This window comes from Ochrobactrum chromiisoli, assembly GCF_026241335.1.
In the GTDB taxonomy this organism is placed as follows: Bacteria; Pseudomonadota; Alphaproteobacteria; order Rhizobiales; family Rhizobiaceae; genus Brucella; species Brucella chromiisoli.
Genome location: NZ_JAPHAV010000003.1, coordinates 56,604 through 112,163, shown reverse-complemented (window position 1 = coordinate 112,163; position 55,560 = coordinate 56,604). Strand labels below are relative to the sequence as shown.

Here is a 55,560-nt window from a genome sequence, read left to right as displayed (position 1 = left end):
CGGGATGTTGGCGCTGATAGGCCAGCGCCTTGTCGTGGATTTCCAGCTGATTGGCATCGACGCTCTTACCGTCAGCGGCAAATGAAGCATCGCCACGGCTAGCGCCGTCACCCGGTCCAGAGCCGAGAGTGGTGGCCCCAAACGTAACGGCCTTTGGCTGCTCCTGAAGAAGTGCGCGGATGCCGTCCGCAATTGATACACCCGTCTCACCAGCAGCAAAGGAAACAGTCACGTTTTCAGGAAGCGCATCGAGCAAGGCGACAAGCTTGTCCGTGTTCGCTGGCAAAAGCTTGCCTTCCTTGGCGAGGTTTTCCGCAAAAGACACGTTGTCTTCATGCGCTAGTTCGCGTTCACGATCTGCAAGGCGCTTTTCACGCGCTGTTAGATTGGCATCGCGTGCGGCAAAAGCCGCCTCATCTGGTTTTGACACAATAGTCTCCTGTGGTTTCGGGGGTGGTTGTGGCGCAGCAAAGCTTGTTCGCGGCGGATCAATGGTCATTTCGCCAAGCCATTCGATGCGATAAGCAGGCAAAGCCTTGTCAGCTTCTTCCAGACCGAATTTTTCAATGAAGAAATCGCGCATCATGCGCAGGAGACTGGCGGTTTCCTCGAAACCACGCTCACCAAAGTCAGCTGCAAATACCGCATCATCGCCTTCAGCGCCGAACTGGACATTCTTGAGGCCAGTGACTGCCGGTGCCGCACCACCAAGAAAACCAACATGCTTTGGATACCAAACGTCCGGAACCGGATTGGCTGCATTGTCAGGACGGAAAAACGACAGCGACACTTTCTTGTAGCTGCCCTTTTTTACCTCGGCCGCAAATTCAGGATTAATGTCGATGAGATTTGCAAAAAGCCGATCAGCCGATGCGTCATAATCAAAGCTCTTCACCCAACCGTAAGCGGGCGCGTCAATGTTTGGATGGCCGACAACAATAGGCGCTGGCGCGGTATCGTAATCATAATTATCCGCCACCGCCTTCAGGTCAGCAGCTGAATAATTGAGTGCGGCTCCCTGCATCGACGTAAAGGTGCCGGAGCGGAAAACTTCAATACGGGCAGTCTGGGATTTGGCTGGCATGGTTCGATCCGGTTAAAACTCTGGATCGAATGTGCCCGATGTGATCTCGAAAGAGGCCCGGACGATAGGTCCGTACAATTATCAGATGGGGCCGATGCCGGGCAGAATGCGCCAGCCAGTTTCCTGTTTCAAGTGTTTGACGAAGAATGTAGCCATGAAATCGAATGAAAGGGCTGTTTAAAGGGTTTCTAACGGGGGGCTAACGCGCCGTGGATCAAAAACATGCACATCGCGCTATCTTAGAATGGAAATCGCGTCAGCGGCGCTCTTTTTAGATATCGCATTTCATTCGCGCAACCAGTCATCTGCGATCCCGAAAATTATCTTTTCATCCTCTTTCGATATCCCGGCATAAGGTCTCGCTGGAATCGTGATCGTATGCCCCCCCACCGTCACCTCGCGGGCAAAGTTAGATCTACTCTTCTTCCTGAAGCGCTGATCCAGCGTGTCTGTCTTCTGATCGTAATTCTGATAGATTGTGTGCTGGCGAGCCTTCTTCTCGATCTTGCCACCCAAGAAATGGATTGCGGCATATTCGAGCGGTGAGCCAAGCGTTGCCCCTTCAACGGTTGCTTGAAGGTTGAATGAACCTCTGAGCCGTCCGCGAGCGCGCAGTATCGTGATCGGGGTCAGGCGCTTTTTCTCACGCGCCTTGACCGTCGCTGACTTCAATGGCTTCCAAGGTGTGCCATCAGGCGCGGCCTGCCTGTCGAAATTATCACCGAGCGAATTGAGCATATGCTCACCGACATTGCGATAAAACCCAACCGGGTTATCCATACGGTCAACCATCTGCTTCAGCTTAGTGAGCATGTCTGCATCGTTGATGGTGATGCTATGTTTGATGCTGACGCCAGACATGAATTACCTCACGACGATTTTGACGAATGAAGCGGCAGGCCGCGATTATCATTTGCGCTTGAAAGCCAGCTTCCCATTACGCCAGACATCGAGCAAACCGCCTCTGATCCCGCCACGCTCGACAACAACATTCCAAGCGCGCTGGCCCATTTGCATGACAATGGTTAGTCCTCGCGTTTCATCAACACGCAGGTATCGGCGTTCCACTAAACTCTCACCGGCTTTGTCCTGGCTAACTTTCTCCGAAACGCCCAGCCAGATTTCGTCAGGATCGATTAATGTTTCCGCCATCAATGGCGTTAGGGTTTTCTGATCGCTGGGAATCTTGAGAGCACCGCCCTCGGATTGAAACAGCTGCTCGCTGATTGCCATCCGATTTCCCGCCTTGTCTTCAAACAAGCTGGCATTTTCCGATGAAGCGCCAAAGGGTTCAAGAAACGCATCAACGGCCTGCTGGATGGAAGTATCAACATCAAGGACTTCCGCCTGAAACGGCTTTGCTTTCTCAAGCAAATTGCTAATCGGCTCCCCACCGACCGATCCAGCAAAGCGCGATGCGTTCGGAATTAAAGCTCCGCCATTATCAATCAAGGCTGGTGTTAGGCCCTGTTCCCACAGATGGCCGGGCATGTAATCCCAGCCATAGTCTATGCCTTGCGGCTTTTCCGTCAGCTGGCCGGTTACGGGATCAAGTGTCGGGCTGAAAAGCTCACCCGGAGTCTGATCAGGTCCAGTCTTGCCAAGCCTTGTCAGATCGGATTCCGACAATGTACGAACGCCACATGAGCAAACCCAGCCGTTTGGTGGAAAATGCTTTTCCCACCAAGGATCATCATAACGCAAAATAGTGCCATGCCACGCCAAGTGCTGCTTGCGGGGATGCAATGGAACACGCGTCTCCCCATGTCGATACTGCCAAAATGGGCGCAGCCGAACCACGTCCGGATCACGCATCTGTTTGAGGCGACCGGCCATATAGCTTGTTCGAACATTGGTTTCAAAGATGACGCGGGTGCGCCAGCCGCGTTCACCTTTATAGCTCCAGCCATATTGCGAGACGATCCGATCAAAGTCCTTTCGGAAATCCTCTAACGTTGTGCCGTCTGCAATGGCTTTAACAATGACATTCTGAAAATCTGACAGCATGTCGAGATCGGTTGCGCCTGCGATAACAAATGCGCGGTCATGCATACCGCGCATTGCATCGGTCCATGCCTTCGTTGGAGTCGTCCGCTTTTGTTTAAGAAAGTCGATCTGTTCCTTAAACTGCTGCTTAAAAACGCCAACATCGGCAAAGCTTTCAGCATCCTCAACGTCCTGAAACACGGCTTCACGACCAAGCATTGCGGAAAGGTCCAAGCAATCGCGAATAGTCGCTGCAAGACGATCTGGAGACCAAAGTGCGGCAAGTCCAAGAAGCGACGCGGATGCTTGGCTCCAGTCTCCTGCCTGATCGAAAACTCTCCGAACAGCATCAATGCGGCGCTGGAAGAATGGCAGCGCCGCGTCTTCAAGCCGTTCCGCTAATGAGACTTGAACATCGGTTTCTGCAAAGCAGGCTAGATTATGGACTTTTTTTTTAGGGGCAGCGTCAAACAATGAAGCAAATGCAGATGATGAGTTTGCGATATTGCGCAGATCGCGGTCACGCTTGCCGCCTTCCATGAACGCAAATCTTGCTTCAATCAGCCGGTCTATCGTTTCGTCGGATAGATTGCTCGTAAGATCAAATGACGTGATGTAGTCACGAGCAGCTGCATCATCATCAAATTGCGCGGCAGTGATAACCAGCTGGATTAGGGCCTCATCGACGGACTTCGCAGCATCGGCTTTCGCTTTACGCGTATCAGCTGCCTGACGTTCGTTCTTTTGACGAATGCGCCAAACTGATGGAACGCCAGCGCCGGGATAGTTGTAAGCCACCAACCACGTTAGAAAATCGCTGCGCAATGTGCCTGACAAAAGATCGCTGTCGCTATCGCCGCCCATGTCAAGTTGATCGGCGTGGGTTTCAGAAGCCGCACGCGATCCAGAGCTACCGATATCGGTTGTGAGCGTCTCGCCGTTAACGCAGATCGATATTTGCTTGTCCCAATAGGAAAGAAAATCCTGATAGGTAACCGAGCCGCTCCGAGCCGCTTCCAAAAATTTAATGTCGGTTCCGACTGGCGCAGTGATGGCAGAACGCCCACGCAAGTTGCTCAATTGATTGAGCAGATTGTTCTGCTCTTCTGAAAGCGTTCCATAGGGCGTGAAACCTATAACGGTCGGACTGGCGAACTTCTCAAGAAAGTGCAGCCAGAATGTTATGCCTTCGCGCTTGAACAGCACCGGCCAGAAAAGCTTTGATCCTAGGCCGAGGCCATATGGATTGTTACCCTTCACACCAAACCGATGCACCATGAACTTGCGTTGTGGCAGTTCCTCGCCGTTGTGCATGTTTGTCCATGTGAGCAAACGCGGGTTCCAACCCTCGTCAAAAGCAAATCGGCGCTGATCATGTGCAACGATCTGGTCGGGCATAATATTCGCGCCATCACGCTTCCACACGATTTCTGAAACGGAAAAACCCTTTAGCGTCGCGTCGAGCATATCCTCGCAAATTTGATCGAATGGCAGATTGCCGATAACGTCGCGGCAGAAATCCGCAGCTTTGACATCAAGCGCGCTCGATGATTTCGGCTTCAATTCCCATTCGCGAGATAAGACGACACGCTTGCGCTTCTGAAGCATAGCGCTGGCATGTGTATCACGCTCAATCTCATCATAGATTTTAAGGCCCTTGCCACCGCCACGCTGGATGAGCGTATCATCGGCATGTTGCAAAACACCTGAATAGTACGGAATTGTGATATCGTTGCGTGCAGTCGCGACGAGCATCTTTGCCCCGGCAGGCAGGTTCTTCCGGTTTTCATCCGTGACGGGTGCCGCGTCAGCTTTCATAGTCGATAGTCTCCGTAATGATTAGCGCCGCCGCCAGTGGCACTCATAATCCCGCCAAGTGCACCGCCCTGATTTCCACCCGAATAATGCAAAGCGTTCTGCCACAGCATGTCGAGGCAATCAGGACCGTCATCATGATCGGCGTCAGGCCATTGCTGGAGCTGATCAATCAGCGTCTGTTGCGTCTGGTTAAGACGGATCAAACCGGCAGCTGTTGGCGGTTGTAGACGCTCAATGCGTAAATCCTTATCCGCGTTAGGAATAATCGGAATTGCAGATATGCCGACACCCTGCTTTGCGGCCGTGGTCATCAGCGTGGTTCGTAGAAACTCCTGAAACTGAACCGCTTCCACGAACCAGAGCAAGCAGCGATACTGCTTCTGAAACGTGATGATGTCGGAGATAATAATATCCGGCAGGCGGCGGCGGATTGAAGCCTCCAGTATGTCCATCGTGCCATGGAGACGGTTAAAGCCACCAATCAATATCGCGCTCGGATCGCGACCATGCCCCTTTTTGCCAAGTGACGGATCAACAGCACCAAAATGAATGAGGTCGGGCTGACGAAGTGTCCAGAACTTTAAAGCGCTGAACGGACTACCGGCATTGATCGGCTTATTCTGATACTCGGTCTGAAAGCTGTCATGGTCAGATGCACGTTCCAGCATGAGCCAGATGAGTGGCTGGAGCGCAGGCCAGTTAACAATAGCACCTGCATCCATCTGGTCTTTGTGAACAGCATAGAAGTCCAGAGCGGTTTTCTCACCGTCATTATTATAGACTTCCTCAAAGCTGTCCCAGAGGTCCATGCGATCCGGAAAGCGAATGATTGCCTGAAACTCAGCAACCCGCCAGACTGGCGACTTCGACGCACGAACAAGCACCGCATCATAATGCAGAACCGTGCCGACCCAGATTACATCCATTGAACCATCGGGCGGACCAACTTTCAAAGCAGCGCGCTTGATCCATGTTTCCAGCTTCTTACGCTGATCAGGCGAACGTACCTGCTCGTCATTTTCCAGATCATCAAAGAACATAAGATCAGGACGATAAGGGCCGTGGCGGCGACCGCGCAGCTTTTGCAACGCGCCAAGTCCTTCAATGCGGACATTGCTTTTCGTGACAATCTCACCCTCACGCCAAACACGACCCGCGCCGGTCACGTCCGGAAAATCATAAGAAAGGCGTGGGTTTTCGGTGAGTTCTGCCTTGATTGCCTCAATCAAAAGTGCGGCCTGCGCATACACGTCGCAGACCTCCAGAATATAGCGCTTCAGACCGAGACAGATGCAATAAAGCGCAAAGCCGAGCGATAGATGCGTAGACTTGGATGAACCACGCGGCGCAACAAACAAATCCCTAACGCCTTTTTCAGTGGCAAGGATTTCGGGAACACGCGCAAAAATTGCCTTGTGAAAGAGGCTATGCTCACCTTTCACATAATGCGGCAAATAGGTTTCTAGAAAGAACTGAAAGCCAGTTTCGGGATGTTTTGCCTGAGCCAGACGTGCGGCTTTCGCCTTCGGATCGGCTGGGAAAGCTGATACCGAAAGATCGACCCAGCGGGCTAATTCGTCAGCCTTGCCGGATATCCATTCACGGAAATCCTTCTCGCTGACTTTGGCTTTCAGGTTCGGACGCTTCATGGCGCAAATGCACTCGCAATACGGTCACCAAACGGGACAAGAATTTCCTGCACAACGGAAATGTGCTGTGGGAATTGCTCCTGAACGAAGCTTACAAGGTGCTGAACGACCGACTGCGCAACGCCAAGCTCTGAAATCTTTGGCGCAAGTTTACCTGCCGAGGCGGTGACCTTGACCATGGCATCACCGAGCGCGACCATGTGCTTGATCTTCTGATCGAGCGTCAGCTCCTTGTTGTTCTTCACCTCATCAAGAAGCGCCTGCGCCATGATGACGAAATCTTCCGTCACCGACGAAACGACGATGTCTAGCCCTTCACCGGCAATAGTCGCAGCCGAACGAGCCATATCCCAGTCGTCGCCATTATCCTTGGCTGACTTCTTCCAGCGCCCGATTGTTGCCTGACTAACGTTCAACGTCATCGCAATTGTCGCAATCGCCATGCGGCGATAAACATAGTCAGACCGGGCCTTGCGGCGGGTATCCTGATCACTCGCCATTACTTGTCACCGCCTTTGCCAAGGCCAAAGAACTCTTTGACGAGTAACAGTGGATTAACCGATGACTGCTTGAGCCAAAGGATAAGGTTGCGGCCAGTAATGCCGTAAGCAGCTGCAACAGCGTAACCCCAAGAGCCGGGGTTTTCTGCGACACCAAGAACGTCAAGCGTTAATTCGGTTGCAACAGCCGCAACAAAGACACCGGCAAAGATCGAGCCGATAGCCGTGAAGGGGCTATGGGAGCGCCATTCCAATGCGACAGACAAAAGCGAAGCAACGCATGAAGAAAGAAGCGTTGCGGTTTTTAGGCCAAAGATGGTTTCAGGGCCGGTCATTTACGTCCTCTTATGGCGGCAGCAATAGCATTCAGGCCCCCGCCGACCGCCTGAATTCCAAAGAACGAAAGAAGGATTGCTCCCTGCCACTCATCAAAAGGTGCAGGGAATTTCGCGATCTTCCAGCCAAGAGCAAAGCAAGTGTCGAGCGTCACCAGTAAAAGGTGCAACGCAAAGCAACCGGCGATGATGGATGTGATCAGCCGCATTTCCCAGAAACCAGCTGAAGCCAGCCGGATTTCTCGCGCATTACTGGCTGCATCAATCTGACGAGTAATGTCGGCGATGGCCGTATCAGCGATAAGCCGCTGTTCGTCGTTTTCGGCCTTCAGCTTCATTTCATAGGCGCGGGTCAACGCGCCCGTGAAATCCGCCGTTAGCCAACGTAAGAAAGATGCAAACATTATTTGCCTTTAATAACGTTGACCGACCACCGGCCGGAAGCGAACATAAACAGCGCGCCGAAACCCAAAGTCAGAAGTAAAGCCGCTACTCCGAAACCCCAAGGATTGTCGACACCGAGGATAGCCGAAAGGCCAGCTGTGCCGAACACACCACCGAGCAAGCTCTTGACCGAGCCACTGGCGGATGGCTTCACGTCATCGGCTGTGGCGAGTGCCGGGCTAATGTCTGCTGGTTGATCAAACTCATTGGCTGCAACAATGGAATCGAGAAAATTTTTGTGATAACCGGCGATTAGTTTCGCCTTGTCCGTGCCATTGACGATTGCGCGCGCGCCAATTGGATCATCGATACCATCGTTAAAATAATCAGAGAGTTTCTTGCCGGTAAACATGCCTTTAATCATGCCGTCAAACATGACGCGAACCGATGTAAGCAAACTCATACCCGGCTTAACGCCGAACTTTTCAAAGTTATCTTTTCCGGTAAGCTGTGGCAGGCCATCGCCGCGATAAATCCACCCGTCATTTGGCGCGGTATTGCCAAGCCGACCGCCATATACATAGTTGGCAAGCTTCTGCGCTTTCCGGACAAAAGGCTCTGCGCTGGCGTTGGTCTTAAAGCGCGTAGGCCAAGTCTTTCTAATTTTTTCGGCGGTTGTGTAATTCAGGTTTTCACGAATTGGCTGCATCTTGCCGCCAGTTTCGTGAAATGCCGTTGCGAGCATGTAAGCGGTATCTTCGTCAGATACGCGGCGTTTTTCGGACTCTGCAAGAATGGCATGGATACCGTCAATCTGACCTTGCGTCAGGCGACCGCCGAAAGGCGCACGGCGAATATATGAAAAGAACGTAGTGGGATTTCGGATCGTGGACATCGCGCCTCGCAAGCGTGGAAACTTTAGCGAGACATTGGGTTAATGGGCTTTCAGCCCTTACAGGACGATAGGTCCGTACAGATCAATCTTGGTCGTCATCAACTATGAAAAGATCAAACTGGTTTACTGGCGCGGGTCTGTTGGCAACCCGGCGGACATGACGTTGAGAGATACCCAACGTGCGAGCGATTTCCGGTCCCCGGCAACCCTTCTCGCGTAAAGCTATTACATCACGACGAGCAGATTTGCGGGCTTGCATATGTGGCACATAGATAGGATCGCCCGACAGGAACTTACATAGCGCCGTACCATCCTCTTTGCCAAGAGCCTTAATAACAGGATGTTCATCGTTAGGAAATTTTGGAAACCGGACCTCTGTTCCACCAAAATGCGCAATCAGCTTCAATGTCACTGAAACGCCGAGCGTATCAGTGACATCCTGAAGCGATGCGGGAATTTTTGGCAGGGACGGTGATTGCGTCATGCAGCCGCTGCCCCGCGCTTTTCCATAGCCTTCAGGACTTTGATAATCGGATCGGCCTGCTCAAACGTTAGAAAATCCGGGTCATCTATTTTCGTGTGGCCCTTTACAAAGGTCCGCAAGGCCGAGCGAGAACCGTCCCTGATAACACCCTTTTGATGGCAAGAGCGCCAAAGAGCGTGGATCAGGCGGATATACGGTTTGGTTGCAACGGGCAGCTTTTTGCCGCCGGTTTTCATCTTAAAGCCTAGACGCTTCAACTCATCTATTACAATAAGCCGCTGGCGTTCTGACATGACACGAAGCGAATTAATGCCCGTCATGCGAACATAAAGAGCGCGTTTCGTTTCATCATCTAGCCCGAGTTGCTGGCAAGCGATATTGATGACTGCAATAGTATTCATGCTAGAAGCCCGCGCTGTGCTTGCACTAATTTTCTGCAAAGACTAACGTCAGCCCAATTCTTTTGAGGAAATTGAGTATGATCAGGTTGATTGCAAACGGCGTCTTTGGGGCATTGAGCTTCGCACTCGCCTTCATGGGCTATGCTGCTTGGGAGATTGTTATCAATCAAACAAGCGAACTTACGGCGACCTTTTTCGTATACATGATGATGATTATGATCGGTTTCGTGATCTCGGCCACATGCGCCTTGTTGTTCGGTAAAAAAGTAAGATAATTTCTCGGATAGCATCATCTTGCACCACCGATTAATTTCTGCGGCTCTCTTCCATTCACACCACGCGAAATATTTACATTCTCTCCCGCCATCGCACCTGCATATCGGGCATGATCGAAGCGGGTTTTCTTCGCAGGCGTTTTGATGGTTCGCGTGTCTGGATAACGACGCTCGCGTTCGAATTCCGCTTCACGCAACGCAATTGCAGAAATGTTCGGCTTGAAGAGATTGTAGAGTTGCCCCTTTAAACTCGCGACTAGGCCAACGGTAAAATCTGTCACAGCCTGTTTGCGCGTGGCGGTTGAGCGGCGACGACTATAAAACTCGCCCTTCTTAAAGCGCTTGATTTCATGATTAATTGCGGTCTCGCACACATCATGAAGATAAACGGCAATTTCCGGTCCCGGCTCTTTGCCGACATAGATCATGACACGACCATCAAGCGAACTGGACATAAGCGCCGCTGTATTCGTGCAATGTGCTATAACTGGCCAAAGTGATGCACGGGCAGATCGCAATGATCCAGTCAAACCGGCAGCGTCTTGCGTCATCTCTAGATCATTGTCATGAAGGCCATGCTCAAGCATCATTTCGGCAACCTTGGCAGCGGCCTCCATAGCCTCTGCCTCAGTGAAGCCCCGCGCCGTTGTGCGCTGACGCAGGGCATTAATACGCTTGCGGATTGCTTCAGAAATCATATCTGCCTCACGCATTCGCCAGATCAAGCGGAATACGGGCTGTGTTTCCCGTATCCTTATCGACGGAATAAAACCGGGCATGTTCCTTCGAGGCCATGACGCGAACTGAATCAGAAATCACCGTCATGGCCTTTTCCCATTCGCCTGTGTCGTCGGTGATTTTCAGACGTTTTAGGCCGAGGATGCGATCAGTGTTGAGCTTGCCCTGTTTATCGACCTGAAACGCCTGATCAATCAGAGCGCGGATATTGTCGTTAGAGCCTTCCGACCACCGACGAATGCAGCCGTCAATAATCTCCTTGGCAACCTCCAGTTCAGGGCCAAAGGTCAAGGTTTCAGAAACCTGAATGGTCAAGCGCAGGCTGGTATCAACCGTGGTCAGCGTTATGTTGCCCTTGGTACCACGGCGCTTGACGTTGTATTTTTCCGCCAGCAGTTCGCGATACGCCACCACATCGTCAAAGACCTCGGTACGAAGTGTGGCCAAAATCCGGTTCACTTCTGCCGCTTTGATCGTGAGACGGCGAACGAGCTCATCTTCCTCAATGTGCTCTGGTTTAATAGCTGACAGGGCAATCATTTCGCCCTTGCCCTTATTAACATACGACACGCCGCCGTGTTCTTCGGTCGGGATGGTTGGTGAAATTCTAACGTTCATTGTGATGGTTCCTTCTGGAAAGTGGTTCACGCTACATCGCCGCCATCGCCATGGATGACGGTGAGTTGTGGGCGGGGTCGATTGGATGGGCGAAGCGGAACTACGACGCTGCCGCAGGCATTGGTCAAAACCGGCCTAACGCCGAGTTTTTCTTCCATGTTCAACGCTTCATCTTCAAACATGACGAGGGCGATCGCGAAGCTCTGGAGGTTCTCGCCAGAAATCACGATGTCGCCGCCGTTGTGTTCAAGCAGAGCATTCTGAAATTCGCGGCGCATTTCACGGATGTTGTCAGAGAGCATTTGTAGTCTCCTTTTGAAGTTCTTCAGGTGATGAGGGGAATGAAAGCAGCTGATCATTCAGCGGTGCGTGTGGACGGCCTGTCAGATACTCAATCGTCATTTCCATGTGCCGCGCCTCAAGTTCCATCAGGCGAAGCGTTAGAAGCAATTCAGGAGCATCTACCTCTCGGACGAGAGGCATAAGAAAAGCGCGCCACTGCACCACTGTGTCAGACAGCATTTTTCACCTCGGAATTGGTTGAAACGGGATTGTGAGGGCAATTCCGGCAAGCCGCCCAATGGCGCAGCTTGTCGGGATCGCTTGTCGGCATGGGGGCGCTTGCATGATGGCGGCAGGCTTCCGGCGTCAGATCGCTATGCAGATACGGACACCACATTTTGCAGGCGTACATAGCCATGACTTTCGGTGCGAGCTTGGCCGACACCTTGTCCATCTTGGCCGAGTACTTCCCGTCGCAGATCAGCGAGATTGCAGTGCGGGAAACACCAAGCTCATCGGCAATCGCCTTTTTCGTGCGCTTAGGCTTTCCAGCTTCTGCGCGCAAAACATCAACCCATTTTGGGTCTGCCAAAGTCATGAGGTTCATCTGTCGCATAGCGAACCTCGGTCATCTGCGGTGAAGCGCTCGAGATTGTGGTCCCACAATGCGCGCAATGCTGATCGCCACTCTGGAGCAACTGGCCCCGTATCTTTGATAAGTCTGAAACGCCTGCAACTTTTGCTGTTCTGCCGAGAACCGCTCTTGCTCGGCGGCATAGCTACGACGTATCTGGAGCGGCTGAGATGACGCAAATAGCCAAGCAGATTTTCTTCCGGGTTTTTGTCATCCTTGGCGGCAGCAATAACCACATCTGCCACCATAAACGTTCCGCTCATGCGCATCGCGTTCCAAGCACGTTGACGAAAGGTGCTGCGCCAAGGGCGACGGCTCTTGCATGTCAGCGGACCACCAATAGGACCGCTCGTTATCTGTTCGCCACGCTGTGCTGCTTTCACGCCCTTCGGCGTCAGGCAATAGCAACCAATCTCAACGCGATCCAAGTATCCACGATTGATAAGGCTGGCTGCTCCGCCAGAAATCTGCTTGCGGTTTAACGGTAGCACCGCTTCTAACTGGTCAATCGTCTGACAGGTCCCGTCAGTCAGGTGCTGCAATATGATGGTCGAAGCTTCTCCCGGTGCGCATTTCATTAGAACGTCTCCGGGATCATGACTGGCTTATTTGAATGACGATTATTCATGATGACCTGACCGGCCATGTCGGACAGGGTCACGCCTTCATCACCTGCATCAAAGCGCAGGCCAAAGCGTTCAATATTGGCGATGGCTTCCAGAACCTCGCGGTTCAAGCCCTGACTGACCTTCAGAACGAAATCTATCAGGTCATCGGCCACTTTGACTTCGCAACGCGCCGTTATCAGCGCCTTCACATCATCCTTGGATGCTGGCTGGAAGCTAACCCGCTGCGACACACGCGAAGCGACCTGCGGGAACCGTGCCAGATGATCAGCGACCTTTCCCATGCCGACAAGAACAGTCGGCAACTCAATCATGTCCGAAATATCGCGGATAGTTTCGAGAATGCTCGACTTGGAGGAAATATGATCCGCCTCATCAATGACCAGCCCGAAAGCCCGGCGATCCAACATGGCCGAGTTCTGGCGCATCGCCAGTTCCTCTAACGCCTTGGCATATTTTTTCGGGAACGAATGCGGCGGCGTAACCCGCAGATTTTCCAAAAGTTCGTTCATGAACCAGCTTGGCGACCATTCCTTTTTAGCGCGCAGATACACACACCCATTCTGCGCTACCCAGTGTTTCAATGTCGTGGTCTTGCCAAGTCCAGGCTGACCATCAATGACGACGAGACAAGCTTCCTGCGCGCCACGCTGTTCGAGTGCGGATAGCGCACCCAAAAAGCGTTTTACGTTGGCTGTCTCGACAAACTGGTTTTTCATGCGTATTTTCCTTCGTGTGTTGAGGTTGTCAGGCAGCGGCGCGGATGATGTTTCGAAGCGTTTCCACATCGATGCCTGACAATCGGAATAGTTCAATTGCAGACGGCTGCTGTAAGCACCCGCGCAAGACGCGAACCTGATTACTAGTTAGACTTTCGGGATTCTGGATCGCCCAAGCTGCAAGCTCTTCATCAGATGCAAAGGTCCGACGCTTTGGCTGTTGTTCGGATTGCGCCGGTTTCTGATAATCAGACAGCTTTTCCACGTTAGAGACTGGAACCAGATCAGGTGTGATGTCGATGATCGGCATCGCGTCATTGGCTGGCTGGTCGATGAGGAACGGCGTGATGAATTCCTGCTCGGCATCGCGCAGCTTGGCACCGGCCCGTTTGATACGACCTTGACGGCGCTTTTCTTCCGCTGCCTGTTGGAATGTCTTCGGCACATAATCCTGTTTGTTGCCGGTGAAGTCGGCAACGCAGATCAGCGCACCCGGCTGGCCTTCTTCACGGTCGATCTCGCGCACCCAGACAAAGCGAGCTTCATCAAAGTCATAGCCGACCATGACCTGTTCACCGTGATAGGCTTCCAGTGCCGGATGGAAATACTGGTTGTTGTTCCACTCAATGAGACTGCGCCGAGCGATACGGATTTCATATGGACGGAACAGATCGTCAATTTCATCCGAGGCAACGGAAACAGGCTCAAAGCCGTCCCTTACATGCTGCGCCCAAAATTCGTCGGGCGAATAATGCCGATACTTTCCGCTCGCCTCATCCATGAAACGCGGAAGTCCGCGATGTGGCGCTGCATTGTATTCGGCAATTGCCTCAACGCACATGGTGCGAAACTCATCCCATGACGGCAGTAGCCGGGATGCGCCAAACAGCTTGAGTTCCTGACGCGAAGTCTTGTGAGCAGCTTTCGACGCTTCCTTATCCATCGGCGCGCCGAGATAAGAAGGAAGCTTCTGTGCCAGCGGGTTCCAGACCGAGCCATTGAAACGTTCGATAATACCTTTGGCCTGCGAATTATATGGCAGCGCATGCATCTTCGTGATTGAAAGACGGCCCATTAGGCCATTCACATCGGCGTCAAAGGTCTTGTTCTTATAGCCGGGACCACGGTCGGTATAGAAGATGGCTGGAATACCATGGCTGACGCAGGATTTGCGCAAGGCTTCCGTAACGGAAATCACGTTTTCCTTGAGTGCTATGGAAAAACCGACGCACTTGCGCGTTGCCACATCCAGAATAGAAGTGATTTCCGGCTTAAATGCTTTCCCGGTGACTGGATGCGCAACTTCAGCGTCGAATGTCTTGCCGTCTGCCGTATAGATCGTGGTCGGAAACAGGTTCTCGGTGGAACGCTGAATATAGGCCATACGCGAGCGCAGTGTCAGAAGCCCTTCGCGTCCGACATTCTTTTCAATATCGTTGAGCTTGGTCCGCAAGGTGTAGCGAACTTTTTCAATGGTGAGAGCCGTTGCCGGATTGACCTTGCGATAATCCTTTAACGCTTCACTGGCGGCAGGCTTCCCCGGCTTGGCATAAAAGGTAAGAAAAGCTTTGAACTCTTCGGTGACAGGTTCTTCAATCTTGGTCAAAGCCGGGGCCAATGCGACGATACCGCTTGCATCCCGTTGACTGAACCACGCGTAGATCGTGGCGCGGCTTATGCGGAAGTCGCCGCCAGCACGGTCATTGGCAAGGCGCAAAGTATCTTCCAGCAAGCCAAAGCCATTCGCATCGACCAGCAGTGACACACGTTCAAGCAATGTGCGTTCGCGACCCGTCAAAGCCTCACCGGCTTCAACTTTTTCTAACGCTATCTTGCGCTCGGCATGTTCTTCTTGCGACTGTATGAAATCCAAAATTGCTTTGCGGCGACCCCAGCCACCCATCATGACATTATAACGGTCGATAGCAGTGAGGATTTCGCCACGTGCTTCCATCGCCTGACGCTGGCGAAAACGAAGCGACGTGACAGAAAGTTGAGCGACTTTGCGCTGCTCAATTTCGGCGCGGCGTCCTTGTGCAGCAATCAGGACCGTCTTGATTTCCAGACCATCTATGACATTTTGCAAGACTTCTGGAAGGAGCGAACGGTGGTATTGATAACCACCTCCGACAGCAGCACGTTTCCGGCACAGATTTTCCGGCAGGAGGCTCCATCCATTTTCCTGTGCTAACCGGCGTACATGGCGTTCGGAGTTAGGGAACACCGATGCTTTCAAACCACGGTCCTTAGCAATTTTTGCCAGTTCTCCAGCTGTGAACCACTCGTTCATCGTCTTGCCTTTCTGCTGGCTGCAAGCGCACGAATACGGGCCTCAACCTCATCGCGGTGATCTTCCAAAAGGCGCTCTTCAATCAGGTCGGCATATTCATCTTCAATCACGGTCAGACCAAACTCACCCGGAACAAAGCCGAGGAGTTCTTTCGCCCCAGTCGCATGGACGAGCGCGATAAACGCATCGAGTGGAATGCGGTGATTGTCAGAACTTTCCGAAGTCCATTTGTAGAGCGTGGCGGATGTCACTTCGCGATCAAGAAATTCACTCATCTTCTGCGCTATGATTTCACGGCTCAGTCCCCGTTCTTCGCGTACATCACGAAGGGCATGGGAAACCAAACGCGCTATTTTGCTGTCCAACCGTCCGCGACCGATCACGTCCGCGCTGTATCCGACAGCCACTTTCGGCGGCTCCCAGCTAAACAGGTCTTTGGTGAGGGGATCACGACGGCGGGCCATATTCAGATGACACCCCGGCGCTGGAGCGACGCGATAATGCGCGTTTCGTTTTGCTCAACAACTTTGTCCAGCTCCGTATCTTCCAGCTTGGCGAAGAAGCTGCTCAACACATCAATGCTTTTCCTCATCTCAGCGAGACGCTCATCGACGACCGAAGCTGCTACCGTATCAGGCAGGCCTTTCAGGCTGTTTCTGACGGTATCGAGCTTCTTTTCTGTAGCGGTTTGCGCAACGCCGTTAGCGAGAATAGAAATCGCTTCTGGTACAGTCTTCGCCTTTGGCGGGTTACTGAAAAGCAGGTCGAGTAATTTCGCTTGATCGATATGCGACCGCTCGGAAAGCAGCTTCAATCCGGCCTGATGATCAGCAAGCCATGTTCCTGCGCAACGCTGACGTGAGTCAACGGCGAGGTCTTTCCAGATTTTAACGGCAATTTCTATCGAACGGCGCGAAAGACCAATCTTCTCGGCTGTTACCGCTGCAAAGCCAAAGATTTCATCGCTCTCACAATCAGAACGAAATTTTTGCGTTCTGATTTCAGACTTACGATCACCACCATTTTTCGTTTCTGGATGCAGGCGTTCATGCACCTGTTTCAACTCATAAAGATGATGGCAACGGTCGAGTGCATTCAACTCGTTACGACCAAGATTTTCCATCACCTCTTCAAGGCGAGCTTCATCATCCGATGCAGCGTTAGAAATCCGAGCCGGAATGGTGCTCCATTCAAGCAAGCCAAATGCAGTATAGCGGTGCAAACCAGCCACAAGGCGCGGGAGGCCATCAACCATCCGAACCGTGATCGGATTGATCAATCCTTGTGCGGCAATCATGAAAGCGAGCGCCTGCGCCCAGTCCATATCCAAGTCGCGAGCGCGATCTTCAGGAACTTCGATGTCAGAGAGCTTGATATATTGGGAAATAGGTTTGACGACTTCCGGCAAGCCAGTAACAACATGCTTGGTCATGCTGCCCTCACAACGAAAGCTGCAATTAACGCCACCTGTGCCGAGAACATAACGGCAAGGATAATGGCTATCGCGATCCAGAAGAAAACCGCATCAGCGGCAGTCGCGTTGTCAGAAACGCGGAGGAGTTTTGACAATGGACCGGTCATTACGCAGCCTTCCTGTCAAAAGCAGCGTTAGATTTTTGACTTTCTAACGGGGGCCATTTCGTAGTATCGAGAATGCCGGAGCTTTTCTTTGGGTAACGATCCGGCCAGAGGTTTTCCGGCTTCTGGTCGATGAATGTCGCAAGCGCTTCCTGACCCGCATAATGGGTCATGGTTTTGACCTTCCGCAAAATGGAAGGATGTAGGCCAGAACGAACGGCAAGTTCGGTTAGCGTCATGCGGCGGCGGTGGACTTCGGCCTTGATAGCCTCCCAGTCCATGATCGGCTTTTTCTTACTCATAGCGAAACTCCGCTTTGGAAGCGGGCGTAGCAGCGCCCGCTTTTTAAGGGTCATTTGGTCACAAACGCGAAACGCCGTAGCGGTTCGCACAAATAGGGATAGACCACAATTGCGTATTTATCAATACGCAATTGTGGTTCTTTTGGTGTTGATTTGGCTAAACCTGAAAATCCGTCAAAAACAGAGTTAGGCGCGAGAATTAGGCTTATCCGTAAAGAGCTTGGAGATGTTGAGCGTGAAGTTTTCGCGACTGATCTGGGCATCAGTAAAAACACACTTGCGTATTATGAACGCGGTGAGAGGACGCCTGACGCTACAACATTGGCTGCTTATAGAGACCGATTCGGAATCAACATTAATTGGTTGGTCGCGGGTGAAGGACCGATGCGTAGCGAAAGCACCAACGCCTTTGAAAGTAATGGGAAAGATACTGAAACAAAATTGACCCAAGTGTCGCCCGACATGATTTCACTTCAGCGATACGACATTCAAGCGGCAGCGGGTGATGGGATTATTCCTGTCGGCGAGAATGGCGAAGATAGCGGCATCTCAATTGCTCGTTCATTCTTGCGCAGGATAGGTGCTCACCCAAATTCATGTGTTCTCCTAGAATCAAAAGGAGACAGTATGCTGCCGTCTATTCCGGGCGGCTCTTTGCTGGTCGTGGATAGAAGTAAAACGGAAATTGAAGACGATATGGTTTTCGTCTTTCGCGTTGGTCCCGGCATCAAGGTCAAACGGGCCGTGTGGCGGATCGATGGGAATCTTGACCTAGTGTCGGACAACGACAAATACCCGCCCGAAACCTATGGGCCAGATCGCGCAGATGAAATTGCACCCATTGGTCGGGTGATGCTCATTCTGCGGGAGCCTTGAAGGCGTTAGATTGGTTTAACTCAAGTCTCATTTCTAACGCTTACTGGCAGATTTTTCTTTGTCCGACTTTATTTTGTGCGTATTTTGACTAAGTCTAGAGAAATAATCTTTTATTTCAAGGTGATAGGCAAAGTCGGACTGCACTCGCCAAACTCGGACAAAATGTCCGACTTCAACACTATTCCCGCTTGTTTATGTCCCCACATTCGCGCGCACAGCGCCGCCGAATCGCTATCGCTAATTGAAAGTTTAAGACTGGACATGCCTCATCCTGCGGTCTTTCTGCGCAAATGAGCGCCCATGCGAATGGAAGCATCCAGTTCGACGCCGGAATGTTCGATAACTGATAAAGAATGCGCGTTTTGCTCCCACTTTCACCGCGCTTTTTGCATGCCTGTCCACGGCGCGCACGGGCCGCTTAAGCCAATTTCTCTATATCAAACAATCGCTTGTCATAATTTCGATGACTATCGTCCGTGTCCAGAAGGTATTACCCCCCTACACAGACGCGCAAAGCCAGTTAATCCGCTGCCAATTGTCGTGCGTGCCGGAATATCGCGCGCTGTAATGCGGATGCGTTGCGGTGCATAGCGAAGCTTCGGTCTTTGGGTTTCGATCAAATCAAGCGTCACACGCCAACTGCCGTTATCCTTATATTCGAGCGCTGCCACCCTTCCTGTAATGCGCGTCGCGACCTCCGAGCCTAACAATTGCGTGGCTCGCCACTCTGTTTCAAATTTTCCCGCAATCACTCCCAACTGAAGCGCAAGGGCCAGCGTTAGCAACCGCGATGACAGAAAATGCCTGCGTGATAAAACTCGAACACCACCAAGAGCGGTTAGAATTGCCAGAATGGGCAACCAATGAGGTTCAAATGAGAGTGTGAAATAGACAATCGCCCCGATGCCCATGAAGACCGGAAACAGCAGGAAAAACATGCCCCTGCCGATTTCCCTTAGCATTGCAGCACTTAAGTTGAGCCACGCAAGCGAAGTCAGCGCCGACAGTCGCTGTGATGGGGTTCGATGCTGTTGTGGTAAGATGGGAGATAAATCTTCGCTTGCTTTATAAGGTATCCAAGGTTCGGGCAATAAGGCGCGTTCAAGCCCCGCGGACATGTCTTTGACAAATACCCGTTCGCTTATTTCCTGTGTGTCCCTTATGCTCGTCATGCCCCGCCTGACTGCAAAAGTGTTCCCCGATCGCGCGAAGCCCTTGCGCACTGTGCTGCCTATGCTACATGAACCCCAGTCAAAATCGATAGGGTTCTCACTCAAGAATCCTTGACGCCTGTAGATTATGAACAAACGGGCGCTACATATTCAAAATTCTGCCTCGTCCAGCACATCTGCTGTACCCTGACGCGGCCTTTATAGTGGAGCTGTCATGTCGAAACCGGTCGTAACCCGTTTTGCCCCCTCGCCCACGGGTTTCCTTCATATTGGCGGAGCCCGGACCGCCCTGTTCAATTGGCTTTATGCCAAGCACAGCGGCGGCAAAATGCTGTTGCGCATCGAGGATACCGACCGCGAACGCTCCACGGATGCAGCAACGGCTGCAATTCTCGACGGTCTGACATGGCTTGGCCTTGACTGGGATGGTGACGTCATTTCGCAGTTCGAACGCGCACCGCGTCATCGCGAAGTGGCTGAAGAACTGGTTGCCAAAGGCAAAGCCTACTATTGCTATGCAACGCCGCAAGAGCTGGAAGACATGCGCGAGAAGGCCCGGGCCGAAGGCCGTCCGCCGCGTTATGATGGCCGCTGGCGCGACCGTGATCCATCCGAAGCACCGGCAGGTGTAAAGCCAGTCATCCGAATCAAGGCACCTCGCGAAGGCGAAACACTGGTACGCGATGCCGTACAGGGCGATGTGCGTTTCCCGAACAAGGATCTTGATGATTTCATCATTCTGCGTTCGGACGGCAATCCAACCTATATGCATGCCGTTGTCGTCGACGATCATGATATGGGGGTCACCGATATTATCCGTGGCGATGATCACCTGACCAATGCGGCACGCCAGACCGTGATTTATGATGCGATGGGCTGGGACGTTCCGCAAATGTCACACATCCCGCTGATCCACGGCGCAGACGGTGCAAAACTATCCAAGCGTCACGGCGCACTGGGCGTTGATGCCTATCGCGCCATGGGTTATCTGCCGGAAGCGCTGCGCAACTATCTAGTTCGCCTTGGCTGGAGCCATGGCGACGATGAAATCATGTCAACCGAACAGATGATCGAATGGTTCGACGTGAAAGACATCAATAAAGGCGCGGCACGTTTTGACTTTCAGAAACTGGAAGCCATCAATGGCGTTTATATGCGTAACAGTGATGATAAAGCACTGTTTGATGCTCTCATCGCTGTGCTGCCGGAAATTGAGGGCGGCGAAGAGCTTGCAAAAGCCCTTGATGACAAGGGACGTGCGCAACTTCTCACCGCAATGCCGGGCCTTAAGGATCGCGCAAAAACGCTTGTCGAGCTGGCCGACGGCGCGAAATTCATTTTCGCACAGCGTCCGCTGAAATTCGATGAAAAAGCAGCCTCCCTGCTCAATGATGAAGGCCGTGCAGTTCTCAAAGCTGTGCTCCCGCATCTTGAAGCAGCCACAGACTGGACCGTTGAATCGCTGGATGCAGCCGTTCGCGCGCATGCGGAGGCCGTTGGCCTGAAACTTGGTAAGGTGGCACAACCTCTGCGCGCCGCACTGACAGGCCGAGCAACATCTCCGGGTGTATTCGACGTTCTGTTCGTTCTGGGCCGAGACGAGTCGCTTGCACGTATAAAAGATCAAATCGTTTGAAATCCCAGCTTTCACGCTGACGTGACAAAACGGGCTTAATTAGTACAAATTACGCATTGCATCGCAAAATCATTGGGATAGTTTGGCGAGCGAAATCGTTAGGGTAATGCGTTGAAAAACCGGGTTCCCGCGAAAGCGGGAAACATCCAGAGATTACGAGAGACAAGTTATAACGACGATTAAAATTCAGCCGCCATACGGGCGGCAAAGTGGACACGAAAGGAAACACGATGTCAGATAAGACAGCAAGCTTTACCCTCGACGGCAAAACATTCGATCTGCCTGTACGACAAGGCACTGTCGGGCCAGAGGTCGTCGACATCGGGCCACTTTACAAGAACGCCAACGCTTTCACTTATGATCCAGGTTTCACATCGACGGCTTCGTGTGAATCCAAAATCACTTATATTGATGGCGATAAAGGTGTTCTTCTTTATCGTGGTTATCCGATTGATCAGCTTGCTGAACATGGTGACTTTCTCGAAACCTGCTACCTGCTGCTTTACGGTGAACTGCCAACAGCAACCCAGAAAGCTGATTTCGATTACCGCGTAACACGTCACACGATGATCCATGAGCAGATGACGAAGTTCTTTACGGGCTTCCGTCGTGATGCGCACCCGATGGCAGTGATTGTGGGCTGCGTTGGTGCAATGTCGGCTTTCTACCATGACTCGACCGATATCACCGATCCACATCAGCGCATGGTTGCTTCAATCCGCCTGATCGCCAAGGTGCCAACGCTTGCCGCAATGGCCTATAAGTATCACATTGGCCAGCCGTTCATGTATCCAAAGAACGACCTCGATTTTGCGTCGAACTTCCTGCACATGTGCTTTGGCGTTCCATGTGAAGAATATAAGGTCAATCCGGTTCTGGCGCGCGCTATGGACCGTATTTTCATCCTGCACGCTGATCACGAGCAGAACGCATCGACCTCGACCGTTCGTCTTGCTGGATCGTCGGGTGCCAATCCGTTTGCGTGTATCGCCGCAGGCGTTGCCTGTCTCTGGGGCCCGGCACATGGTGGCGCCAATGAAGCAGCCCTCAACATGCTGGCTGAAATTGGCACGGTAGACCGCATTCCAGAATTCATCGCACGCGCCAAGGACAAGAACGATCCGTTCCGTCTGATGGGCTTTGGCCATCGCGTTTACAAAAACTACGATCCACGCGCGAAGATCATGCAGAAGACCTGCCATGAGGTTCTGGGCGAACTCGGCATCAAGGACGATCCGCTTCTCGACGTTGCTCTGGAACTCGAAAAGATCGCTCTGACCGATGAATATTTTATCGAAAAGAAGCTCTATCCAAACATCGACTTCTATTCCGGCATCACCTTGAAGGCTCTCGGTTTCCCAACCGAAATGTTCACGGTTCTGTTCGCACTCGCCCGCACCGTCGGCTGGGTCGCGCAGTGGAAGGAAATGATCGAAGATCCACAGCAGAAGATCGGCCGTCCGCGCCAGCTCTACACAGGATCTGCGGAACGCGATTACGTACCAGTCGCAAAGCGCAAGTAATCGTCGTTCGATATGCAAAAACCCCGGCAAATCGCCGGGGTTTTTATTTGTCTTGTTTTTCCAGCGTTCAGCGTTTTCTACCGTTCTCTGCAAGATCAAGCAAAACCTGTGCGCCAATCTCGCCCGATGGGCGTTCTGTCGCCATGATCGAGGTAACTTTATCAAAGCCGTCAAGCTGCGCCTGCCGCGAAGCTGTCTTCTGCATCAATTGCTCAATATAGCGCGCAAGATTACCGGGCCTCACCGACTCATTGAAGAATTCCGGCACAACTGGCTGGTCTGCAATAATATTGGGAAGAGCCGCACTCCAGATCGTAATACGGGAGATCAGAAACTGCCGCGCGAACCAGTCAGCTTTATAGGAAAGAACTGTCGGAATATGCGACAGCGCCAGCTCCAGCGAAACAGTACCCGACGCGGCCAATGCCGCATCCGCACGCGAAAAAGCATCCCATTTGGCCTCATCACCAGTCACAATGAGAGGCTTAACGGCCCAGTCCTTTGACATCTCACGCACCGTTTCTTCAATGCGCGGCAAGGTTGGCAGAATAACTTCGAGTTTTTCAACACGTTTCGAAAGTTCCGCAACCGCCTTGCCGAATGGCTCCATAAGCATCTGAAGCTCGCCACGGCGGGAACCGGGAAGCAAAAGCAGGCAACGTGACCCGTCGGGCCAACGTGTCATCTCGGCTTTACGTTGCGCCGCCTGCACTTTCAGAATCGACGCATAACTGCTCAAACGATGCCCTACATAGGTCGATTGCGGTCCGTTGAGCCGCTTCATCACCTCGACCTCAAACGGCAAGACTGTCAAAACATGATCGACATAGGCCCGCATGGCTTTGGCTCGCTGCGGCCGCCATGCCCAGACACTTGGGGCAATATATTTGACGATAGCAATAGACGGGTCAGCCGCACGTATTTTCTTTGCAACGCGATGGGTAAAATCGGGACTGTCAATCAGCAAAACGCAATCCGGCTTTTCAGCAACGATCCGCTTCGCCGTCTGCCCAATACGCAGAATAAGGCCGGGCAAGTTTTTGAGAATTGCACCAAGCCCCATGAGTGCAATTTCATGAGGATCAAAAAAACTCTTCAAGCCGCGCTCGGTCAGATGCGTGCCGCCGACACCAACAATATCCACAAGTCTGTCGGTCTGGCCACGAAGAGCATCTATCAGATCGGCGCCAAGAAGATCGCCGGATTCTTCTCCGGCCACGATTGCTATTTTCAATGGCCGGCTGGTTTTACTCACCCTTATATGTCCTTTGTGCTTCGACTGATCGTCTCGATAAAAAGGCCTTTTTCATTTGCCGCAGCCAGGGTTTCACCAAGGCCGAGAATGAAGGTGCGCCCCGCTTCAATCGCGATTCCGGAAAGGCCAGCCCGCGCTGCATTTTCCACCGTGGACACACCGATCGCTGGCAAATCAGCGCGCTCATCCTGCCGTGGCTTGGCCATTTTGACAAGCACGCCGCCGCGTTTTGAAATTCTGCCCTCCTGACGCAGCGCAAAAACGCGCTCAATCATCAAGTCGGTGCCTTCAGCCCCCTCAAGCGCAACAACACGCCCCCCAGCCGCAATAGCGCCCTGCCCGACATCAAGTTCACCCAGGCGAAGCGCTGCGTCCATTGCAAGCGCGATATTCCGGCGCTCACGCGAATCTGCTCCCAAACGGGTCAAACAACGCGCAGGTTCGGGGGACAACAAGTCTGGCACAACTTCGTGCGCTCCAACCATTTTAAAGCCGTAGCGCTCCAGCAAGCGCATAAAGGCGCGCAACAGCGCATCATCGCCCTGACTTAGCGCAACCAAAACATACCGCGCAGCCCGGATTGTCGGTAAATTAAGCTTCAAATCGCTCAGATGCGGTCGATTGCGAAGGCCACCGGCCAGAACCACTTGCGAAACGCCAGCAGACCGCATGGCGCGCATCAGCATGCCAAAATCAACAGCCGAAATTTCCTGATGATCATAATCATAAAGTGAAGCATCAGCTTCACCGCGCAACGGAAGCACAAAAGGCGGATTTCCATCCGCCTTCAGAGCCTCGGCAACTTTAATCGGCAAAAGACCATTGCCAGCAATAATGGCCGTGCGCGGGCGCATTATCGCGCTTTTCCCGCTATCAATCACCGTCACCATCATCCATCGCTCCGCCTATGGATGAACCAAGCGGCGGCGTACAATAGGCGCGTTTATTTTCAACAAGAATGAAGGAAATCAGGTCCTTCACACCATCGGAGTCAGGAATTGCCTTGAGAACGTCCTGCGCGCGTTCACGCACAGGCTTGGAGCGATCAAACAGCATATGCACCGCGTGGCGCAGATTATGGATATCCTTGCGCTGCATACCGGAACGCTTCATTCCGATGATATTCAGACCACCAAGATACGCATGGTTGCCGATCGCACTGCCGTAAGGGATGAGATCATGTGCAAGTGCGGCCATCCCGCCAACAAAGGCATGATGTCCAACGCGCGTGAACTGGTGAACAGCCGAACCACCGCCAAGAATCGCATAGTCACCGATCTCGACATGACCGCCGATCATGACGTTATTGGCGAATGTAACGTGATTGCCAACATCGCAATCATGCGCCACATGCGCATAGGCGAGAAACTGGCAATTGTCGCCAACACTTGTGAAGCCGCGACTGCTGTCTGAACCGCGGTGCATGGTGACACCTTCGCGGATAAGGCAATTCGTACCCACTGTCAGTCGGGTCGGTCCGCCTTTATGCTTTCCATTCTGCGGATCGCAACCCAGAACAGCATGCGGATATACCTTTGCGCCAGCGCCGAGCGTTACCGCGTCGCTGACCACAACATGGCTCATCAGTTCCGAGCCATCACCGATGATAGCACCAGACAGCACATGGCAAAAAGGGCCGACAGATACGCCCTGCCCAAGTTCCACACCCGCCTCAACGAGAGCAGTAGGGTGGATAAAAGTTTCCTTCATTGAGGTACTCACGCCTTCTCTTCGGCTACGCCAACCATCGCGGCGACTTCAGCTTCGGCCACCTTTACGCCATCGACCTCTGCTACGCACTCAAATTTAGAGATATTTCCGCGCTGTTTGATCTTTTTCACGTGAAGGTGAAGCTGATCGCCAGGAACAACAGGGCGACGGAACTTGGCTTTGTCGATTGTCATGAAATAGACGAGGCTCGGCTTATCAGCACCATTATGAAGAACTGTGATTGCGCCAGCTGTCTGTGCCATGGCTTCAATGATCAGAACGCCCGGCATAATCGGCTTGTCTGGAAAATGGCCGGTAAAATGCGGCTCATTCATCGAAACATTCTTGATGCCAGTCGCAGACTGATCGCCATCAATATTAATGATACGGTCAATGAGCAAAAACGGATAACGATGCGGAAGCGCACGCAAAATATCCTGAATGTCTGCGGTTTCCAGCTTCAGATTAGCATCACTCATCAGAGGATTGCTCCTTTCTTGGTTTCCCGATGCTTCGGATATTCGCAATATCTCGGAACCATTGCTTGATTGGTCGAGCAGGGACGCCCCCCCAACGCTCACCATCGGGTATGTCATTCATAACGCCGCTTCCCGCAGCAATCTGCACACGCGAACCGATAACGACATGATCGGCAAGGCCGACACTGCCACCGATCATGGTCTGATCACCGATAACAACACTGCCGGAAATGCCACAAAGTGCAGCCACAACGCAAAACCGGCCAAAGCGCACATTATGTGCAATCTGCACAAGATTATCGATCTTGGTGCCTTCACCGATAATCGTGTCGTTCAATGCTCCACGGTCTATCGTGGTATTTGCACCGATTTCCACATCATCCTGAAGAATAACGCGGCCAAGCTGAGGTACCTTTTCAAGCCCGCGCGGACCCGGCACATAGCCAAACCCATCCTGCCCGATGCGAACACCCGGATGCAAAGACACACGATTGCCGACCATCGCAAACTGAATGGCAACACCCGGCGCAATATAGCTATCGCGCCCGATCTGACAGCCCTCACCCACAACAGCCGTGGCTGCAATCAGCGTGCCGGAACCGATGCTGACATTTCTGCCAATCATCGCGCCGGCTTCAATCGTTGCACCCTCTTCAATCTTCGCAGATGGATGAATGAATGCAGAAGGTGAAATGCCGGTCTCGCCCAGCCAGCTTTCAGGCCGCACGGCAACAGGAAACAGCATCCGTCCAACGGACGAAAAATCACGGTGTGGATTGCGGGTAACAAGTGCGGCAATGCCGGGAGGAACGCTGTCTGCGACATCTTCGGAGCATAAAACGCCTGCGGCTTTCATACCGGCAAGCGCTAACGCATTTCTCTTGCCATCAACAAAAACAAGCGCATCGTCACTTGCGTCGCTTAAAGACGCCAAACGCGCAACAGCACGCGGCGCAAGCTTCGGGTTACGAAGGCTTGCACCGGTGAAATCTGCAATATCGCCGATCGTGAGTTCACGGGAAGGCTTGAAAAAAATGGGATCTGCCATCAAAGCACTTTCTTGCCCGGGGCATGTCTGCCCCGGGAAAAGGCAAATCTATTAGAACTTGGTCGAAACACCGAAGTTGAAATTCTGAACCTTATCGGTATCAGCCTTAGCAACTGGGAATGCGTAGTCAAAGCGCAACGGACCAAACGGCGAAGCCCACATCAAGCTGACACCGACCGAAGCGCGGAGCTTCTTGTCATCGCCGAGAACAGGTTGACCACCAAGCGAGGAACTGTTTCCGTAAAGTGTCGCTGCATCAGCAAACAATGCACCGCGAATACCAAGGCTTTCCGGAACAACAGGCATCGGGAACTGAACTTCAGCCGTAGCATTTGCGTAGGTGGTTCCACCAAGCCAGTAGCGGTTGCCGTTTCCAGCGTCCTGATAAGGACCGATACCGTTAAACTTGAAACCGCGGATCATATCCGAATTGTTCTTGAACATATCGAAGATACGAACGCCATCATTGCCGAACTCGTGGATGTAACCACCGCCAACACCCAGCATACCGACAATGTCAGCTTCCTGTGCGAGTGTCTGATAGTAGTTAGCCTTGAACGTGGTCTTGATGTATTTCGCGTCGCCGCCCAGACCTGCAAACTCCTGATTGAAGCGCGCATAAATACCATCATGCGGATTCTTCATATCATCAATGGAGTTATAGGTCAGCGAGTAGCTGATCGAAGAACGAAGCCATGGGCTATGCTGGCCAGCTTCGATGAGCGCTGGGGCATAATAGTTCGGGTCTGGGTTGCCCTGGGCGTCAAGAACGTCAAGCTTATACTTTTCCTGAACGAGATTGTAAGCAAGACCAGCCGAGAAGTTATCCGTAATCGGAAGACCGAAACGAATCGTGCCACCCGTCTGCTCAACGTCGTAACGACCACCGCTGCTCACGCGATATGAGCGGCGGAATACGTCAAACCCGGCCGACATGCGATAGCCAAGGAAATATGGCTCGGTGAACGACAAGGCGTAGTTACGCATCTTGTCCTGACCGGCACCGGCACTGATACGGACGAACTGGCCACGTCCGAGGAAGTTACGCTCGGTAATCGCAGCTTCAACCTGCGCGCCCGGCGAATCACCACCCGTCGTATAACCACCGCCGATCGAGAATTCACCGGTCGACTTTTCGACAACATCGACAATCAGGATCACCTGATCAGGCTCTGCACCCGGCGCGGTCGACACATTAACTGTCTGGAAGAAATCGAGCGCTTCAAGACGACGCTTCGCGCGCTGAACCATAACCTGATTGAAGGCATCGCCTTCATTCATGTCGAACTCACGACGAATAACATAATCACGGGTCTTGTCGTTGCCACGGATCTCAATGCGCTCAACATAAGCGCGCGGACCCTGATCAACACTGTAAACAAGCGAAATCGTGTTGTTTTCGAAATCACGGTCACCACGAGGCTCAACCTTGGCAAACGCATAACCGCTACCGGCGACGTTTTCGGTGATAGCCGTAACCGAATCTTCAACTTCCTTGGCGCTGTAAGGCTTACCCGTACGCGTCTTCACAAGACGATCGAGAGCCTGCGTATCAACACCTTCTACGGTGCTTTCTACGGTTACATTACCGAAATTATAACGCTGACCTTCGTCAACATTGATGGTGATCGTGTATTCGTTGGTCGCCGGATCAAGCACAGCATTCGACGACAACACACGGAAATCCGCATAGCCGCGATTGTAGTAGAAACGACGCAGCGCTTCTTCGTCAGCCTGCAAGCGACCTTCATCGTAAACGTCGTTACGGGTCAACCACGACAGCGGGTTCGAACGCTTTGTGGAGATCACATCGCGCAGACGACGCGCGCTATAGACGTTGTTACCGACAAAATTAATGTCAGCGATCTTTGTGCGACCACCTTCTGTGATCTCATAGACCACATTGACGCGGCCCTGACCAAGATCAACCGTCCGTGCATTCACGATCGCATCGCTGCGGCCGATATGTGCATAGGCACCCTTAATGGCTTCCTTGTCAGCTTCCATCACCGCAGCATCATAAGGCGAGCGCGGCTTAAGCTGGATAGCGCGAGCAAGGTCAGGATCCTTGATCTTCTTGTTGCCCTGGAACAGGACGTTATTGACGACCTTACGTTCATCAACATGGATGACAAGCGTGCTACCGGACTGATTGATGCGAACATCAGAAAACAGCCCCATGGCATAAAGACGCTTTACGGCGTCATCAATATCAGTGCTGTTGAAAGCTTTGCCTGGGCGAATATCGATATTGTCACGGATTGTCTGCGCATCAACGCGCGAATTTCCGCGCACTTCGATGCGATTGACAACAGCAGCCTGAGCAGCATTGACCGACACCAGAGAAAGCGCAGCCGAACCCGAAGCTACAAGAGCAACTGACATGGCGAGCGCTGAAGCGGCACCAAAGAATTTAGAACTTGCCGTCATGGGCTTTCCGAACCTTCGTTTCTTTCTGTCCCCGGGGCGATTTTCCCAGAAATGCACGTATAGATACAACCGTAATAACCGGTTTTTCTATACAAGCAAGCGCCACAGTTAAAATCTGTTTACTTAAGCAATTAGCGTGGCATCCATGCCACGCGATTTAATGTTTATGGTAAACAGATCACTACGCTTTTCCAGTCCTCGCTCCCAATGTTCATTTCTGATTAACACCTCTGCACAGTTTTTAATGTGCGTGGTGCTTCTTGAAAAATGGCAGGCCCCGCCAAAATAACAACGCGACCCGGTTCCTCGTCGACCAATTTGCCCAGTGATCTAGCAGGCAAACAAGTCGTTGAAAAGTACGAACCCCATGAATCCCGTAACAACGAGGAATCCAACGCGGTAAAAAATCTCCTGCGCGCCGACAGACACAGGGCTGCCCTTGATCGCTTCCACGGCATAAAAAACCAGATGCCCACCGTCCAAAGGCGGCAACGGAAACAGGTTCAGAAGCCCGATACCGATGGAAAGCATGGCTGTGAGCTGAATCAACCAGTCAAATCCCTGGCTTGCGGCCTTGCCCGCCATATTAGCAATCTTAACAGGACCACCGAGTTGGCACTTATCTTCGCGTCCAACGGCAAAGCGCTGAAAAAATTCTCCGGTCCGGCTGATGATATGGCCGGTTTCCAGAATCGCCTGCCCCACTGATTCGAGTGGACCATATTCAATCCTGCGAAAATTTCCGACTTCCTGCGTGATTTCCACGCCGATTGCACCCATCTTGACTTTATTGCCAAGGGGATCGGTGCGTTCAACGAGCGCTGGCGTGGCTTGCAGATCAACCAGTTTGCCGTCGCGCTCCACTGTGAAGTCTAAAACATCACCCGAGCGACCGGAAACAATCCGCTGCACATCAGCAAACGTCGTAATCTTCTGCCCGTCGACACTCATAAAGCGATCACCCGGCTTAAAGCCAGCCTCAGCAGCCGGTGTGTTCGGCTGAACACCGGCAACAAGCGGATCGGCAATCTGTCGACCATACAGGCCAAAAAATACGCTGAAGATAACAACCGTGAGAATGATGTTGAATGCAGGACCGGCAAACACCGTTGCAGCACGCTTCCAGACCGGTTGGGTATGAAAAGCCCTGCTCTGTTCTTCTGCACTGAGAGTGGAATTATCCACACCGACAGGCGAACTGGTGGCACTCTCATCGCCCAGAAACTTCACATAGCCGCCAAGCGGGATAGCCGAAAGCTTCCAGCGCGTGCCGTGTCGGTCGTTAAAGCCGATCAGTTCTGGTCCAAAACCGATAGAAAAGGCGCTCGCACCAATGCCGCACCATCTGCCAACCAGATAATGTCCCATTTCATGCACAAAAACGACAACAGTCAGCACAAACAGAAATGGAATAATCGTCCCTACGAACAGACTTTCACCACCAATGAAAAAGGCAAGAGCCTCCTGCAAATTACCACTCCTACAAATTCATACGCTGTCAGAAACTAAAAAATATGGCTGATGGCACATCAGGCTCTGCAATAATAGCACCAAATAGGTACAAAATAGCGGCAGCAGCCACAAGTCCATCAACGCGATCAAGAACACCACCATGCCCCGGCAGAAGACGACCAGAATCTTTAGCGCCGAACTGACGCTTCACCCATGATTCTGCGAGATCGCCGATCTGCGAGACAATTGACAACAAAAGCGCCAGCAGCGGGACAATAAAACTTCCCGGAGCAGCAACAAGCGATGCGACCAGAATGCCACCCGCGACAGCGGCGGCAGCACCGCCCAAAGCGCCCGACCATGTTTTGTTGGGCGAAAAGCGCGGCGCAAGTTTCGGCCCACCGAGCGCGCGCCCATTGAAATAGGCAGCGATATCGGTCGACCATACAACTGCAAACAGGAAGCAGATAGCTGTGAACCCGAACGGCTCGTCGCCACGCAACAACGAAAGGGAAATTGCAGAAAAACCCGCATAAAAAAGACCGGCAGCAGGCCAGCCGCGCCCGGTCTTCCACTGCGTTGCCAAAAGAACAATCGAACCTGCCAACAGGAAACCAATCGTCAGCAAGGCCCCACGATCAAGAATCAAAAGCACAAAGGTTACCAGCAACCAACCCCAGCCAAAGAAACGTGAAAATAACGTCTGCTTTGTCGCGCTCAGTTCCGCCCACTCATAAAACATCGCCAGCCCAATCGCGATGGAGAACAGAGTGAACCCCAGCCCGCCTATCCAGGTCAGCCAAAGAGCTGCGGCTCCGAGAACAATGGCGGTCAGAATACGCGTTTGCAGATTTGACATTGATACCTTTCGGCTAACTTAAACTGTGAGAGCGACTATTGTGCGCCCCAACAGGTGCACGGCGCTCTATGCGGTCAGGCCACATCAAACCGCGGCACCTTTTGCTGGCGTGCATTCGATTGCGGGTGAGCACTCTTCGAGCTTGTTGGGCACCTCTACGCCACCAAAACGACGTTCACGCTGACGGAAAGCCTCATAAGCAGCATCAAGATCAGCGGCCTTGAAATCAGGCCAGTGTCCCGGCACGAACAGAAATTCGGAATAGGCAGCCTGCCAGAGTAGAAAATTAGAAAGCCGCATTTCGCCGCTCGTACGGATAATCAGATCCGGATCAGGAATTCCGGCAGTATCAAGATTAGCCGAGATCAGCTCCGGCGAAATAGAAGACGGATCAAGGCGCCCTGCCGCCACATCGGCTGCAAGGCTCTTCACCGCACGCGCGATTTCGTCACGCGACCCATAATTGAACGCGATAATCAGATTAAGGCCGGTATTTTTGCGCGTCAGCGATTCAGCTTCCGTGAGCAAGGCGCAAATATCAGACGCCAACCCGTCCCGCTCGCCAATGATGCGCACACGAACATTGTTGCGATGCAGTTCGGCAAGGTCACGCCGGATGAAAAGCTTGAGCAACCCCATAAGATCGCCGACTTCACCGCTTGGGCGCGACCAGTTTTCAGATGAAAATGCAAAAAGGGTGAGATAGCCAAGCTTGCGATCACCAGCATAGCGCACCGTCTCGCGCAATGCTTCAACGCCGGCCCTGTGGCCAGCGCTTCGCGGAAGCCCTCGCGCCTTCGCCCAACGTCCATTACCGTCCATGATAATAGCTATATGGCGCGGATCGGACATATCGCTGCTCTCCCTCACTGAAAAATCATGCGCGGCCTAAACCTGCATGATCTCCCCTTCTTTGACGGTAACAATCTTGTCCATTTCAGCAATGGTATCGTCAGTCAGCTTCTGGACTTTTTCGGAAAGTCCGCGGCTGTCATCCTGACTGATGTCGCCGTCCTTCTCCAGCTTTTTCAGCGTGTCCATACCATCGCGACGAACATGGCGTGCAGCAATACGGCCCTGTTCGGCATATTGATGCGCAATCTTGACCAGCTCTTTACGACGCTGTTCGTTCAGTTCGGGCAAAGGAATACGCAGCGTCATGCCGTCGGTGATCGGATTGAGACCAAGACCAGAATCACGAATCGCGCGCTCAACCGCACCAACCATGGTCTTGTCCCACACGGAAACCGAAAGCATACGCGATTCTGGCACAGTAATATTGGCGACCTGATTGATCGGCATTGTGGAGCCGTAAGCTTCAATCGTGATCGGTTCGAGCAAGCTTGCTGATGCGCGGCCTGTACGCAGGCCACCAAGGTCATGCTTCAGCGCGTTAACGGCGCCTTCCATGCGGCGCTTCAGGTCGTTGATGTCAAAAACATCGCTCATGCAATTTCTCCTTCAGTGCTTGGGGGCAAGGTCAATGATCAGTTATCGGAAACGATCGTGCAGCGTCCCCTGCCTTGCAGAATTTCGGCCAAGCCGCCGTTTTCATGAATGGAATAGACTATTATCGGAATGTTGTTCTCACGTGCAAGTGCAACTGCTGTGGTATCCATGACAGCCAGTCCGCGATCAAGAACTTCCTTATGGGTGAGATGATCGAAACGGGTGGCTTCCGGGTCTTTTTTAGGATCGGCGGTATAGATACCGTCGACTTGTGTTCCCTTCAAAAGTGCATCCGCACCGATTTCAGCAGCACGCAGGGCCGCCGCAGAATCTGTCGTGAAGAATGGATTGCCGGTGCCGCCCGCAAAAATAACAACCTTGCCCTCATCCATATAAGCAGTTGCCTGCCGCTGGGAGAAGCTCTCGCAGATTTCGGGCATGGCGATTGCCGACAGAACGACAGCATCCACACCGATCTTGTGCAGCGAGGTGCGCAAAGCCAGCGAATTGATGATGGTTGCGAGCATACCCATGTGATCACCGATCACGCGGTCGCCCCCCTTTGAGGCAACAGCCACGCCGCGGAAAATATTACCGCCGCCAATGACAACGCCAACCTCGACGCCAAGAGCACGCGCCTGCTTGATGTCGTTTGCAATGCGATCAGCGACCGAAACATCGATGCCAAACCCCTGACTGCCCATCAGTGCCTCACCAGAGGCTTTCAAAAGAACGCGTTTATAGGCGGGCTTAACGGACATGGAGGTTTCTCCGCAGATGATGAACGACTGTTACTATTGAGGTTGCGATACACGAAGGGCACCGCGTTGTCACGCGATGCCCTTCATAATCAAAAACCTTTTCAGACGAAAAGACTGATTAGCCTTTAACTGCCGCAGCAACTTCAGCAGCAAAATCGCTTTCTTCCTTCTCGATACCTTCGCCAAGCGCAATACGCGCAAATCCGGTGATCTTGGCAGGAGCGCCGATCGACTTTTCAGCTTCCTTGAGTGCTGCTTCAACAGTAAGGTCAGGATTGATAACGAAAGCCTGCGAAAGAAGAACAACTTCTTCGTAGAACTTGCGCATACGGCCTTCGATCATCTTTTCGATGATATTGTCTGGCTTGCCCGATTCACGAGCCTGCTCGATGAAGATCGCCTTTTCGCGCTCAGCAGCAGCCGGATCAACATCAGCAGCAGTCAGAGCAAGCGGGTTGATCGCAGCAACGTGCATGGCAACCTGACGACCGAATGCGCTTGCAGCTTCTGCATTGCCTTCCGTTTCGATTGCAACGAGAACGCCGAGCTTGCCGAGGCCATCTGCAACGCCATTGTGAATATAGGTAGCAACTGCACCCTTGGAGACTTCAAGAGCTGCCGAACGGCGGAAGCTGATGTTTTCACCGATGGTTGCAACAGCATCCTTAGCAGCCTGCGTTACCGACTTGCCTTCGATGTTTGCTTCAGCAACAGCTTCAGACGAACCGTCAGTCGACAGAGCGGTCTGGGCAATCTTGCGAACGAGATCCTGGAAAGCATCGTTGCGGGCAACGAAGTCGGTTTCGGAGTTGACTTCAACAACAACAGCCTTGTTGCCGGAAGCTGCAACGCCAACCAGACCTTCAGCAGCCGTACGGCCAGCCTTCTTGTCAGCCTTAGCGATACCCTTGGCGCGCAGATAATCAACAGCGGCTTCGATGTCGCCATTGGTTTCAGCAAGCGCTGCCTTGCAGTCCATCATGCCAGCGCCGGTCAGTTCGCGGAGTTCTTTAACCTGTGATGCGGAAATGCTCATTGTGTCGCCTTTCACGAAAGCGAAGGCACACCGAATGGGTGTGCCAACTTTTAACCGACGCTGATTGCATCGGAACGAATGAAGTTATCCACCCGTCATATGACGAGTGGATGAAAATCATAAACGCTGATTATGCGCCTGCAGCCGGAGCTTCGAGAGCTGGCTCAACAGGAACTTCAGCCTGTGCACCAATGTCGATGCCCATAGCGCCCTGCTGACGTGCAATACCGTCGAGAGCAGCGCGTGCAATCAGGTCGCAATAAAGCGAAATAGCACGTGCAGCATCGTCGTTGCCCGGGATTGGATAGTCGATCTGATCTGGATTACAGTTCGAATCGATGATCGCAACAACTGGAATACCAAGACGCTTGGCTTCCTGGATAGCAATTGCTTCCTTGTTGGTGTCAACGATGAACATCAGGTCAGGAACCGAACCCATGTCCTTGATGCCACCGAGTGCGCGGTCAAGTTTTTCACGTTCGCGCTCAAGGTTCAGGCGTTCCTTCTTGGTGAAGCCCTGTGCTTCGCCGGAAAGGATTTCGTCAAGCTTGCGCAGACGCTGGATCGAATTCGAGATTGTCTTCCAGTTGGTCATCATGCCGCCGAGCCAGCGCGCGTTGACATAGTACTGAGCCGAACGGGCTGCTGCGTCAGCAATAATGTCCGAAGCCTGACGCTTCGTGCCAACGAACAGAACACGACCGCCGCGAGCAACGGTGTCAGAAACGACCTTCAACGCGTTGTGCAGCAGAGGAACGGTCTGAGACAGATCGAGAATGTGGATATTGTTGCGGTCGCCATAGATGTAAGGAGCCATCTTTGGGTTCCAGCGGTGAGTCTGGTGACCGAAGTGAACACCAGCTTCCAGAAGCTGGCGCATGCTGAATTCAGGCAATGCCATCTGTATTTTCCTTTTCCGGTTTAACCTCCACGGGCTGAGGCGATCACTCGCCACCGGAGGCTGAGGCCGGATTTCTCCCGGCAAAAGCCCAATCCCGTGTGTGGAATAGGCGCGCTGTTAAACCAACGCGCCGATAAATGCAAGCCCTGCCCCTCAAATACGGGAGAGCGTTTGATTTCACCAATCAGATGAAACCAAGCTGTGTGGCTATATAAGCTAGCGGCTCAAGCTATTCAAATTCTCAGCTTAGCAGCTCTCTCACTTTTCAGGCATCAGTGAAGAATGATGGGAGGAAATCAACCATCGCTTATGATCCCAAACATAAGTAAACGTATAGCGGGCCTGCACTTTCTTCCCGTCAGCAAAAGTAAAAGTGTAAACACCTGTGTCAATCGCGTCATTACAACCAACTCGGATTGTGCGGCTATCTATATGCCCGACCGGATGCTCTTTTAAAAAATGTTCAAAGTAATCGATCCGCTCCCCGTCAGTCTTACGCACACGATTGGACATCGTAGGCAGAAGCACCGAGTCACGTGCGTAGTTTGCGGCTACTTTACGCGCATCTCCTGTCCGCAGTGAATTGTTCCAACGATCAAAGAGAGTGGCAATCTGAGCCTTGTCTGTTCGCACACATTGAGGATTGGCTTTTGTCACCGGGTGGTGATGCTTGGCAGCCGCCATAGACGGAGAAGCTGCCAAGAAAACAACAGAAGCCAGAAACAATAATTTCTTCATAAAACAATCCACATAAATAATTTTACTATATCACGTCTTTATAACTATAAAAAAACAATAAAATGAAACTTAATCGGCATGCAACCGCAATTAATAGTTATAAAATATACCTCTTACTAAGGGCAGGCTTGTTTAACGGTGCTTTTATCCTCGCCATAAACATCGAGCTTAACCAACTTTCCGTGCATGGAAAAATCTCCATAGTCCATGGTCAGGTCACGGGTGATGCCGTTTCGGTAGAGCTTGAAATTGATACGATAGATTGGAAGACCGTCCTGCTTTTCCTTGTCGTCAAAATAGGAGATCGTCACCGGCCAGACATTGTCCCTCATGAACTTGCCCATGGCTTTGGCTTCATCGCCCTTGGCTTGCTGTTCCTTACCGACAACAACGGTCGTCGAAACAACACGGTCCGCGTCTTCTGATGCATCATAAAGAGACGTCTGGTAAAATTTCTCTCCGGCTACAGCCTTGGCAACAAGTTCTTCCATATGCATGGTTGGAAACTGCGTCGCCTTCAGATCAAGCTTGTTTTCCTTCGGCTTGGTGAGTGCAACCACGGTCTTTCCATCTTCAACCTTGGCATCACCGCGTACTTCCTTGACCAGCTCCTTGTCGACAAAGGTTTTGTTGACGAAACGGAAATCCTTGCCGTTACCACTTTCAAAGGTTGTCGTCTGCTGATCAGTCACGCGTTGCGGCTGCTCGTCCATGTCAATGCGTGTTACAAAACGAAAATTCGTTGTGTAACCTTCGCAAGCAGAACCATTAAACTCGTAAACCATGCGGCCCGTCAGACCAGTGATCCCGGATTTTTCATCGGCACGATCCAATGTAAGATCATACACTGCGCGATGCGGAACCAACGTCACCGTCGAAGCCGCATTGGCAACGCCGCCCCAGATACAAACCGCAGCTCCGGACGCCGCAAATGCCATACTCAAAAAACGCATATATGAATCTCCCGATCTGTTGAGGAGCATGATAAAAAAACTCGTGGCGGAAGCGAGGCAAAAATCGCACCCTCCCCAAAAGCTTCACCGATTCTATGTATAAAGTCGGAAGTAGAAGGCATTAAGTTAGCAAGGATTAATGGAATGACCGACACAATCGACAGCCGTCTTAAAAATCTGGGTATATCTTTGCCGGAGGCAGCAGCGCCAGCCGCAAACTATGTGCCTTTCGCACAGACGGGCTCTTTGCTGCTCACATCCGGTCAGCTTCCACTGGAAAACGGCAAGCTTGTGCACACAGGCCAGATTGGCGATACCTTAACGGTTGCTCACGGTCAGACGGCTGCACGCGCCTGCGCCATCAACATTCTGGCACAGGCAAAGGCAGCGCTTGGCGATCTTAACCGCATTAAGCGAATTGTGAAAATCACCGTATTCGTATCTTCGAGCACAACGTTCGTTGAGCAACACCTGGTTGCCAATGGCGCATCCGATCTGCTCGTCGCAGTCCTTGGTGATGCGGGTAAACACGCGCGCTCCGCTGTCGGTGTGGCAAGCCTGCCGCTGAATGCACCTGTTGAAGTTGAAGCCATCATTGAGGTTGCATAATGTCTTCTCCTGAATGGCTCAAAAAGCAGCCGATTGCGCATCGTGGTCTCCACGACCTCAACAATGCGCGCTGGGAAAACACGCTCTCAGCCTTTGATGCAGCCGCAAAAGCCGGCTTTGCGATTGAATGCGACGTACACCTGACCAAAGATGGCGGCGTCATCGTGTTTCATGATGATGATCTTGAACGCCTTACTGGACGCAAAGGCCGTATCAGCGATCTGACACTTGCCGAAGCCACTGAGTTGCGCATTGGCGACACAGATGATCATGCGCCAACGCTCAAGCAGATGCTTGACCTTGTGGCTGGCCGCGTGCCTATCGTAATCGAGCTGAAGGGCATTGAAGGCCGTGATGACGGCCTTGTGGCCGCCGTCGCCAAGGAATTGGCGGATTATAAGGGCGAAGTTGCAATCATGTCTTTCGACCATCATCTGGTGCGACTGTTTGCAAGCGATGCTCCGGGCATTCCCGGCGGCCTGACGGCTGAAGGCACCAGAATGAAGCATTTCGAGGCACATTTCTCGATGCTCGCGCATCCGATTTCATTCGTATCCTACAATGTGCATCATCTACCCAACCCGTTCGTCAGCTTCGTGCGCGACAAGCTCAACCTTCCGGTCATCAGCTGGACAGTGCGCGATATGGAAATGAAGAAGCACAGCGATCTCAACGTGGACCAGATTACCTTTGAAGGTTTCGATCCCCGATCATTGGTAGCCTAGAGAGAAAATCCATGAGTGACGACGAGAGGCAGACTGAGCAAAGCTTCGCCCTTCGCGTCGTCGAAAGCGTCGGCGATTTTTCGGAAGCCGAATGGAACCGCCTTGCCGGAGCCTCCCGGCAGGGTGACAATTATAACCCCTTTGTTTCACGCGCATTTCTTCTGGCGCTGGAACAATCCGGCTCCGTGTCTCAACAAGCTGGCTGGTTACCCCATTATCTACGCCTCGAAGACAATCAGGGGTTTCTAATTGGAGCCGTCCCCAATTACCTGAAAGGGCATAGCCAGGGCGAATATGTCTTCGACCACGGCTGGGCAGATGCTTTTGAGCGCGCAGGCGGCCGATACTACCCAAAGTTTCAGGCTTCCATTCCTTTCACCCCCGCCACTGGCCCACGATTGCTGCATCATCGGGAGTTTGAACCGGAAGCCATTCAGGTCGCTCTCGCAACCGGACTTCGGCAACTCACTGATCAGACAGGCGCTTCTTCTGCACATGTAACATTTGCGCCTTTAAGCGAAATTTCGGCACTCGAAGCAGCCGGCTTTCTTCATAGAACGGATCAACAGTTTCATTTCATAAACAATGGCTTTTCTAAATATGATGGTTTTCTAAATGAACTTGTTTCCAGAAAACGCAAAGCCCTCAAAAAAGAGCGCCGCGATGCGCTTTCCGAAGGCGTAGAAATCGACTGGCTGACTGGCAAGGATCTGACGGAATCTGTATGGGACGACTTTTTTGAGTTCTACGTAGATACGGGTAACCGCAAATGGGGGCGCCCTTACCTCAACCGTCAGTTTTTCTCGCTGATTGGTGAAGCGATGGCCGAAGACATATTGCTGGTAATGGCAAAACGCAGCGGACGTTATATTGCCGGTGCCATCAATTTTATCGGCAGCGATACGCTCTATGGCCGACACTGGGGCTGCATCGAAGATCACCCCTATCTCCATTTCGAAGTCTGTTACCATCAGGCAATCGACTTTGCGATTGAGCGAAAACTGCGCGTTGTCGAAGCGGGTGCGCAAGGTGAACACAAGCTTGCCCGTGGCTATGTGCCGGTCACAACCCATTCCGCGCATTACATTGCACATGAAGGCTTCCGCCGTGCGGTCAGTGACTATCTGGAACATGAACGGCACGAAATCGAACAGATCCACACGGCACTGGAAAAGCACACGCCTTTCAGGCACACATAACCAGCTTGATAATTGAGTGAACTGGAGAAACAAGCATGTCTGCCACCTATGACGGCAACAACATTTTCGCGAAAATCCTGCGCGGCGAAATTCCGTCAACACGCGTTTATGAAACGGATGATGTCGTCGCTTTTATGGATGTCATGCCGCAGGGAACCGGCCACACGCTGGTTGTTCCCAGAGCACCATCGCGCAATCTGCTTGATGCAGAGCCGGAAGCGCTCGCTCAAGCCATCAAGGCCGTTCAAAAGATCGCCAATGCCGTGAAGAAAGCTTTTGATGCCGATGGCGTCACTGTCAGCCAGTTCAATGAACCGGCAGCAGGCCAGACAGTTTATCATCTGCACTTCCACGTCATCCCGCGTTTTGAGGGTGTAGAATTAAAGCCTCATACCGGAAAAATGGAAGATCCAGCCGTTCTTACAGCAAATGCTGAGAAAATCCGCGCAGCACTTTGATAAGAATCATCTTTATAAGCTTAACAAACCCGTTATCAGAAACGCCTCTGTCACCAATATTCCGACAAGCAACCGCTTTCCGGCAATGAGATAAGCAACAAAACCGGCAGCGGCTGATCCAACGCGCAACCACATCGGGGAGTTCGCAAGCTCCCCGTTCGGATAAAGAATAAGCTGGGCGATCACACCCGCGACAAGTGCCGTCGCGACACAGCGCACGAACACCAGAACCTCGGAATCTTCGCGTATCCGACCGCCAACAATGACGCCCATAACACGGAAAAGATAGGTCGGAAGTGCGCCTGCAAGCAGGATGAACATAAGCGGCCACCACCAGTCGGAATAACTGTCCCAGTTCATTGCACAGCCTCCTTCTTTGCCTTGCGCAAACGATGAAAGACAAATGCAATCAATCCGCCAACGACTCCCGTCACCAACAGATCATAGCCCGGTGCGAATTGATGAAAGATCGGAAACAGCACGATGCCGGAAACCATGGCAATCTGCCCTGCCCGTTCCCGCGCTGATCGCCAGAGCGACGTCAGAAAATACATTGGCGTAAGCATGAAAAGCGCTGCAAACACCACCGGCGGAAACGACGCCGATAATGTATAAACCAAGGCCACCACAAGCGCATTCGTTCCGACCAGAACGCTTCCAATGCCTGCAAAATAGCTTGTGCGCATATCGCGCGGCACATTGCGCAGCTCTTCCATCGCCATGACCCAGGCGGTCACTGCCACAAAATGACAAAGCGCTGCCAGCGTCAGCTTGCGCGTCTTTGGGCCTTTCAGCTCCGGTAAAAGTGCCACCACCATCGGCATAAGCCGAACCGACGACAATCCGACCGCCAAAGCTGCGGCAGGGATTGAAGCTCCGGCGCTGATCGCACCAATGAGCACCACCTTAGCAGGCAGTGCCCAGATGGTGAGTGTCATAAACACCGCCTGCCCGACAGTTATGCCGCTTTCAATCGCCAGTCCTGAAAAGCCAATAAACGAACTCATCAGCAAGATAGCAGGCACACTCACAATGCGTCGTGTGCCACGAAAAAACCAGCCAAGATGGCCAGATTGCTCTGCTGAGTGATGGTCGGAACTAGGGAATGGACTCGAAGACATACGGTAATTAGATCATGAGAGAGAGAAAATGCACCCGATATAAAAAGGCCCTTCACGTGAAGGGCCTTTTTACGTTTTTATTTCTTACGCGGCACTTTAGGGACCGATGATTTTGCCGTTGATGCCTTGGCAGAAGGTTTTGACTCGGCATCATCCTTGCCAGCGAGTACCTTTTCCTTCTCAGGCTTCTTTGCCGCAGCCTTCTTGCGAACGGGCTGCTTCTTTTCCGCCGGAATATCCTTTTTAGGCTTCACTGGCTTGTCCGAAGAAAGGGTTTCAAGCACGAGATCGGTTTTACCATCCTCTTTCTTCTTCACATCAACCCGAACCGTACCGCCATTTTTCAAGTTGCCAAAAAGCACTTCATTGGCCAATGGTTTCTTGATGTGCTCCTGAATAACGCGCGCCAGTGGACGCGCGCCCATGCGCTCATCGTAGCCCTTGTCAGCAAGCCATGCGATAGCGGGCTCGGTCAGTTCGAATGTCACACCACGTTCTGCAAGCTGCGCTTCAAGCTGAAGCACGAACTTCTGCACAACTTGATGAATGACGGGAACCGGCAGCGGACCAAACGGAACAATTGCGTCGAGACGGTTGCGGAATTCCGGCGTAAACAACCGGTTGATCGCTTCCATGTCGTCACCTTCACGCCGCGTCGAACCGAAACCAATCGCAGCCTTTGCCATATCGGCGGCACCGGCATTGGTGGTCATGATCAGGATAACATTGCGGAAATCGATCTTCTTGCCGTTGTGATCGGTAAGCGAGCCATGATCCATAACCTGCAACAGAATGTTGTAAAGGTCCGGATGTGCCTTTTCGATTTCATCGAGCAACAGCACGCAATGCGGATGCTGATCCACGCCATCGGTCAAAAGACCGCCCTGATCGAAGCCGACATATCCGGGAGGCGCACCGATCAAACGCGATACAGTGTGACGCTCCATATATTCCGACATGTCGAAACGAAGCAGTTCGACGCCAAGCGACGATGCAAGCTGCTTGGCAACTTCTGTCTTACCAACACCTGTCGGGCCGGAGAACAGATAAGAACCAATGGGCTTATCCGGCTCGCGCAAGCCTGCACGGGCAAGCTTGATTGCAGCCGAAAGCGCCTCAATCGCGAGATCCTGACCATAAACAACGCGCTTGAGCTCTGCATCAAGATGCGAGAGCACAACCTCATCATCCTTGGAAACCGACTTGGGCGGTATCCGCGCCATGGTGGCAATGGTTGCTTCGATTTCCTTGACACCAATGGTCTTCTTGCGCTTGTTTTCCGGCAGAAGCATCTGGCTTGCACCGGTTTCATCGATCACGTCGATGGCTTTATCCGGCAATTTGCGATCCGAGATATAGCGCGCGGAAAGCTCCACAGCCGACTTGATCGCATCAACCGTATATTTAACCTTATGGAAGTCTTCAAAATACGGCTTCAGACCCTTCATGATCTCAATGGCATCAGGGATCGAAGGCTCATTGACGTCGATCTTCTGGAAACGGCGCACAAGTGCACGGTCTTTTTCAAAGAACTGACGATATTCCTTATAGGTCGTCGATCCGATGCAACGGATTGCACCGGAAGACAGAGCAGGCTTCAACAGGTTTGATGCATCCATCGCACCGCCCGAAGTGGCACCCGCACCGATAACGGTGTGAATTTCGTCAATAAAGAGAACCGCACCCGGATAATCTTCAAGCTCTTTCACAACCTGTTTCAAGCGCTCTTCGAAATCACCGCGATAACGTGTACCGGCAAGCAGCGTGCCCATGTCGAGCGAGAAGATTGTTGCATTCGCAAGCGCTTCAGGCACGTCACCTTCAACGATACGCTTCGCAAGACCTTCAGCAATTGCCGTCTTGCCGACACCCGGATCGCCCACATAAAGCGGGTTATTCTTGGAGCGACGGCACAGCACCTGAATGGTGCGGCTGATCTCGCTGTCACGACCGATCAAAGGATCGATGCGACCGGATTTCGCTTTCTCGTTCAGATTGACGCAATAGGCGGTAAGAGCATCCTGCTTTTTCTTCGGACTTTCTTCCGGTTCCACGCTGGTGCGTTCTTCGCTCGGACTTTCCGCGCCACGCGGCGTGCGCGTTTCGCTGCTCTGCGTGCGTTTGGAAATGCCATGCGAGATATAATTGACGGCATCGTAGCGCGTCATCTGCTGCTCCTGAAGGAAATAGGCAGCATGGCTTTCCCGCTCGGCAAAAATGGCAACAAGCACGTTAGCGCCGGTCACTTCTTCGCGATTGGAGGACTGGACGTGAATAACCGCGCGCTGAATAACACGTTGAAAAGCGGCAGTTGGCTTGGAATCTTCATCATAGCCCGTGACGAGATTATCCAGCTCACGATCGATGTAATCGGTCACGATTCTTTTTAGATGCTCCAGATCGACGTTACAGGCGCGCATCACTGCGCCCGCATCCTGATCGTCGATCAGAGCAAGCAGAAGATGTTCGAGCGTTGCATACTCGTGATGCCGCTCGTTTGCGATTGTGAGGGCCTGATGCAGCGCCCTTTCAAGGCTAGATGAAAACGATGGCATATGACCTCACTTTTTCTCCATTACACATTGTAATGGATGCTGGTTTTGGCGGGCAAAATCCATGACCTGACTAACCTTGGTTTCAGCAACTTCGTATGTGAATACGCCGCACTCACCGACACCGTGGTTATGAACATGCAACATGATACGCGTCGCATCGTCCATGTCTTTCTGAAAAAAACGTTGCAGGACATGAATGACAAACTCCATAGGAGTATAGTCATCATTGAGAAGCAGAACGCGATAGAGGCTGGGCTTCTTGGTTTTGGGCTGCGTACGCGTAACCACAACGGTCCCGTTATCCGGTCCGTTCCCGCCGTTCGCCTTGCTTTGCATGACTGGATTTAAATACCGCATGTAACCTATCACCCAATGCCCAACTCTATGCCTGCTTGCCCTTCCTTATGTAGGGCGTCATAAGCTGATTTTAAGCCCTTCGCTGACACTTGCAACCGAGACTTATGACAAGGCTGCGCATTGGCACAGGTCTCTCCCAAAAATATTGCCAAATCTTATGATTTAAGCATCCGCGCAGAGCGTCCGCCAGCATCGATCGGGCTGAGTTCCATGGGCTTCCCCAAAAACGGCACCACAACTTTTTTTTAAAATGTGTGAATAATCCAGTTACCATAAACGGATTGGTAACGCTGATGACAGTAAGGTTCCTGAATTAGATTGCTGTGTGCCCTTTGTGCCGCAGTCCAAAAAAACCGGAATACAGGCAGGTCATCATCGTGCGTACCGCATTCAGTAAAGTCGCATATGTCATGAAAAGAACAGCGCAAGCTGCGCTTCTTCTTGCTGTTGTAACAGGCTGCTCTACGGCCACAACCACGGTTCCTGCTGCGGCCAATGATCGGTACGCTGCGATCGTGGTCGACGCCAACACAGGTAAAACACTGTTTGCATCCAGCGCCGATGCGAAACGTTACCCGGCGTCGCTGACCAAGATGATGACAATTTATATGCTTCTTGAGGCAATGCAGTCAGGTCGCATCAACAAAGACACGCGAATTCCGGTTTCCGCATATGCCGCAGCACGTCCACCGACAAAAATCGGCTTCAAAAAAGGCCAGTCCATTCGCGTCGAGGATGCAATCCTTGCAATGGTAACAAAGTCAGCGAACGACGTCGCAGCTGCATCCGGTGAATTCCTTGGCGGTTCGGAAGAGCGATTTGCACAGATGATGACGGCAAAAGCGCGTCGTCTTGGCATGAGCAACACCACATTCCGCAATGCTTCCGGCCTGCCAAACATGTCGCAGGTTACAACTGCGCGCGACATGGCAATCCTCAGCATTGCACTTCGCCAGCATTTCCCGCGTGAATTTGCTTATTTTTCGCGCAGTAGTTTCCAATATCGCGGTCAAACCATTCGCGGTCACAACCGTCTGCTTGGCCGTATCGAAGGTGTTGACGGCATCAAGACCGGCTACACCAATGCTTCCGGCTACAACCTTGCCTCATCGGTTAATCTTGATGGACGCCGCATCGTCGCCGTCGTGATGGGTGGCAACACCGGCGCAAGCCGCGATGCCCATATGGCGCAGCTCATCAAAAAATACCTGCCAATGGCAACACGTGGTCGCGCTTCCGAACCTCTCATTGCCATGCGTGGTGACGTTCCTCAGGTTGTCGCATCAGCTCAACTGCCAAAGGCACGCAACGCCCCAGTCCCTGTAGCCCGTCAAGCCGGCATTGAAGACGTCATCAACAATGAATCAGGTGAAGGCGACGTCGATCAGCCGCAGGTTCTGGCTCTTGCTGCACCAACGCCGCGTCCGGCAGCACTCGCCGCAGCGCAGGCAGCTGTCCGTCCAATGCCAAAGGCTGCAATCCCTGCGGCTCCTGCTCAGCATGATATTGATCCCGTAACAACCGCTTCTGCAGCTGCATCAGGCGGATGGGCTATTCAGGTTGGCTCGCTGCCAAGCGAAGGTCAGGCACGCGATATGCTTGCAAAGGTGTCCTCATCTGTTGGCGGACCACTTCGGTCAGCCTCCCCCCATACCGAGACATTCGTAAAAGGCGGTTCGACATTCTACCGCGCCCGCTTTGTCGGATTTTCGTCAAAGAAGGCAGCCTGGGATGCATGTGCATCGCTGAAAAAGAAGAGTTTTGGCTGCTACGCAGTCGCAAATTAATCCCAGCGAGGGGGTAGCCCCTCTCGTAACCGCTTTAGACCCGAAAATAGTATTGCGTAGAGGGTTTCGAGATGTCGAATATGAATGAAACGATCGGACAACATGCTTTGGCACCCAGCCTATGGGCTCTAGAAGCGCCACGGCCTTCAGCCCTCGGGTCCCTGTTTTCGGTGCAGGCACTTAAGCAGGCGGCGATTCGCATTGCAGATGTCCGTCATGGCAAAGGACTCCATACACGTGATCTGGTCGGCCTGCTGGTCAGCCACGCAGCGCGCAATCGCAGAATGGTACAACCGCGCACAATGATGCGCATGACCCTGCCCGTCACATCGGACAAGGTTTCAGTACGCCTCACCATCGAAAGCTGACATACGAAATGAAAAAAGCCTGCCAGAAACGGCAGGCTTTTTTCTTTGTAACCGTCCAACAAGACCTGCGTAACGCCTTTAGCGATCCCGCTTTAACGCAAACGAATCTAAAGCAATCCGAGATCCGCCAGCTCACGTCGCAATTCCGGTGGCAGAGCGGCTCTGCCAGATTTCCCCGCTGCTTCATCGGCAGGAACCTCATTTTCATTCAGATACCGCCACCCCTGAAAAGCGCGGCGCGGCTGCCACTCCGTCGGATGAATCTTGGGTTCGAGCACCAGATGACAGCGGTTGATTCCCTGCTCATCCGTAAACGGGCGTATGTCCAGAAGACGCTGGCGACATTGCACATTGCCCTTGATCACCCAATAGAGCGAACCACCTGCAAGCAATTCATCCACCCGTTTGGGAACCATGCGGGTTGTATGAAACTGCTCGGGCACAACACCGGCAGCACGCTGCTCCGCAAGCCTGAAATCAATCCAGGCTGCGAGGTCTTCAATACTGTCGCAACCGACGCAAAGTTTGACGAGATTAATTGCCATGGGCCTGATTTAGCCAAGCCGTGTGCAGTCTTCAAGTGATAAGAATCTGTCTCAGCAGGCAACCACATTAACAGCCAGTCCACCCTGACTGGTTTCTTTGTAGCGCTCGCTCATATCATGCCCCGTCTGACGCATGGTTTCGATACAGGCATCGAGCGGCACAAAATGCTGACCATCACCCTTCACCGCCAGAGATGCAGCCGTAACGGCTTTCACAGCACCGAGCGCATTGCGCTCAATACATGGCACCTGAACAAGCCCGGCGACTGGGTCGCATGTCATGCCCAGATGATGCTCAAGCGCGATTTCAGCAGCATTCTCAATCTGTTCGGGTGTTCCGCCCATAACGGCAGCAAGACCAGCGGCAGCCATCGCAGAGGCCGAACCAACCTCGCCCTGACAACCAACTTCTGCACCGGAAATAGAGGCATTATGCTTGATCACACCGCCAATGGCGGCCGATGTCAGGAGAAAATCACGAATGCCCTTCGCATCGGCATCATCATGAAAATGCAGATAGTAGCGCAACACTGCCGGAACCACACCCGCAGCGCCATTGGTCGGAGCCGTTACAACGCGCCCGCCGGAAGCATTTTCCTCATTGACCGCCATTGCGTAAACAGACAACCAGTCATTGGCGAGCAGCGGATTAAGCTTGTTATTGCGCCAATCCTCTTCCAGCCGCTCAAAAAGCTGCCGCGCACGACGGCGCACATTCAATCCACCCGGCATAATTCCATCGCGACTTAATCCACGCTCAATGCAGCCACGCATTGCACCCCAAATTCGATCGAGACCTTCGTCGAGATCAAGGCAAGACATATGGCATTCTTCATTGGCACGTTTCATATCGGCAATCGAAAGACCGCTCGTGTTGGCCATTTCAAGCATTTCGGCGGCGTTTTTGAACGGATAAGGCACATCAGCCTTTTCCTCACGCTTGCCGCCACTGGTCTGCACGCGGCTTAACTCTTCCGCAGTGACGACAAAGCCACCGCCAATCGAAAAATATACGCGGCGAAGCAGAAGCCGATCACTCTTGTCATAAGCTTCAAAAGCCATGCCGTTTGCATGCCCCGGCAAGGGCGTTTTGCGATCCAGCACCAGATCGGTTTTTGGATCGAATTGATAGGCAGGATGGCCAGCGGGATGGACGGTTTTCGCGCGCGAAACCTTTTCGACTTCGCTATCCATAATATCAGGATCGATCTTATCAGGTGTATAGCCGCAAAGCCCCAAGACCACAGCGCGATCAGTCGCATGACCAACGCCGGTATAAGCAAGCGAGCCATGCAGAACGGCCTTGAGACGAAAGACTTTGGCATTGGCTGGTTTTGGCCACTCGCCGGCGATCAGCTCGTCGAGAAACATATGGGCGGCGGTCATCGGGCCCATCGTATGTGAACTCGAAGGTCCAATGCCAATCTTGTAAAGATCAAATACCGAAAGAAACATTCTACACCTATCCAGCCCAAATTCAGGCTGTGCAATTCCATGTGCCAAGCCGCATAAAACGGCAGACCAAGATGATATTACACCATTAACAGATAGTGTAGGAGAGCAACAACGCCAACAGAATGCCGGATTGCGGCATCATTTTTCCGCTTTCCGCAGCGCGTTTGGCATTACACCGAGAAAAGATAAGCCATGAGAATGATAGCGGCGAGGCCAACGACTGCCCAGAGCGTTACGCCCCAGCAGGATTTTTGAACGGTTTCGTCCATGGATATTTTTAAAACCTTGTTGTGCAACTCTTGTTAGCAGCGTCCTTCACAACGCTGTTACCGGAGATATAGCCCTGACGCAGATGAAACGCAACGCTGAAAAGTGGCTGAAATGCGGCGCGTTTATTATTCTCACAAAGGTACGTTTCAAAAACCCTCTTTGTTTCAGCATCTTAACAACAAAGGTGCTTAACAAAAGCTTAAAAGTCACGGCGAAATTGCGGCATCAGGGTTGTGGAAGCAGCATATCTGTCTTTCCGGTCAGCCAATAGGCTGTCAAACCCACCCATTCCCGCACCGCAACGCTAAAGCGCGACAACGCCTCATTGGGTGATTCAAAATAAAGCGAAAAGCGCTGTTTTGCGGGTGTCTTATAATCAACAGGCCATGCAACGACATCAAAACCTGCCTTACGAAAACACCCGATGGAACGTGGCATATGATAAGCCGAAGTTACCAAAAGCCACGTCTCTCCAGCCTTCGGCTCTGCCAGAGCCTTGGAAAACACGGCATTTTCAACTGTATTGCGTGACTTATTCTCAAAAATGAAACGATCGCCGGAAAAGCCAAGATCGGCCAGCATGGTGCGCGTGCTGTCGGCCTCCGGCTTTGCTTCCTCAAAAAACGCTCCGTCACCGCCCGACACAATCACCTTTGCATCCGGATAAAGCCGCGCAAGCCGCATCGTCTCAAATATCCGGTCAGCCGCGCTGTTCAATTCGAATCCGGGACGCCCCGCATTGATGTCGCCATTCATATAACCGCCCAAAACCACAATTCCGTCCACATGCTGCGGAAGTTCAGTTATTTTGGCAAAGCGATCTTCCAGAGGCACAAGCATAATGCTGCCAAGCGTTGTATATGCACTGACAAACAAGATCACTGCACCGCTTATCAGCGCGGCGAGCCCCAGTTTCCTTAACCCGGTCCAGATCAACACGAGTGCGAGCAACAGCAGGACGAAGATGATGGTCAGCGGCTGGAAAAACAGCCAGAAAAGCTTGGAAACGCTGAAAAACAAATCGAACTCCGACAAGAACTGCTGATTTCACAACGGCGTAACGAATCCGTTATTCGACATACTATAGCCATGTCAGCGCATGTGATAGAAATCTGCCAGATTCGAATTCGATAGCTCAGGATGCACGATGCAGAGCAATGCTGAAACGACTGTAACGCCCTCAAGCCGTCTGCGCCTGACGCGCATTGATATTGCGCGTGGCGTCGCGCTAATTGCGATGGCGATTTATCATTTCGGCTGGGATCTTGAATTCTTCGGTTATATGGCAGCGGGCACCACCGGGCATGGCGGCTGGAAACTCTTTGCACGCTGCATCGCGTCGAGCTTTCTGTTTCTCGTTGGTTTCAGTCTTGTTCTGGCCCATGGCCGCGCCATTCGCTGGAATGCGGTTGGAAAGCGCCTGCTGCAAATCGTAGCAGCGGCTGCGGCTATTTCTGCAGTGACATATTACATGTCGCCCGACAATTTCATCTTCTTTGGCATCCTGCATCAAATCGCGCTGGCAAGCGTTCTGGGCCTGCTATTTCTGCATCTGCCGCCCGTTTTGACATTGGCCGTAGCCGCCTTTGTCATCAGCGCACCATTTTACGCGCAAGCCGACATTTTCAATCAGATGTGGCTGGCATGGGTTGGGCTGTCGACAATCCCACCGCGCTCGAATGATTATGTTCCGCTGTTTCCGTGGTTTGGTGCCGTGCTGATCGGCATTGCAACGGCGCGCATTTTCGAACGGTTCAACTGGCTGCCGCTGCTCTCGGGCGAGATAAAGCCCCAGTTTCTGCAGAAGCCGCTGACCTTTATCGGTCGTCACAGCCTTGCATTCTATCTGATCCACCAGCCCGTACTGATTGCACTCGTCTATTGCTTCTCGCAAGTCTCGCCGCCCGACCAGCGCGCTGCTTTTACGCAGTCCTGTGTCGCATCATGCCTGCCAAATGGCAGCGAAGCTTTATGCAACCAGTTCTGCGGCTGTGTCGTCAGCGAACTCGACAAAGCCAAACTGTTCGATGAGGTTTTTAGCGGCAAGGCTGACCAGAACAACAATAGCACGGTTCAGCAAATCGTTCAGATGTGCTCACCAGTGCCCGATAATCAGCCATAACAGTTACGTGGAAACGCCAAGCTCGGCCAGACGTTCGATACACGCTTCTTCAACCTGATCAAGTTCGGAAAGCGTTTCGTCAATATCACGGCGCTTCTGACGAAGATCAGCGCGCTTTTCTTCAACGCGCTTCATCAAAAGCTTGAGCTGCCCCGTTTCACCGGGCGGCTCGCGATACATCTGCACGATTTCATGGATTTCCGCGATTGAAAAGCCAAGCCGCTTCCCACGCATGATCTGCTTGAGAAGATGCCGGTCTGAAGGCCTGAACAAGCGCGTGCGACCACGCCGTACAGGCGCGATCAATCCCTCATCCTCGTAGAAACGCAAAGTACGGGTCGATATCCCGAATTCCCGCGTCAGTTCTGTAATCGTATAATATTCACGCACTTTTATATCCCTGCCTTGCAACATGCAGGCAATTGTTGTGCTACCGCATTTACGTAAAAGTCAATATTAAACCGTCACAAATGGTCATAATGATTAAAAATTAGGCTCCATATTTTTAGCTTGACCTTGCCATGATACTGCCGCTCATGCGTTATGAAATCATAACGGGATCAATAACTGACAGCGATTCATGCGACGCTCACTCAAATATACCCTTGTTGGACTGGTCATTGTTGCGCTTTTGGGCGCGGCACCTTTTGCGCTTGAGCCGGTTGTTCAAAAAATCGGCGAAAACTCAATCAGGCAACTCGCCAGAGACGGTAACTTCTGCACAACCGATAAATGCGATGAGGGTATAAATTACGCCATCGGATTTCTTGAAACCAATTACGGCCTGTCACCGGAAAATGTTAAATGGTGCATGGGCGTCGATGTTATTGCGCATTATGAATTGCCGTTTGGTAATGGTCTGAAAAAGTTGGTCACGGACCAGATGTATCAGCGTTGCGGTGATCCAAATCAGGATGAACCTATGGCCAACGGCACCGCAGAATAGAAGGCTTTTCGCTCAATGACGCGACTTTTTCGCATCGCCGCCTGGCTGGTTCTGGTCTCGATCCTGATTGTCACGATCAGCCCGATTCAGTTCAGACCAATCGCCAGCCAATCTGCAGATTTGGAGCGCTTTACAGCTTTCTTCCTCGTCGGGTTCCTGTTTGCTCTCGCCTACCCCCGTCATTGGGTTCAAGTTCTGATATTAACAGTGGGATGCGCGGGCATGTTCGAACTCATGCAACGCCTCGCCCCCGGTCGACATGGTGAATTTATTGATTTTGTCTTCAAAGCAATTGGCGCGATGGCGGGCGTTTGCATTGGGCGCGGACTGAGCCTTCTGCCGGTATTCAGCCCAAAAAATGAATAATAAAAAGAGTGTCTTATTTTCCAACTAAAATGGAACCAAATGTGTTTTAATGCATTGAACAGACATCAATTGTATGGAGACATGAAATGGCTGACAACAAAACCGCTAATGATATTCAGCACGCTCTCGAACAGCAGATTGCAGATCTACGCGGTGAATTAAAGCGTCTTTCCAAGTCACTGGCTTCGCAATCAAGTGAATTCAGAGATCGTGCAGAAGATGCCCTTGATGACGCATCTGGTCGTTTCCGCCACGCAGCACAGGTTGTGCGTGAACGTGGTCACGCTGTCGCAGAGACCGTGAAGGAAAACCCCGGCACCGCGACCACATTGTTTGGCACCGCGGGCCTAATCGGTATCGCGATCGGCGTTGCAATTGGCTGCATCCTTTCTGATCGCCGTTAAGAACGAAATCCTCCCAATGAAAAGCCGCGCTTCTCTGGCGCGGTTTTTTTGCGCTTTACCGGAAACAATATCACTGTTAGTCGAAGCCATTGGCAATTTGCCACCGGTCGCAGCCTACCCGGTAAAAACAAGGACAAGTGTCTGGATATTCCAGCACAGGACTGCGCCGTGGCTTTTTAAAAAGGCACGTAAATGTCTGAAAAAACGATATATTCTGACCTCAAGCAGCTCGGATCAAACACTACTGTTCCCCAATCCCCTGAAGAAGCGGTACTGGAACGGGTTCCAAACCCGCAAGCAGGAACGCCCTATTGCATTCGCTTTACCGCACCTGAATTCACCTCGCTTTGCCCCATGACCGGACAACCGGACTTTGCGCATCTGATGATCGATTACGTGCCCGGAAACTGGCTGGTCGAAAGCAAATCGCTCAAGCTGTTCCTGTTTTCATTCCGCAATCATGGCGCTTTTCACGAAGACTGCACAGTCACGATCGGCAAACGTCTGGTGGAGCTTCTGGAGCCTGAATGGCTGCGTATCGGCGGCTATTGGTATCCACGTGGCGGTATTCCGATTGATGTGTTCTATCAGACTGGAGAAGCCCCGAAAAATGTCTGGATTCCAGAACAGTCTGTACCCAATTATCGTGGTCGCGGCTGATCGCAATTTTCTGTATCTATGTGCGCAGATTTAGCGAACGTTGCCATGTAAACCGGAAGGGCTTCAGATGAAATATTTTGTTCTGTTGATCGTGCTAACAACTCTATCCGGTTGTGGTGCCGGAAAAGCGGCAATGGATGCAGGCAAGGGCTTTGACCGATTCGCCTGCATGTCCCGCAATATAAAGGGCGAGACACCCTGCCCGCAGCCCGATAACCAAAGTCAGACCCCGTAAAGCTGGAAAGAGGCAGCAATGGCCATTCAACCCGAAGACGTCCTCGATTTCTGGTTTTCAGCAAAGATGCGCGAAAACTGGTTCAGCAAAAGCGATGCAATCGATGCGGAAATTCGTGAAAAATTTCTCGCAGGCTACGAAGACGCGCGTGCCGACAAGTTTGAAAACTGGAAACAGCAGCCGGAAAGCGCACTTGCACTGACGATTTTGTTCGATCAGTTTCCGCGCAACATGTTTCGCGGCTCTGCACGCTCGTTTGAAAGCGATGGCCTCGCCCGTGATGTAGCGGCGCAGGCACTCGATCATGATTTTGACCGCAAGCTATCGGCAGAACAACGTCAGTTCTTTTATCTGCCCTTCATGCACAGCGAACATCTCAGCGATCAGAAGCGGTGCATTGATCTATACGAAAAGCTCGGTGATGAATTCTCCTTAGGCTTCGCACGCCAGCACCACGATATTATCGAACGCTTTGGCCGCTTTCCGCATCGAAACAAAGTTCTGGGCCGCGAGACGACACCCGAAGAAGCCGAATTCCTTAAAGAGCATTCCGGTTTCTGATTTCTACAATAGTCTGTAAGGTAAGATTCCACGGCGGTCGTGATCGACCGCCAATTTGCTTTTCAATGGCGGGACAGCACGCTGCACGCATTCGGCCCGCTCACAAATACGGCAGGAAACCCCAATCGGGTCAAATGCGGAGCGCGTGGTAATATCCAAACCATCCGCATAGACAAAATCCTGCGCATGTGTGATTTCACAGCCCAAAGAAATAGCATAACGACGTTGCGGGGCGTGAAATCCGCCCTCGCTCTTGGTCAGTTCGGTCGCGATGCAAAGATAGCGCGCACCGTCTGGTGTCTCAGCTAACTGACGAATGATCCGGCCCGGCGTTTCAAACGCCTGATGCACATTCCACAGCGGACACGCCGCACCATAACGGGCAAATTGCAGCTTGGCTGCACTGTGCCGTTTGGTGATATTTCCCGCCCGGTCAATCCGTGCAAAGAACACAGGAACGCCACGCTGGCCAGATCGCTGCAATGTGCTCAGACGATGCGCGACCTGTTCCAGACTGGCACCAAAGCGCGATGCCAGCAATTCAAGATCGTGCCGCAGTTCTTTGGCGGCTGAAAGAAAAGTCTGATAGGGCAAGACCAGCGCACCGGCGAAATAATTCCGCAGACCGATTTTGCAAATCTCAATCGCTTCCAATGAGCGAAAATCCGCCCGTTTTGCGATAGCGGTGACAAGCTCTTCCATCTCCAGTTCGGCAATCTGGAACGCAATCTGGAAATTGCGAGTCGAAGCTGGCGAATAAGGGTTGAGATACAGAACGCGCGCCACCGGATCAAAGCGGCGTAAAATAGCTTCATCGGGATCCGCACGCGCGACACGAACGCGATAGCGCTCCTCCATATATTGCGGCAAAGCCACACCTATATCACGATACGGAATCCTCAGCTCATCGGCAAGCTTTTCTGCAGCAATATCAAGCTCAT

The 55,560-nt window shown here is 52.3% G+C and carries 64 protein-coding genes (2 of these 64 running past the window's edge); 17 read left to right on the top strand and 47 right to left on the bottom strand.

Going from position 1 to position 55,560, the window contains the following annotated elements; all coding sequences use genetic code 11:
• From OPR82_RS09775 to OPR82_RS09730, 10 genes are all read right to left on the bottom strand, one after another.
• Positions 1 to 1,084: the 5' portion of a hypothetical protein gene (locus OPR82_RS09775; protein WP_265984601.1), read on the bottom strand. 38 nt of this gene lie to the left of the window's left edge; 1,084 of the gene's 1,122 nt are visible here — the first part of the coding sequence; its start codon is at positions 1,082 to 1,084; its stop codon lies beyond the left edge, outside the window.
• A 285-nt stretch (positions 1,085 to 1,369) separates the two neighbouring features.
• Positions 1,370 to 1,945: a phage virion morphogenesis protein gene (locus OPR82_RS09770; protein WP_265984600.1), complete on the bottom strand. Its 576-nt coding sequence runs from the start codon at positions 1,943 to 1,945 to the stop codon at positions 1,370 to 1,372.
• Between the two features lie 48 nt (positions 1,946 to 1,993).
• Positions 1,994 to 4,888: a phage portal protein family protein gene (locus OPR82_RS09765; protein WP_265984599.1), complete on the bottom strand. Its 2,895-nt coding sequence runs from the start codon at positions 4,886 to 4,888 to the stop codon at positions 1,994 to 1,996.
• Positions 4,885 to 6,537: a phage terminase large subunit gene (terL, locus tag OPR82_RS09760; protein WP_265984598.1), complete on the bottom strand. Its 1,653-nt coding sequence runs from the start codon at positions 6,535 to 6,537 to the stop codon at positions 4,885 to 4,887. The genes OPR82_RS09765 and terL overlap by 4 nt, the downstream gene beginning before the upstream one ends.
• The gene (locus OPR82_RS09755) at positions 6,534 to 7,037 is read right to left on the bottom strand and encodes a DUF1804 family protein (protein WP_265984597.1); all 504 of its coding nucleotides are present in this window, start codon (positions 7,035 to 7,037) and stop codon (positions 6,534 to 6,536) included. Before OPR82_RS09755 ends, terL begins: the two co-directional genes overlap by 4 nt.
• Positions 7,037 to 7,372: a hypothetical protein gene (locus OPR82_RS09750; RefSeq protein ID WP_265984596.1), complete on the bottom strand. Its 336-nt coding sequence runs from the start codon at positions 7,370 to 7,372 to the stop codon at positions 7,037 to 7,039. The genes OPR82_RS09755 and OPR82_RS09750 overlap by 1 nt, the downstream gene beginning before the upstream one ends.
• Positions 7,369 to 7,776, bottom strand: coding sequence for a hypothetical protein (locus OPR82_RS09745; RefSeq protein ID WP_265984595.1), 408 nt, complete (start codon positions 7,774 to 7,776; stop codon positions 7,369 to 7,371). Before OPR82_RS09745 ends, OPR82_RS09750 begins: the two co-directional genes overlap by 4 nt.
• Entirely contained in the window at positions 7,776 to 8,651 is an 876-nt protein-coding gene (locus OPR82_RS09740; protein WP_265984594.1) for a chitinase, read from the bottom strand. Before OPR82_RS09740 ends, OPR82_RS09745 begins: the two co-directional genes overlap by 1 nt.
• Positions 8,652 to 8,733: 82 nt before the next feature.
• The gene (locus tag OPR82_RS09735) at positions 8,734 to 9,135 is read right to left on the bottom strand and encodes a helix-turn-helix domain-containing protein (protein ID WP_265984593.1); all 402 of its coding nucleotides are present in this window, start codon (positions 9,133 to 9,135) and stop codon (positions 8,734 to 8,736) included.
• Positions 9,132 to 9,536, bottom strand: coding sequence for a regulatory protein GemA (locus OPR82_RS09730; RefSeq protein ID WP_265984592.1), 405 nt, complete (start codon positions 9,534 to 9,536; stop codon positions 9,132 to 9,134). The genes OPR82_RS09735 and OPR82_RS09730 overlap by 4 nt, the downstream gene beginning before the upstream one ends.
• Before the next feature lie 77 nt (positions 9,537 to 9,613).
• Between OPR82_RS09730 and OPR82_RS09725 the strand changes: the two genes are divergently transcribed.
• Positions 9,614 to 9,811: a hypothetical protein gene (locus OPR82_RS09725; protein WP_265984591.1), complete on the top strand. Its 198-nt coding sequence runs from the start codon at positions 9,614 to 9,616 to the stop codon at positions 9,809 to 9,811.
• 14 nt (positions 9,812 to 9,825) lie between these two features.
• Here the strand turns inward: OPR82_RS09725 and OPR82_RS09720 are convergent, their stop codons facing one another.
• Genes OPR82_RS09720 through OPR82_RS09665 form a run of 12 tightly spaced genes read right to left on the bottom strand, consistent with a single transcriptional unit; the run spans position 9,826 to position 17,598 of the window.
• Complete coding sequence (locus tag OPR82_RS09720; protein ID WP_265984590.1) at positions 9,826 to 10,509, bottom strand: DUF7168 domain-containing protein; 684 nt, start codon at positions 10,507 to 10,509, stop codon at positions 9,826 to 9,828.
• Between the two features lie 7 nt (positions 10,510 to 10,516).
• Positions 10,517 to 11,167, bottom strand: a complete 651-nt coding sequence (locus OPR82_RS09715; RefSeq protein ID WP_265984589.1) for a DUF3164 family protein — start codon at positions 11,165 to 11,167, stop codon at positions 10,517 to 10,519.
• Positions 11,168 to 11,193: 26 nt separating this feature from the next.
• Positions 11,194 to 11,469 carry a hypothetical protein gene (locus OPR82_RS09710; protein ID WP_265984588.1) on the bottom strand — a complete coding sequence of 92 codons (276 nt, stop codon included), beginning with the start codon at positions 11,467 to 11,469 and terminating at the stop codon, positions 11,194 to 11,196.
• Positions 11,459 to 11,689: a hypothetical protein gene (locus OPR82_RS09705; protein ID WP_265984587.1), complete on the bottom strand. Its 231-nt coding sequence runs from the start codon at positions 11,687 to 11,689 to the stop codon at positions 11,459 to 11,461. Before OPR82_RS09705 ends, OPR82_RS09710 begins: the two co-directional genes overlap by 11 nt.
• Complete coding sequence (locus OPR82_RS09700; RefSeq protein ID WP_265984586.1) at positions 11,679 to 12,047, bottom strand: MarR family transcriptional regulator; 369 nt, start codon at positions 12,045 to 12,047, stop codon at positions 11,679 to 11,681. The genes OPR82_RS09705 and OPR82_RS09700 overlap by 11 nt, the downstream gene beginning before the upstream one ends.
• A 5-nt stretch (positions 12,048 to 12,052) precedes the next feature.
• Positions 12,053 to 12,661, bottom strand: a complete 609-nt coding sequence (locus OPR82_RS09695; protein WP_265984585.1) for a hypothetical protein — start codon at positions 12,659 to 12,661, stop codon at positions 12,053 to 12,055.
• Positions 12,661 to 13,428 (bottom strand): AAA family ATPase, encoded by a 768-nt coding sequence (locus tag OPR82_RS09690; RefSeq protein ID WP_265984584.1) that lies wholly within the window; start codon positions 13,426 to 13,428, stop codon positions 12,661 to 12,663. The genes OPR82_RS09695 and OPR82_RS09690 overlap by 1 nt, the downstream gene beginning before the upstream one ends.
• Positions 13,429 to 13,456: 28 nt before the next feature.
• Positions 13,457 to 15,718: a Mu transposase C-terminal domain-containing protein gene (locus OPR82_RS09685; RefSeq protein ID WP_265984583.1), complete on the bottom strand. Its 2,262-nt coding sequence runs from the start codon at positions 15,716 to 15,718 to the stop codon at positions 13,457 to 13,459.
• On the bottom strand, positions 15,715 to 16,182 hold the full coding sequence (locus OPR82_RS09680) for a hypothetical protein (protein ID WP_265984582.1): 468 nt from the start codon (positions 16,180 to 16,182) through the stop codon (positions 15,715 to 15,717). The genes OPR82_RS09685 and OPR82_RS09680 overlap by 4 nt, the downstream gene beginning before the upstream one ends.
• A 2-nt stretch (positions 16,183 to 16,184) precedes the next feature.
• Positions 16,185 to 17,150 carry a ParB N-terminal domain-containing protein gene (locus OPR82_RS09675; RefSeq protein WP_265984581.1) on the bottom strand — a complete coding sequence of 322 codons (966 nt, stop codon included), beginning with the start codon at positions 17,148 to 17,150 and terminating at the stop codon, positions 16,185 to 16,187.
• On the bottom strand, positions 17,147 to 17,299 hold the full coding sequence (locus OPR82_RS09670; RefSeq protein WP_265984580.1) for a hypothetical protein: 153 nt from the start codon (positions 17,297 to 17,299) through the stop codon (positions 17,147 to 17,149). Before OPR82_RS09670 ends, OPR82_RS09675 begins: the two co-directional genes overlap by 4 nt.
• Positions 17,299 to 17,598, bottom strand: coding sequence for a helix-turn-helix domain-containing protein (locus OPR82_RS09665; RefSeq protein WP_171380196.1), 300 nt, complete (start codon positions 17,596 to 17,598; stop codon positions 17,299 to 17,301). The genes OPR82_RS09670 and OPR82_RS09665 overlap by 1 nt, the downstream gene beginning before the upstream one ends.
• 153 nt (positions 17,599 to 17,751) lie before the next feature.
• On the opposite strand from OPR82_RS09665, the gene OPR82_RS09660 reads away from it, so the two are divergent.
• A complete protein-coding gene (locus OPR82_RS09660; RefSeq protein WP_265984579.1) occupies positions 17,752 to 18,474 on the top strand; it encodes an XRE family transcriptional regulator in 723 nt (240 codons plus the stop codon).
• Between the two features lie 467 nt (positions 18,475 to 18,941).
• Here the strand turns inward: OPR82_RS09660 and OPR82_RS09655 are convergent, their stop codons facing one another.
• Positions 18,942 to 19,697, bottom strand: coding sequence for a competence protein ComE (locus tag OPR82_RS09655; RefSeq protein ID WP_265984578.1), 756 nt, complete (start codon positions 19,695 to 19,697; stop codon positions 18,942 to 18,944).
• Between the two features lie 163 nt (positions 19,698 to 19,860).
• Here OPR82_RS09655 and gltX point away from each other — a divergent pair, with 163 nt between their 5' ends.
• Positions 19,861 to 21,282, top strand: a complete 1,422-nt coding sequence (gene gltX / locus OPR82_RS09650; protein ID WP_265984577.1) for a glutamate--tRNA ligase — start codon at positions 19,861 to 19,863, stop codon at positions 21,280 to 21,282.
• Positions 21,283 to 21,512: 230 nt separating this feature from the next.
• Positions 21,513 to 22,805 carry a citrate synthase gene (gene gltA / locus OPR82_RS09645; protein WP_265984576.1) on the top strand — a complete coding sequence of 431 codons (1,293 nt, stop codon included), beginning with the start codon at positions 21,513 to 21,515 and terminating at the stop codon, positions 22,803 to 22,805.
• Between the two features lie 67 nt (positions 22,806 to 22,872).
• On the opposite strand, the gene lpxB is transcribed toward gltA, so the two are convergent.
• The 15 genes from lpxB to eipB all read right to left on the bottom strand — a co-directional run bounded on the left by lpxB (position 22,873) and on the right by eipB (position 37,876).
• Positions 22,873 to 24,060, bottom strand: a complete 1,188-nt coding sequence (gene lpxB / locus OPR82_RS09640) for a lipid-A-disaccharide synthase (protein ID WP_265984575.1) — start codon at positions 24,058 to 24,060, stop codon at positions 22,873 to 22,875.
• A gap of 2 nt (positions 24,061 to 24,062) precedes the next feature.
• Positions 24,063 to 24,953 (bottom strand): LpxI family protein, encoded by an 891-nt coding sequence (locus tag OPR82_RS09635; protein ID WP_265984574.1) that lies wholly within the window; start codon positions 24,951 to 24,953, stop codon positions 24,063 to 24,065.
• A complete protein-coding gene (gene lpxA / locus OPR82_RS09630) occupies positions 24,934 to 25,770 on the bottom strand; it encodes an acyl-ACP--UDP-N-acetylglucosamine O-acyltransferase (protein WP_265984573.1) in 837 nt (278 codons plus the stop codon). Before lpxA ends, OPR82_RS09635 begins: the two co-directional genes overlap by 20 nt.
• Positions 25,771 to 25,778: 8 nt before the next feature.
• Entirely contained in the window at positions 25,779 to 26,249 is a 471-nt protein-coding gene (fabZ, locus tag OPR82_RS09625) for a 3-hydroxyacyl-ACP dehydratase FabZ (RefSeq protein ID WP_265984571.1), read from the bottom strand.
• Positions 26,242 to 27,297, bottom strand: a complete 1,056-nt coding sequence (lpxD, locus tag OPR82_RS09620; RefSeq protein WP_265984570.1) for a UDP-3-O-(3-hydroxymyristoyl)glucosamine N-acyltransferase — start codon at positions 27,295 to 27,297, stop codon at positions 26,242 to 26,244. Before lpxD ends, fabZ begins: the two co-directional genes overlap by 8 nt.
• A 51-nt stretch (positions 27,298 to 27,348) precedes the next feature.
• Positions 27,349 to 29,727 carry an outer membrane protein assembly factor BamA gene (gene bamA / locus OPR82_RS09615; protein ID WP_265984569.1) on the bottom strand — a complete coding sequence of 793 codons (2,379 nt, stop codon included), beginning with the start codon at positions 29,725 to 29,727 and terminating at the stop codon, positions 27,349 to 27,351.
• A gap of 330 nt (positions 29,728 to 30,057) precedes the next feature.
• A complete protein-coding gene (rseP, locus tag OPR82_RS09610) occupies positions 30,058 to 31,197 on the bottom strand; it encodes an RIP metalloprotease RseP (protein WP_265984568.1) in 1,140 nt (379 codons plus the stop codon).
• Between the two features lie 28 nt (positions 31,198 to 31,225).
• A complete protein-coding gene (locus tag OPR82_RS09605) occupies positions 31,226 to 32,038 on the bottom strand; it encodes a phosphatidate cytidylyltransferase (RefSeq protein WP_265984567.1) in 813 nt (270 codons plus the stop codon).
• 84 nt (positions 32,039 to 32,122) lie between these two features.
• The gene (locus OPR82_RS09600) at positions 32,123 to 32,908 is read right to left on the bottom strand and encodes an isoprenyl transferase (RefSeq protein WP_265984566.1); all 786 of its coding nucleotides are present in this window, start codon (positions 32,906 to 32,908) and stop codon (positions 32,123 to 32,125) included.
• Between the two features lie 18 nt (positions 32,909 to 32,926).
• On the bottom strand, positions 32,927 to 33,487 hold the full coding sequence (gene frr / locus OPR82_RS09595; protein ID WP_265984565.1) for a ribosome recycling factor: 561 nt from the start codon (positions 33,485 to 33,487) through the stop codon (positions 32,927 to 32,929).
• A 38-nt stretch (positions 33,488 to 33,525) separates the two neighbouring features.
• Entirely contained in the window at positions 33,526 to 34,248 is a 723-nt protein-coding gene (gene pyrH / locus OPR82_RS09590) for a UMP kinase (protein WP_265984564.1), read from the bottom strand.
• A 118-nt stretch (positions 34,249 to 34,366) separates the two neighbouring features.
• Positions 34,367 to 35,284, bottom strand: coding sequence for a translation elongation factor Ts (gene tsf / locus OPR82_RS09585; RefSeq protein ID WP_265984563.1), 918 nt, complete (start codon positions 35,282 to 35,284; stop codon positions 34,367 to 34,369).
• Positions 35,285 to 35,414: 130 nt separating this feature from the next.
• Positions 35,415 to 36,185, bottom strand: coding sequence for a 30S ribosomal protein S2 (rpsB, locus tag OPR82_RS09580; protein ID WP_265984562.1), 771 nt, complete (start codon positions 36,183 to 36,185; stop codon positions 35,415 to 35,417).
• Positions 36,186 to 36,443: 258 nt separating this feature from the next.
• Positions 36,444 to 36,923, bottom strand: a complete 480-nt coding sequence (locus OPR82_RS09575; RefSeq protein ID WP_265984561.1) for an SgcJ/EcaC family oxidoreductase — start codon at positions 36,921 to 36,923, stop codon at positions 36,444 to 36,446.
• A gap of 116 nt (positions 36,924 to 37,039) precedes the next feature.
• Positions 37,040 to 37,876 carry a cell envelope integrity protein EipB gene (gene eipB / locus OPR82_RS09570; protein WP_265984560.1) on the bottom strand — a complete coding sequence of 279 codons (837 nt, stop codon included), beginning with the start codon at positions 37,874 to 37,876 and terminating at the stop codon, positions 37,040 to 37,042.
• A 144-nt stretch (positions 37,877 to 38,020) separates the two neighbouring features.
• On the opposite strand from eipB, the gene OPR82_RS09565 reads away from it, so the two are divergent.
• Genes OPR82_RS09565 through OPR82_RS09550 form a run of 4 tightly spaced genes read left to right on the top strand, consistent with a single transcriptional unit; the run spans position 38,021 to position 40,867 of the window.
• Entirely contained in the window at positions 38,021 to 38,485 is a 465-nt protein-coding gene (locus OPR82_RS09565) for a RidA family protein (protein ID WP_265984559.1), read from the top strand.
• Entirely contained in the window at positions 38,485 to 39,210 is a 726-nt protein-coding gene (locus tag OPR82_RS09560) for a glycerophosphodiester phosphodiesterase (RefSeq protein ID WP_265984558.1), read from the top strand. The genes OPR82_RS09565 and OPR82_RS09560 overlap by 1 nt, the downstream gene beginning before the upstream one ends.
• 11 nt (positions 39,211 to 39,221) lie before the next feature.
• Positions 39,222 to 40,409 (top strand): GNAT family N-acetyltransferase, encoded by a 1,188-nt coding sequence (locus OPR82_RS09555; protein ID WP_265984557.1) that lies wholly within the window; start codon positions 39,222 to 39,224, stop codon positions 40,407 to 40,409.
• Positions 40,410 to 40,444: 35 nt separating this feature from the next.
• On the top strand, positions 40,445 to 40,867 hold the full coding sequence (locus OPR82_RS09550; protein WP_265984556.1) for an HIT family protein: 423 nt from the start codon (positions 40,445 to 40,447) through the stop codon (positions 40,865 to 40,867).
• Between the two features lie 12 nt (positions 40,868 to 40,879).
• Here OPR82_RS09550 and OPR82_RS09545 read toward each other — a convergent pair whose 3' ends face one another.
• From OPR82_RS09545 to clpS, 4 genes are all read right to left on the bottom strand, one after another.
• Positions 40,880 to 41,227 (bottom strand): AzlD domain-containing protein, encoded by a 348-nt coding sequence (locus OPR82_RS09545; protein ID WP_265984555.1) that lies wholly within the window; start codon positions 41,225 to 41,227, stop codon positions 40,880 to 40,882.
• The gene (locus OPR82_RS09540) at positions 41,224 to 41,874 is read right to left on the bottom strand and encodes an AzlC family ABC transporter permease (RefSeq protein WP_265984554.1); all 651 of its coding nucleotides are present in this window, start codon (positions 41,872 to 41,874) and stop codon (positions 41,224 to 41,226) included. The genes OPR82_RS09545 and OPR82_RS09540 overlap by 4 nt, the downstream gene beginning before the upstream one ends.
• Positions 41,875 to 42,065: 191 nt before the next feature.
• On the bottom strand, positions 42,066 to 44,543 hold the full coding sequence (gene clpA / locus OPR82_RS09535; RefSeq protein ID WP_265984553.1) for an ATP-dependent Clp protease ATP-binding subunit ClpA: 2,478 nt from the start codon (positions 44,541 to 44,543) through the stop codon (positions 42,066 to 42,068).
• Positions 44,544 to 44,549: 6 nt separating this feature from the next.
• Positions 44,550 to 44,900: an ATP-dependent Clp protease adapter ClpS gene (clpS, locus tag OPR82_RS09530; RefSeq protein ID WP_265984552.1), complete on the bottom strand. Its 351-nt coding sequence runs from the start codon at positions 44,898 to 44,900 to the stop codon at positions 44,550 to 44,552.
• Positions 44,901 to 45,277: 377 nt separating this feature from the next.
• Here clpS and OPR82_RS09525 point away from each other — a divergent pair, with 377 nt between their 5' ends.
• Positions 45,278 to 46,687 carry a D-alanyl-D-alanine carboxypeptidase gene (locus OPR82_RS09525; protein WP_265984551.1) on the top strand — a complete coding sequence of 470 codons (1,410 nt, stop codon included), beginning with the start codon at positions 45,278 to 45,280 and terminating at the stop codon, positions 46,685 to 46,687.
• Between the two features lie 71 nt (positions 46,688 to 46,758).
• Positions 46,759 to 47,055, top strand: a complete 297-nt coding sequence (locus tag OPR82_RS09520; RefSeq protein WP_265984550.1) for a hypothetical protein — start codon at positions 46,759 to 46,761, stop codon at positions 47,053 to 47,055.
• A 107-nt stretch (positions 47,056 to 47,162) separates the two neighbouring features.
• Here OPR82_RS09520 and OPR82_RS09515 read toward each other — a convergent pair whose 3' ends face one another.
• The 3 genes from OPR82_RS09515 to OPR82_RS09505 all read right to left on the bottom strand — a co-directional run bounded on the left by OPR82_RS09515 (position 47,163) and on the right by OPR82_RS09505 (position 50,345).
• Positions 47,163 to 47,600, bottom strand: a complete 438-nt coding sequence (locus tag OPR82_RS09515) for a DUF1489 family protein (protein WP_265984549.1) — start codon at positions 47,598 to 47,600, stop codon at positions 47,163 to 47,165.
• Between the two features lie 51 nt (positions 47,601 to 47,651).
• Positions 47,652 to 49,055, bottom strand: coding sequence for an L-serine ammonia-lyase (locus OPR82_RS09510; protein ID WP_265984548.1), 1,404 nt, complete (start codon positions 49,053 to 49,055; stop codon positions 47,652 to 47,654).
• Between the two features lie 495 nt (positions 49,056 to 49,550).
• Complete coding sequence (locus tag OPR82_RS09505; protein WP_265984547.1) at positions 49,551 to 50,345, bottom strand: YdcF family protein; 795 nt, start codon at positions 50,343 to 50,345, stop codon at positions 49,551 to 49,553.
• A gap of 127 nt (positions 50,346 to 50,472) precedes the next feature.
• Here OPR82_RS09505 and OPR82_RS09500 point away from each other — a divergent pair, with 127 nt between their 5' ends.
• Entirely contained in the window at positions 50,473 to 51,447 is a 975-nt protein-coding gene (locus tag OPR82_RS09500; RefSeq protein ID WP_265984546.1) for a DUF1624 domain-containing protein, read from the top strand.
• Between the two features lie 3 nt (positions 51,448 to 51,450).
• On the opposite strand, the gene OPR82_RS09495 is transcribed toward OPR82_RS09500, so the two are convergent.
• Entirely contained in the window at positions 51,451 to 51,837 is a 387-nt protein-coding gene (locus tag OPR82_RS09495; RefSeq protein ID WP_094577492.1) for a MerR family transcriptional regulator, read from the bottom strand.
• Positions 51,838 to 52,027: 190 nt separating this feature from the next.
• On the opposite strand from OPR82_RS09495, the gene OPR82_RS09490 reads away from it, so the two are divergent.
• The 6 genes from OPR82_RS09490 to OPR82_RS09465 all read left to right on the top strand — a co-directional run bounded on the left by OPR82_RS09490 (position 52,028) and on the right by OPR82_RS09465 (position 54,619).
• Positions 52,028 to 52,393 carry a hypothetical protein gene (locus tag OPR82_RS09490; RefSeq protein WP_265984545.1) on the top strand — a complete coding sequence of 122 codons (366 nt, stop codon included), beginning with the start codon at positions 52,028 to 52,030 and terminating at the stop codon, positions 52,391 to 52,393.
• 15 nt (positions 52,394 to 52,408) lie between these two features.
• On the top strand, positions 52,409 to 52,759 hold the full coding sequence (locus tag OPR82_RS09485; RefSeq protein WP_265984544.1) for a VanZ family protein: 351 nt from the start codon (positions 52,409 to 52,411) through the stop codon (positions 52,757 to 52,759).
• 86 nt (positions 52,760 to 52,845) lie between these two features.
• Positions 52,846 to 53,163, top strand: coding sequence for a DUF883 family protein (locus tag OPR82_RS09480; protein WP_265984543.1), 318 nt, complete (start codon positions 52,846 to 52,848; stop codon positions 53,161 to 53,163).
• Between the two features lie 192 nt (positions 53,164 to 53,355).
• Complete coding sequence (queF, locus tag OPR82_RS09475) at positions 53,356 to 53,823, top strand: preQ(1) synthase (protein WP_265984542.1); 468 nt, start codon at positions 53,356 to 53,358, stop codon at positions 53,821 to 53,823.
• A 67-nt stretch (positions 53,824 to 53,890) separates the two neighbouring features.
• The gene (locus OPR82_RS09470; RefSeq protein ID WP_265984541.1) at positions 53,891 to 54,058 is read left to right on the top strand and encodes a hypothetical protein; all 168 of its coding nucleotides are present in this window, start codon (positions 53,891 to 53,893) and stop codon (positions 54,056 to 54,058) included.
• 18 nt (positions 54,059 to 54,076) lie between these two features.
• A complete protein-coding gene (locus OPR82_RS09465) occupies positions 54,077 to 54,619 on the top strand; it encodes a DUF924 family protein (RefSeq protein ID WP_265984540.1) in 543 nt (180 codons plus the stop codon).
• Positions 54,620 to 54,622: 3 nt separating this feature from the next.
• Here the strand turns inward: OPR82_RS09465 and OPR82_RS09460 are convergent, their stop codons facing one another.
• Positions 54,623 to 55,560 carry the 3' portion of a helix-turn-helix domain-containing protein gene (locus tag OPR82_RS09460; protein WP_265984539.1) on the bottom strand. 475 nt of this gene lie beyond the right edge of the window, so the window shows 938 of its 1,413 coding nt (coding positions 476–1,413); the start codon falls outside the window, past its right edge; it ends in the stop codon at positions 54,623 to 54,625.

Bases quoted from the DNA above. Each gene is read 5' to 3' on its own strand.
- OPR82_RS09515 (WP_265984549.1), bottom strand. From the start codon at position 47,600: ATGGCAATTAATCTCGTCAAACTTTGCGTCGGTTGCGACAGTATTGAA.
- OPR82_RS09565 (WP_265984559.1), top strand. From the start codon at position 38,021: ATGACCGACACAATCGACAGCCGTCTTAAAAATCTGGGTATATCTTTG.
- OPR82_RS09520 (WP_265984550.1), top strand. From the start codon at position 46,759: ATGTCGAATATGAATGAAACGATCGGACAACATGCTTTGGCACCCAGC.
- OPR82_RS09725 (WP_265984591.1), top strand. From the start codon at position 9,614: ATGATCAGGTTGATTGCAAACGGCGTCTTTGGGGCATTGAGCTTCGCA.
- OPR82_RS09690 (WP_265984584.1), bottom strand. From the start codon at position 13,428: ATGAAAAACCAGTTTGTCGAGACAGCCAACGTAAAACGCTTTTTGGGT.
- OPR82_RS09555 (WP_265984557.1), top strand. From the start codon at position 39,222: ATGAGTGACGACGAGAGGCAGACTGAGCAAAGCTTCGCCCTTCGCGTC.
- clpA (WP_265984553.1), bottom strand. From the start codon at position 44,543: ATGCCATCGTTTTCATCTAGCCTTGAAAGGGCGCTGCATCAGGCCCTC.
- OPR82_RS09715 (WP_265984589.1), bottom strand. From the start codon at position 11,167: ATGAACGTTAGAATTTCACCAACCATCCCGACCGAAGAACACGGCGGC.
- OPR82_RS09705 (WP_265984587.1), bottom strand. From the start codon at position 11,689: ATGCTGTCTGACACAGTGGTGCAGTGGCGCGCTTTTCTTATGCCTCTC.
- OPR82_RS09480 (WP_265984543.1), top strand. From the start codon at position 52,846: ATGGCTGACAACAAAACCGCTAATGATATTCAGCACGCTCTCGAACAG.
- OPR82_RS09560 (WP_265984558.1), top strand. From the start codon at position 38,485: ATGTCTTCTCCTGAATGGCTCAAAAAGCAGCCGATTGCGCATCGTGGT.
- OPR82_RS09750 (WP_265984596.1), bottom strand. From the start codon at position 7,372: ATGACCGGCCCTGAAACCATCTTTGGCCTAAAAACCGCAACGCTTCTT.
- eipB (WP_265984560.1), bottom strand. From the start codon at position 37,876: ATGCGTTTTTTGAGTATGGCATTTGCGGCGTCCGGAGCTGCGGTTTGT.
- lpxD (WP_265984570.1), bottom strand. From the start codon at position 27,297: ATGGCAGATCCCATTTTTTTCAAGCCTTCCCGTGAACTCACGATCGGC.
- tsf (WP_265984563.1), bottom strand. From the start codon at position 35,284: ATGAGCATTTCCGCATCACAGGTTAAAGAACTCCGCGAACTGACCGGC.
- OPR82_RS09765 (WP_265984599.1), bottom strand. From the start codon at position 4,888: ATGAAAGCTGACGCGGCACCCGTCACGGATGAAAACCGGAAGAACCTG.
- queF (WP_265984542.1), top strand. From the start codon at position 53,356: ATGTCTGAAAAAACGATATATTCTGACCTCAAGCAGCTCGGATCAAAC.
- OPR82_RS09770 (WP_265984600.1), bottom strand. From the start codon at position 1,945: ATGTCTGGCGTCAGCATCAAACATAGCATCACCATCAACGATGCAGAC.
- clpS (WP_265984552.1), bottom strand. From the start codon at position 44,900: ATGCGGTATTTAAATCCAGTCATGCAAAGCAAGGCGAACGGCGGGAAC.
- OPR82_RS09545 (WP_265984555.1), bottom strand. From the start codon at position 41,227: ATGAACTGGGACAGTTATTCCGACTGGTGGTGGCCGCTTATGTTCATC.
- OPR82_RS09550 (WP_265984556.1), top strand. From the start codon at position 40,445: ATGTCTGCCACCTATGACGGCAACAACATTTTCGCGAAAATCCTGCGC.
- OPR82_RS09470 (WP_265984541.1), top strand. From the start codon at position 53,891: ATGAAATATTTTGTTCTGTTGATCGTGCTAACAACTCTATCCGGTTGT.
- OPR82_RS09465 (WP_265984540.1), top strand. From the start codon at position 54,077: ATGGCCATTCAACCCGAAGACGTCCTCGATTTCTGGTTTTCAGCAAAG.
- OPR82_RS09740 (WP_265984594.1), bottom strand. From the start codon at position 8,651: ATGTCCACGATCCGAAATCCCACTACGTTCTTTTCATATATTCGCCGT.
- OPR82_RS09665 (WP_171380196.1), bottom strand. From the start codon at position 17,598: ATGAGTAAGAAAAAGCCGATCATGGACTGGGAGGCTATCAAGGCCGAA.
- frr (WP_265984565.1), bottom strand. From the start codon at position 33,487: ATGAGCGATGTTTTTGACATCAACGACCTGAAGCGCCGCATGGAAGGC.
- rpsB (WP_265984562.1), bottom strand. From the start codon at position 36,185: ATGGCATTGCCTGAATTCAGCATGCGCCAGCTTCTGGAAGCTGGTGTT.
- OPR82_RS09490 (WP_265984545.1), top strand. From the start codon at position 52,028: ATGCGACGCTCACTCAAATATACCCTTGTTGGACTGGTCATTGTTGCG.
- gltA (WP_265984576.1), top strand. From the start codon at position 21,513: ATGTCAGATAAGACAGCAAGCTTTACCCTCGACGGCAAAACATTCGAT.
- fabZ (WP_265984571.1), bottom strand. From the start codon at position 26,249: ATGAGTGATGCTAATCTGAAGCTGGAAACCGCAGACATTCAGGATATT.
- OPR82_RS09700 (WP_265984586.1), bottom strand. From the start codon at position 12,047: ATGACTTTGGCAGACCCAAAATGGGTTGATGTTTTGCGCGCAGAAGCT.
- OPR82_RS09675 (WP_265984581.1), bottom strand. From the start codon at position 17,150: ATGACCAAGCATGTTGTTACTGGCTTGCCGGAAGTCGTCAAACCTATT.
- OPR82_RS09685 (WP_265984583.1), bottom strand. From the start codon at position 15,718: ATGAACGAGTGGTTCACAGCTGGAGAACTGGCAAAAATTGCTAAGGAC.
- OPR82_RS09510 (WP_265984548.1), bottom strand. From the start codon at position 49,055: ATGTTTCTTTCGGTATTTGATCTTTACAAGATTGGCATTGGACCTTCG.
- OPR82_RS09500 (WP_265984546.1), top strand. From the start codon at position 50,473: ATGCAGAGCAATGCTGAAACGACTGTAACGCCCTCAAGCCGTCTGCGC.
- OPR82_RS09720 (WP_265984590.1), bottom strand. From the start codon at position 10,509: ATGATTTCTGAAGCAATCCGCAAGCGTATTAATGCCCTGCGTCAGCGC.
- bamA (WP_265984569.1), bottom strand. From the start codon at position 29,727: ATGACGGCAAGTTCTAAATTCTTTGGTGCCGCTTCAGCGCTCGCCATG.
- OPR82_RS09575 (WP_265984561.1), bottom strand. From the start codon at position 36,923: ATGAAGAAATTATTGTTTCTGGCTTCTGTTGTTTTCTTGGCAGCTTCT.
- OPR82_RS09735 (WP_265984593.1), bottom strand. From the start codon at position 9,135: ATGACGCAATCACCGTCCCTGCCAAAAATTCCCGCATCGCTTCAGGAT.
- OPR82_RS09540 (WP_265984554.1), bottom strand. From the start codon at position 41,874: ATGAGTTCGTTTATTGGCTTTTCAGGACTGGCGATTGAAAGCGGCATA.
- OPR82_RS09635 (WP_265984574.1), bottom strand. From the start codon at position 24,953: ATGATGGTGACGGTGATTGATAGCGGGAAAAGCGCGATAATGCGCCCG.
- OPR82_RS09485 (WP_265984544.1), top strand. From the start codon at position 52,409: ATGACGCGACTTTTTCGCATCGCCGCCTGGCTGGTTCTGGTCTCGATC.
- OPR82_RS09710 (WP_265984588.1), bottom strand. From the start codon at position 11,469: ATGCTCTCTGACAACATCCGTGAAATGCGCCGCGAATTTCAGAATGCT.
- terL (WP_265984598.1), bottom strand. From the start codon at position 6,537: ATGAAGCGTCCGAACCTGAAAGCCAAAGTCAGCGAGAAGGATTTCCGT.
- OPR82_RS09680 (WP_265984582.1), bottom strand. From the start codon at position 16,182: ATGGCCCGCCGTCGTGATCCCCTCACCAAAGACCTGTTTAGCTGGGAG.
- OPR82_RS09745 (WP_265984595.1), bottom strand. From the start codon at position 7,776: ATGTTTGCATCTTTCTTACGTTGGCTAACGGCGGATTTCACGGGCGCG.
- OPR82_RS09605 (WP_265984567.1), bottom strand. From the start codon at position 32,038: ATGTCAAATCTGCAAACGCGTATTCTGACCGCCATTGTTCTCGGAGCC.
- OPR82_RS09670 (WP_265984580.1), bottom strand. From the start codon at position 17,299: ATGACCGGTCCATTGTCAAAACTCCTCCGCGTTTCTGACAACGCGACT.
- lpxA (WP_265984573.1), bottom strand. From the start codon at position 25,770: ATGAAGGAAACTTTTATCCACCCTACTGCTCTCGTTGAGGCGGGTGTG.
- OPR82_RS09695 (WP_265984585.1), bottom strand. From the start codon at position 12,661: ATGAAATGCGCACCGGGAGAAGCTTCGACCATCATATTGCAGCACCTG.
- OPR82_RS09730 (WP_265984592.1), bottom strand. From the start codon at position 9,536: ATGAATACTATTGCAGTCATCAATATCGCTTGCCAGCAACTCGGGCTA.
- gltX (WP_265984577.1), top strand. From the start codon at position 19,861: ATGTCGAAACCGGTCGTAACCCGTTTTGCCCCCTCGCCCACGGGTTTC.
- pyrH (WP_265984564.1), bottom strand. From the start codon at position 34,248: ATGTCCGTTAAGCCCGCCTATAAACGCGTTCTTTTGAAAGCCTCTGGT.
- OPR82_RS09755 (WP_265984597.1), bottom strand. From the start codon at position 7,037: ATGGCGAGTGATCAGGATACCCGCCGCAAGGCCCGGTCTGACTATGTT.